Source organism: Myxococcaceae bacterium JPH2 (genome assembly GCA_016458225.1).
GTDB lineage: Bacteria > Myxococcota > Myxococcia > Myxococcales > Myxococcaceae > Citreicoccus.
On record JAEMGR010000026.1, the window covers coordinates 1 to 57,671 of the forward strand.

Sequence of the window (57,671 nt, forward strand, 5' to 3'; positions counted from 1 at the left end):
GTCTCACCCTCCGCCACCGACCCCTCGCACGCAAATTCCTTTAGTTTCAGTGACGCATGATGCGTTCGCCTTGGGACTTGACCCCACCACAGCCAGCACGCACACAATCTCGCTTCGATGTCACTGAACGATCTACTTACCGCGCTTCGTGGTCCCTCGGGCCTCGGCCCGCCGCCGGGAGTCGCGCTCGCGGCGGTGGCCGGCTGTGAGTACCTCCCGCCGAAGAAGGTCGCGCGTGCCGATCTGCAGGCGCTGCGCGACCTTCTGCCCGCGCTGCCCGACGACCTGCGTGACGACCTCGTCGCCGTCAATCGCATGCGACTGCGCTGGCCCGGCGGTCAGATTCAGCTCCAGGCGATCAAGGCGCTGGTGGACGCGCTGGTCCGGCACGTCGCGCACCCGACGCAGGACCCGCTGCTTCGCGAAGGACTGCTCCCGCTCGCGTGCACCTCGCATCGTGGGCACTATGTGCACACGTGCGCGCGATTCGTGGAGGGCAGCTATGAGCTCGTGCTCGCGCTGGACACGAAGCGCTGGACGCTGCCGTTTCGGCTGGAGGAGTACCTCGCGCTGGCGATTCGTTGCGCCGGGGCGCCGCTATGGCCGCTACTCGTCGCCGAGGACGCTCGCCGCGAGCTCGGACTGACCGGATCATTCGAAGCGCTCGAGCGAGAGGTCGCCGGGCTCCTGGTGGCGACCTCGCCGGGGGTCGACTGGCACGCCGAACTCGCACAGGCCGTGGCCGGCCGAGCATGGATGCGACCGGAAAGGCCCGGGAAGGGGCGGCTGCTCGTGGATGGCGGCGCGCCGATGTCGAGCGAGATGATCGCTGCGCACCTGATTCTCGGTCATCCCGTACCGGCGGGTGTGCTGAACTTCTATCGGCAGCTCGACGGGACCGTCCTCTCGTGGCGCAGAGACGGCCTGTTCGCGGACTCACGCATCTCCGGCTATATGGACCTGTTCTGGCGCAAGGAGTCTCTCGTCGCCAAATACCTCGGAGACAGTCGGCTGAACGGGCGCCCCGAGGGAAAGTACCGGGTGCTCGTCTACGGCGAATACCCAACCTTCATCGATATGGCGTCCCTGGACCTCTATCCGCTGTATCACTGGAACTACTCCGAACGGTCGCTTCATCGCATACGCCTGACCTTCGATGAATACATGCTCAGGTTCATGCGCTGTGGCGCCGTCCAGCGCTGGGAGCGGTTGTTTGCGGACGGCTTCGCGGCGGACACCCCTGTGCAACAGGACATACTGCGTGCCGTTCGAACGGTCTGCCTCGACCAGGAGCTCGAGAGCTTCCTGGCCCCCACGGCGCGAGCGGACCGCCGGGCCGTCGCTGCGGCGCTGTGACAGAGGCTCCGGCGGATGCCGGGCCCAGCACCATCGCCCGCGCCGCACCACCGGGACAGGCGAATCCGAGAGCACGCCTCCGAGCGTGCGATGGGTGTGCCTACCCCAAATTCGGTCGCTGCGTCATGAGTGCGTCAAAATGTGCATCATGACGTGAGCGATGCGCATGACGAGCCGCTGGGTCCTCTTTTCCCTTTGATAGAGGTCGGAATTGCGCCCGGCTCAGACGCCTCAATACCTCTCTGGGTCGTGTCCCTATGAATGTGTAGATGTCGAGCAGGGGCGAGCGGAAAAGAGGGAAGCTCCTCGGTGAAACCAACCGAGACGGTCCTTCTTTGGCGAGGAGGCCGAGAAGTTCCCCGCCGTGGACGATACAGACTTTGCCGCGCCCTCGCACGAGGAGGTGCGCACCGACGTGCGAGCCCTCTTCCTGGGAGCCATCCGCATGACGCTGGAGATGCTGCTGGAGGAGGAGATTCGAGGCCTGGTGGGCGCGGGGCGCTGGCAACAGGTGGCGGGGCGCAAGGACCAGCGCAACGGCAGCTACCTGCGAGGCCTGCTTGACGTCCATGGGGCACCTTGAAGTGGCTGTGCCCCGGACGAGAGCCAGCGGAGCGGCGGGGGCCGTGCTGGGTCACTACAAGCGGCGCAGCAAGGAGCTCGACGAGGCGATTACCAGCGCGTACGTGAAGGGCGTCTCCATGTCGTCACCGACCGCGGAGAGATCCACTTCCACCGAAATCACCGAGGACCGGGTCTCCAAGGGTGATGGCAGGTGGTGTGCGTCCGTGCCAGAGCGAGCGAAGCGAGCGGAGGCTCTTTGTGGTCGCGAAATTGGCGACAGGAGGGAGTCGGCTCAAGGCTGGCAGGTGGAGTGAGTGAGACGGGCGACATGGAGGCAGCCAGGCCGCCCAGCGGGAGGAGCCGCATTGTCTCGAAGTGCGGGAGAGCCACCGAATCGGAGCACGCCCAGAGTGACGCTGATTGCCTCGCACCGCTGCGGAAGGGTGGCGGCTGCGTGCGGGGAAATCGCGAGCACTCAGTAATGCCTGGCCGAGTTTTCACTCTCTCGGTTAACAAGTCGCTCGGTTTTGCATTCTGAAGAGGGAAGAGGCGTAACCCTGGAAGGTGACATGCCCTGGGAATTTCGGACCACCTGAAGCTTGAGCGGCTACTGACGTGCTCTGAATTTTCAGGCCAGCGGAATCCAGAGTGGGGACTGCCTCTGAGGTGCCCCGTTGCGCTCGCTGTGGTTCGGTCTCCCTGGAATCCAATCGCCTTTGACCTGGTGAGGTCGGGCACCATCGGGCGAGAGGGGAACTCGGGCGCTGCAGGAGATGCGACGGTTCTCCGTCAGAGGGGGCGTCGTTCATCTCCGCGACGCGCGTCTTGACGCACCCATGACGCAGTGAGCGAATTTTGGATAGGCACAGCCTGCCGTCGGAGCGCGGCTCGTTTCACAACTGCGTGAGCGTGAGCGAAACGGGGCCACTTGTGTACTGGATTCCGCTGGAAAGACAGGCAAGAAGATCCGGTAGGGACGCCAGTACCAGCGTCTTGGTTGCGACGTAATTCGTGTACCTTCCCGCCGTGACGGTGCCGGTGATAACGACCACGCTCACTCCTGGGGGCTTTACGTCCACGCCGCCGCTGAAGACGACGGTGCTCGTGCTTCCATCATTCCAGGTGATGACGTTGGTGGTTGGGAGGTTGGCGACCAGGCAGCTCGCGGTCCCTGAGCCGAAAATCGTGAAATCTCCAAAGTTGAGGCTTGGGTCATCCAGCGCGACGCATGCGGAGTATTGCCCTGTCCCACTGATGGCTACTGGCTTGGATACCAGCGTGATGGGGGGAGTGTAGGTTTGATTCTGGTTTCCGGTGGCGCACTCCACGACGTTCAGCTGCGCCTGTGCAGGGGTGCTCACCATCAGTGCCAGAATCAGCGTGATTCCCCAAGCGGCCAGTGACGCGCCCTGGTGAATACTCTTGTGCATTTGGGTTGTCATCATGTGCTCTCCAGGCACGCCGGGAGCATTCCAAACGTGCCCATGTGTGTACTGCTGGTAGAGGGGACTCCTCATGCGACTCCACTGGCTGAACAATCCGTCTGGAGGAGTCGCACCTCCAATAGGCGGAGTAGAACCTCGAACGGAGACGCGCAGACCTATTGCCAAGCTCTCACGTCAATAGTCGCTTGAGTGCGTTGGTTTCTGGGGTTCCATAGATAGTTCTGATTGATTGGCAATATCAAGCAGATGGCACTATGGGGCATGTGTTGATTTGTTGTGAAATGTAGGGGCGTCGCGGCTCTCGGCTGTGCCGAAGAAGCTTGTCCTAGGCAAGCAGCTCGGAGAAGCGGATCTTGGCGCAGCCCAAGAGTTTCCCAGCGCGAGCCGGTGACACGGCGAGGTTATACTGGAGACGATCATGGGAAAGCGCGGCGATTCGAGCGCGTGACCCGTGAGCGCTGGAACCGGGACGGCCGGCTGAGCAGTCACGTGAGCGCGACGTTTGCCGGCCGTCAGTGAAGGGGGATGAGTTGAATCGGGCTGCGTCGAGTTCTTGGTCCTGGTCGGAGCGACGAGACTTGCTGGTGATGCAGACAAGCAATCTCTTGTGCACGAGAGGGTCTGCGCTGGCGGATGGAGGCGACCTTCAAGAGCCATTCGCCCGGCGACCTCGATTTCCTCCCGCTTGCTCATCTCGTCCACTCGCGCAACCCAGCATGGCTCAAGGCTCCCCTGCCGCCAGATTCCGGCATCTCGAGCGCCGCTGCGCGGCCCTCCAATCCCGCGCTTCTCCGCGCTCGGGTGGATCGAAGACCCGCGCTTCGTAAAGGTTGTCTCCCCCCAGAGAGGTGTCTCAAGAATTCGTGGGGCGGAGGACGCTCGAGCTCTCGCTCTGGGGCAGATAATCCTGTTGTTGCCAGGGGTTGCAGGGTGGAGTTGCGTGGCGCTCGCAACTCGGGGGCCGACTGGTTCACTACGAGCGTTGCTCTTCGTGTGACGGCATCGCGCGACGTGAGGCCGGCGTCTCCATTTCCTTCCGAGCCGGGAAGGGGAGGCGGGAGGGCAGCTCGCGATGTCGAAGGTGGACCGTCCAGTCCATACCCGGCCATCGCGAGCCCCTGAGTAGGAACAGCGGCTCAGGTCCCCAGTCCGTCAAGAGCCTTCTGCATTGCGGTCATTCCGGCCTCCATCATGGGGCCGATGACGGCACTGGCTTCGTGGGGCAGGAAATCAGCAGTCCAGACAATCCGACTCCCAATGCCTTCCGCGAAGACCTGGACCGCTCCGTTGTAGTGGGTCATTGGTACACCTTCCGCGCTCCACACGAGGCGCCGTCTCTCATCGTCGACCGTCACGATGGGCTCCTTGACCACCATCCCGTTGCCGAAGGTGACCACGCGGGCTCCCGGTTCGAGGCGAGTATCGACGACGAACCCGGGAACCAATCGGGTGTGAAGGGCGCCAATGTCACGGATTGCTGCCCACACCAACTCGGGCGTGGCACGTGTCGTGATGTCCTTGTGGATCGATGCCATGTTGTGTCCTCCTGTTGTGTTGAACCAAAAGATTCAAGGTCTGGGCCCGCAGCCATCTGCGCTCACGTGGTGCCCACGGCCTCGATGTTGTTCCCATCCGGATCGAGAGCGAACGCGGAGTCGTAGGTGTCCGCGCGGTCTGCACGAATGCCATGCGCTCCGTTGTCCTGGCCTCCCGATGTCACGCGAGCGGCGTGGACCCGGGTTACTGCGCCTCGCTCGCCGAATAGCGCCACAATGCCGGCTGCCCCTTGGGCTCGAATCCAGCACTCGTCGCGTCTTGGTTGCAGCGCTCGTCGCCCGATGGGGTGAGCACCGCCTGGTCGAGACTGATGCTGCGATTGAGATTCTTCACGCGTAGACCGAAGTGGTCGAACACGACTGCCTCCTGAGGTGCCCCCACTTCTAGGAGGTGTTCGTCATCTCATCTTGGAGAATCTTGCGATCTCCACTGCCTCAAAGTGGCGGAGCGGTACCGGCCCTGAATGGGAGCGCGCCCCTCTGGCTGTTCGACTGGAGGAGTTGCACTTCGAAGGGCTGTGCCTGGTTGCATTGAGCAGGAACACGCCTTAGTACTCTGTCTCAACAACTTAGGCGCGCCATGTCCGAAGACCCGTCACTGCAAGTCCATGTAGACAAACACCAGGAGCCGGCCAGCGAGGCGGAACTCCTGCCCACTCGTGAGTTTCTCGCCGCTGCGCCGGAGCAGGCGAAGGCTCTGCTGGAGAAGGGCCTTCGTGAGCACCCTGGGAATGCGCCCCTGCTTTACAGGTTGGCGCTTCTTCATGAGCGTCAGGGCCACCGTGAAAAGACCCTCGCCGCCTTGCGAGACGCCGTCGCTCGCGAACCGAGCCTGTTGGAGGCGGCAACAACGGACTTCGCGGCGTTCGACCGACTCTTCCTTCACGAGATCGGCTTGGAGGCGGTGCCAGAGGCCATTGGGTGCTTCACTCGACTGAAGACACTGGACCTCGGCCATAATCGCATCAAGGTGCTACCGGAGAGCATCGGCGCGCTGCGCGAGCTTGAGGTCCTCTACGTTCATGAGAATCGCCTGACAAGGCTTCCCGATTCACTCGGTGAACTCACCGCGGTGACATATCTGAATGCTGGCGAGAATCCTCTGGCCCAACTGCCGGATGCCATTGGACGGATGAGCAGTCTCATCGAGCTGCGCCTGCTCCATGCGGGACTCCAGGAGCTGCCCGCCGCCATCGGAAGACTCGCCTCTCTTCGCGAACTGCACCTGCGCGGCAACCACCTGACCGCGCTACCCGCGGCCATCGGTGAATTGCGCGAACTGCGCCACCTCGATCTGCGCGAGAATCGCCTCACCGCTCTTCCAGACGCCATCGCACGACTGCCTCGGCTTCGTTGCCTCGACTTGCGCGCCAATCCGCTCCAGGCCCTGCCACCGGGGCTGACCGAGTTGCCCGCCCTCGAAAAGCTGGACCTGCGCTGGACGGGACTGTCCCCGCCACCAGGCCTCCGCGAGCGCGGCTGCGTGGTGCTGGCCTGATTGAGCAAGCTTGCTGGTAGGGAGAGTTGCATGCTCACGAGCCGCAAGCGCCCGCTGAAGTGGGACCGCGCACTACCGGGTGGCGTGCGGCCTCCACGACCTCAAGCTCTTTTGCGCCGTCGCCACTCACTACGACAAGACGGCGAGCAACGACCTCGCCGTCCTGCGCGCCGCAGCCAGACGGCGCTGGGTGCATGACCACTCTGTCCATGGGACCGGGGCAGGCTCACTTCACCTTGTCCCGGCTTCAGTCCAGTTTGAGGAGATTCAGCGTCGGCAGGGGGCCTCCGGGGAACTGCTGCAGCTTTCCTCCCACCTTCAGGCTGCCGAGATCCACGGTGGCGAAACCCACCTGCCCGAAGAGGTTGTCCTCCGCCCCACGATTTCTTGAGACACCTCTCTGGGGGATAAACGCCCCCGCGAGAGGTGGATGTGAAGAAGCAGCAGAAGCAGGACAGGACGTCGGAGCGTGGACGGTTCTCGGCGAAGCGGAAGAAGGAGGCGGTACTCCGGCTGCTGAAGGGCGAGGAGCTCGACACCTTGTCTCGGGAGCTGGGCGTCACCGCCGCGGTGCTGCGCGAGTGGCGGGAGAAGTTCCTGGCTGGAGCCGAGGCCAATCTCAAGAGCCGCGAGCCGGAGCCAGCGGATGATGAGGTGCGGCGGCTGAAGGCGATGGTGGGCGAGTTGATGATGAAGAACGAGCTCTTGGAAGAGAAGGCGCAGTTGCTGGAGGACAACGCACCGGGTCTTCCCTGGAGGAAGTCGAGAGGATGAGCGCCCAGCTCTCGCCTTCCTGCCGCAAGCCCTATGGCCTGACACGGGTCACCTGCACCCAGACGAGCGCAGAGGGCCAGGCCACCGTCTTCATCGCCGTGGACCACGGCACGTCCGAGTGTGTCGGCATCCACGCCGCCAAGGTGGGGACTCGCTTCGAGGCCCTCGAGCCCATCCGCCAGGGCGTCAAAGCTCGCTTCGGAGCATACGGCCGGGGTGTGGCCACGGGCTTGGCTATCCGCCACGACAACGGCAGCCAGTACACCTCGGAGGCCTTCCAGCGCGAGCTGCGTTTCCTGGGCGCCGACTCCAGTCCGTCCTTCGTCTGCAGCCCCGAAGGCAACGGCTGTACCGAGCGCTTCATCCGGACCCTCAAAGAGCAGCTCCTCTGGGTCCGCTCGTTCGAAACCGTCGAGACACTCCGTCTGGCTCTGCTCGACTGGGCTCGCCAGTACAACGAGCACTGGCTGCTGGAGCGCCACGACTTCCTCTCGCCGACTCAGGCCCGGCGAGAACTCATGCAACGGCAAGCAGCCTGATTGCTACCAATCTGGTGTCTCAACAATCAGGTGCGGTACACGGTGTCGATGGGTCAGCGCGTCGAACCTTCGGCAGCAGCACACGGAAATCTCACGAGATTTCACGTCCCGACTTCCGGCGAAGAGCGAGTAATCGGTCTCCTACTCCGAACCGAAGACCTGCGCGAGATAGTGCTTCGAGAACGCCGTCCAGTCAGGCCTGTCGAAGAATGCTGCCTCGACCCAGTGGTGTATGAAACGCATGGCAAAGCCGCGCTGCAAATAGTCCTCGACGCCCACGGGCAGCGGCCGGATCTCTCCGACTCCGTCGAGTGGCACGAAATGCAGCCGGTCGAGGACCCGGCCCGATTCCATTTCGAGGCAGACCGCGAACTCGCCCTCGCAGTAATCGAAGGGCGCGAGGCGGTCGAGCAACTCACGCGCCTCCGGAAAGGCTACGTACGGGTCGAGTAGTTCCGCTCCACGTCGGCCGTCGATGCCGTCGACGCATGTGGAAACAGGGAGGACGTTTGCCTCTCCCCCAACGATGTCGATCTCGCGGTCGAGGTACTCGATTGCGGCGCCTTGTTGCAAGCGCCATCGGATCTGCATGGAATCAGCCTGCTCGTAGAAGCGCTCGAGTGCCGCGGGCAGTGTCAGAGTCTGTCGTACGCGGGCGAGATCGGCGCCATTGTGGCCATACGACAGCACGCACCGACCAGCTTTCGCCACCGAGGAAGCCGCGAGGGGCGCGATGCAAGCCTGGTATCGGTCCGAGACCGGATTATCGCTCATCGATGGATGATACGCGAGGAGACTCGTTTGTCGAACTGCGCCACCCAACGGCGCCATTCCGTTCACCGCGACGAGCCTGTGACATGCCTTGGGCGTTTCGGACCACCTGATGCTTGAGAGGATGCCGCTCCGGGTACGACGGAGGCAGGCGGTGAAGAAGAGTCGGTTCAGCGAGGAGCAGATGGTCGCGATTCTGCGCGAGGCGGAGCGGACCTCGGTACCGGAGACCGCGAAGAAGCACGGGGTGAGTGAGCCGACGGAGTACGCGTGGCGCAAGCGCTTCGGGGGGGCATGGACGCCAACGACACGAAGCGGCTGAAGCAACTGGAAGCGGAGAATGCCCGGTTGAAGACGCTGCTGGCTGAGCGGGACTTGGACATCGAGGTGCTGAAGGAAATCCAATCAAAAAATGGTGAGCGCCCCTGCGCGAAGGCAGCAGGTGGAGTATGCCCGCGCCATGGGTCTGTCCACCCGGCGAGCATGCAGGCTGCTGCGGGTGGCGCGCTCGGCACTGGGGCACGAGTCCCAGAAGGCACAGCGGGAGAAGCCCGTGGTGAAGCGGATGTGTGAGCTTGCCCTGCCGTACCCGAGGTCCGGCTACCGTCGCATCCGCATCTTCCTGGGGCGCGACGGGCACTCCATGTGTCCAGACAGGGCTTACCGACTCTGGAAGCAGGAGGGGCTGCAGGTGCCGCGCAAGAGGCCCAGGCGGCGCGTGGCGAGCGGCCGCCCCCGTCCGTTGCCGGCAACTGGGCCCAACCAGGTGTGTTCCTATGACGTCGTCTTCGACGGCTGCGCCAACGGGCAACAGCTCAAGTGCCTCACCGTGGTGGACGCGTGGACGAGAGAGTGCCTCGCCATCGATGTCGCGGGAGCCATCCGCTCCGGACGGGTGGTGGAGATGCTGTCGAGGATTGTCAGCGAGCGAGGGGCCCCGCGGCCCATGCGCAGTGACAACGGACCGGAGTTCGTGGCCTCAGCCATCCTGCGGTGGGCCGCGGAAGCTCGCATCGAGCTGGCGCACATCGCACCCGGCAAGCCCTGGCAGAACGGCACCGACGAAAGCTTCAACGGACGCCTTCGTGACGAGTGCCTTAGCATGGAATGGTTTCGCTCCAGGGCGGAGGCGCGGGCCGTCATCGAGGAGTGGCGCCTGCATTACAATCAGGTCCGTCCTCACTCGAGCCTTGGCTACCTCACGCCTCTGGAATTTCGACGGAAGTGCGAAGCAGTGGTGCCCAGCCCATCCCGGACGGAACCTCTCTCGTAATCAGTGGTCCGAAGAATCCAGGCAGGTCATGAGGGCGTCGTCTCTCGCGCGGCGCGCAGTGCCTGGGCGTGCCGGGCCTGGAGGCCTTCCAACGAGAAGGTGGCGTGCAACTGGAGACGACCTTCAAGAAGCGCGGGTCTTCGACGAGCGGGTCCGCCACAAGACGGTGGTCGTCATCGCCCACCGCCTGAGGACTGTGCGCCGCGCCCACCCGATTGTCGTGTTGGACCAGGGGCGTCTGGCCGAGCGCGGCACACACGATGAGTTGCTGCAGCGTGACGGCCTGTACGCCTCGCTCTGGCGGGAGCAGGAGCGCGCCAAGGGCTGGTACCTGGGCACCCGCGAGCGGGGTGTCCGGCCTGTTTCCTCGAAAGAAAACAGGGGTCTCGATTTATAAGAAACAACTCGGACCCCTGGGGCGATAACTCCAACATCAGCAGTTGCCGCCCAACCTGGAGAGGTTCACCCCATGGGTCTCGGAATCCCCAGCTTCAGCGATGTGAAGCGGAAGGTGACGTCCACTGTCAACGGCGTGAAGGACACCGTCGTCGACAAGGCGAAGGACGTGAAGAAGGCTGTCGTGGACACCTCGAGGGACGTCTTCGAGGACGTGAAGCACAACCCCGTCACGGACACGCTCAAGAAGGCCGTGACGGACCCCAAGGACCTGGCCCGCGACGCCCTCCAGGGCGGCCTGCGCGCGGCCTACCTCGGCGCCACCTCGCTGCTGCCCGACGGCGCGACGGACAAGCTGTTGAAGGCGGGCGAGTTCGGCGTGGACGCGCTGGCCAAGACGTCCGAGGTGATTGCCGGCAAGGACTCCTCCATCACGCAGAGCCTGAAGACGCTGGGCCGCGTGGACCTGGAGGGCATCAACCGCACCACGGACCCGGCGACCGGGCAGAAGCTCAAGGGCGACTGGCCGAAGCTGTGGGGCACGTGGCTGCTGGAGGAGAAGCCCAAGGACCTGGGCACGTGGGACAAGACGGCCGACGGCACCGACCGCGTCAACGTCAGCAACAACGCGTACACCGATGACCTGGCGGGCCGTCCCCACCAGCAGAAGGTGACCGAAGAGTTCTTCAAGATGTACCCGAACCCGAAGCCGGGTGACACCTTCCCCCCCGAGGGCGCCAGCAAGGACGTGACGGACAAGGCGCTCTATGTCTTCACCGGTGAGGGCACGGCGGAGAACAGCAAGAACAAGTACACCTCGCTGGAGTGGTTCATCGGCTCGTACCGCACCCAGGTGACGTGCACCGGCATCGACGAGAAGACGGGCAAGCCCAACCTCAGCTACGAGGTGGTCAACAACTCGCACTTCGAGTCGGGCACGCGTGTCCCCGCCAGCTTCCAGGAGAAGGGCCTGCCCAAGTCGCTCGTGGATGACCGCAAGCGTGAGCAGGGCGTGGGCATCGGCGGTGACTGGATTCAGCGCTACACCTGGACGAACAACGGCGTGGACAACCCGAACAAGTAGTCTCCATTCATGGCGTTGACCCGAGGCCCGGTGGTCGCCCTGTGCGACCCCGGGCCTTTGTGTTTCACGGGGTCCTCGGTGGTTGTGATGTCTTGTTGCTGTTTCCCAGACATCAGGAAACTAATTCTCACCACCGCCGATGATTCCGCATCCCCCTACCTCATGAGGCGATGTCATGGCCGGAATCGCATCCATCCAGCGCAACGCAGCCGAAGCCGCCCGTCGACGCATCGAAGCCGCTCGAGCTGTCACGGAGAAGGCCGTCGACAAGGTGAAGGGCGCGGCGGAGAAGCCGCTCCAGGCGCTGTCGGCCTTCGACGGGCCGAAGAAGGCGGGCGCGGAGAAGCTCACGGGGGGGAAGACCCAGGCGGTCGCCGGCGCGTTGGACGGAGCCCCGGCGGACCCGAAGGCGCGCGCGGGCTGGTGGAAGGGGCTGTCTCCCACGGAGCAGATGCAGGCCATCAGCGCTGACCCGAAGAAGGTCGGCTCCATGGATGGGTTGCCGGCCTCCGTGCGCGACGGCGCGAACCGCGTGCAGTTGAAGAATGAAATCACCCAGCTCAACGCCGAGGCGAAGAAGGCCAAGGCGGACTCTCTGGACAACATGTCCCTGGGCGACAAGCTCCGGGACGCGCTGCGCCCGGGCAGCGCCAAGAGCGACCCGCCCGAGAAGTTCCTCTCCAAGGAGAAGCAGCACCAGTTGGAGAACGCGAACGCGGTCCAGAAGCAGTTGGAGCGCACGGCGAAGGAGGCGGGCTCCGCGCAGTTGCTCGTCTATGACTCCTCCTTCGTCAAGGGCGAGGGGCGCGCCGCCATCGTCGCGGGCAACCTGGATACGGCGAAGCACGTGTCCGTCAGCGTGCCGGGGTTGAGCTCGGACGTCCGGGGCTACATGGACAACATCACCAGCGACGCGCTGCGGCTCCACCAGGCCGCGGGCACGCAGCGCGGTGAGGTCGCCACCGTCGCTTGGATGGGCTACGACGCGCCGGGCTTCCAGAACGTGGCCTCCGACAACGCGGCGGAGAACGGGGCGAAGCTGCTGGCCTCGGACGTGGCGGGCATCCGCGCCAGCCGCGAGGGCAACCAGCCCCACTTGACGATCATTGGCCACAGCTACGGCAGCACCACCGCCTCCATCGCGGCGGACAAGAACAACCTCCTGGCGGATGACCTGGTCCTCATCGGCAGCCCGGGCGCGGGCAGCGCGAAGTCCGTGAAGGACTACGAGCCCCAGCTCGCCAACGGGCATGTCTGGTCGGGCTCGGCCAGCCGGGATGTCGTCTCGTGGTTGAACGGCAGCAACTTCCCGGGAGACCCGCTGGGCCAGGACCCGTCCGAGAACAAGTTCGGCGCGAAGCGTTTCACGGCGGAGGCCGCGGACCGGGGCGACAAGAGCAACATGGGGGACCACTCGAAGTATTACAACGAGGGCTCCGAGTCCCTGGAGAACCTGGCGGACATCGTCACCGGCAACTACGGCGGCGTGGACAGCGCAAAGCACCGGTACGGGAAGCACGATTGGTTCAAGGGCAACCGGGTCATCGACCCCGAGGGCGACCGCGCCGTCTCGTGAGCGAGCCGAACCGCTCGCGCAGCGCAGCGTGGTGGCGTGGCTGCGGCTGCGCGGTAGGGGCTCCGCGAGGCCCCGAACGAAGACCTCTCCGCTCAAGCTCCGGTCCACGCGTTCGACGAAGGACAGGTTGACCTGCGCGGAGCGGTGCAGGCGCGCGAAGGTGCGCTCCGGGAGCCGCTGCTCCCAGTCCTTCAAGGGGCGCGGTGACAGGCTGTGCCTGCCGTCCGCGGTGCCCCGCTCCACGGAGGCGCCCGCGCCTCGCAGGCAGACGATGGGGTCCACCCGCACGAAGCGGGACTTCGCGCCGTCCTCGAGGAAGAGCAGGTCGCTCTCCGCCAGCTTGTGGCGGCTCGCGCCCTGCGCGGGAGGGGACTTGTTCGTCTCCTTCTTCGCTGGCCGGGCCCGCGTGCGCGCGAGCCGGTCGGGGTGCACGGGCTTGAGCAGGGAGTCCAGGGTGTTGACCTCGAACGCCCGCAGCGCGTGGGCGTCGTAGGCCGTCACGAAAATCACCTCGAACGGGTGCTCGGGGAACCGGGCGAGCAGGTCGAAGCCACCTTCCCCTGGCATCTGCACGTCGAGGAAGAGCAGCTCGGGCTTCAGCTCCTCGATGCGGGCGAGCGCGGAGGCCACGCTATCCTCGGGCGTAGCTGCTCCTTGGGGCCTCCTCCCACCGCCCTGACGAAGGGCTCGATGAGAGCCCACTGCTCGTCTGTCGGGATGCTCGGATACTGCGTGCGCGCAGGCATGGCGAGGTCGGGCATCTTGTTCCGTCAACGCCACGGCCCCCTCTCTCCATTCAACACGCTCTCAGGTCCGGCGGACTTCAGTCGGGCCGAGGACTGGTTTCTGCCCCTGCGAGCGCCGCTGCGCTGCCCTCCCATCTCTCGCTTCTCGCGCGCTCGTAAGGGGCGAAGCCCCGCGCTCCTTGCAGAGCGTCTCCACGCTTCACCTCATGGAGAAGGGGGGACAGAAGCCGTCGAACCCGCTTCCGCCTCAAGGACTCCAGCGGTTCCCGTTCTTTCTCTTGAGGCACGTCTAGGGCCTTGAGGTGGCCGGGTGCGTTTGGGCGAGTTGGACTGAAAGGACTCCGCTGCGTGCAGCGCCATGGAAGAGCGGCAACCCTCGAAGCGGCAGAGCAGAGAGTCCCGTCCACTCAGGAAAAGATGCCCCGAAATTTAACAGAGGGTGTTAAACACCCCAGTCTCTCTCCTCCTCCAGGTCCGAGACCCAGAGCGTGAAAAGCCCCGTGCGGCAGCGACGAAGGAGGTGGCTCTCGGCCGGCCTGATGGAGCATCGAGAGCCCCCGCGTCAGTCCCTCTTGCGAAAAGCCCTTGAAGTTCAGGGGCTTAAGACGGAGTGTCCGCCGCCCCCTGCGCAACCCGCGTGTGAACCGAGAGGCCCCCTCCGTCATGGGTGGGCCGCGCTGGCTACAGCCACGTGGCTGTAGCCAAAAACTGGCGTGGAGATCCGACCGCGCGCAGCATGCGCACTCCCGATCATGGCCTTCGGACGAACCAAAAACCGGCGTCGCCAGGACACCGCCCAGCGCACCGAGGTGGTGAAGGGCGCGGTGCGCTCGCACGGGCCCATGGTGGCCAAGGCGCTGGGGTTGGCGGTCGCGACGGCGGCGCTCATCTGGGGAAGCATCGAGCTGCGCAGCTGGGCGCTCGCCTCGCCGCGCTTCGCCCTGGAGTCGGTGACCATCACCGGCCTGGAGCGCGCGTCTCGAAGCGAGCTGCTGAAGCTGTCCGGCCTGACCGCGGGACAGAACCTCTGGACGCTGGAGCCGTCCGCCCTGGAGCGCGCCATGCTCCAGCACCCCTGGGTTCAGTCCGTGGAAGTGACGCGCCGCTTTCCGCGCGCGGTCTCCGTGACGGTCTCCGAGCATGCGCCCGCCGCGCTCGCGGTGCTGGGCGACTTGTACGTCCTGGACGAGGCCGGAGACCCCTTCAAGCGCGTGACGCCCGGGGACGGACTGGACCTGCCGCTCGTCACCGGCGTGGTGCGCGAGGACTACGTGGCGGACGCCGACAAGGTCCGCCTGCGCCTGCGCGAGGCCCTGGATGTGGCGCGCGCATACACGCGGCTGCTGCCCGGTCGCACCGAGCGGCTGTCCGAGGTGCGTTTGAGTGACGCAGGGCTTGCGTTGGTGACCGCGACGGGGCAGGAGGTGCGCCTCGGCGCGGGCGACACGGAAGTCAAGCTCGAGCGGCTCGCTCGTGTTCGGCGCGAACTGAGCGCGAGAGGGCTTGCGGCCGAGATCATTCATTTGGATAACCGTGCCCGACCCGGTTGGGTGGCGGTGAAGCTTTCGAGCGGGTCCGTTTCCGAGAGGAGCGGGGGCTCGACGCGGTAAGAGGACGCCCCCTCACGAGAGTGGGGGGCCTGGGAGGGTAGTCATGGCGAAGCAGAAGTCGGGGGAGATCATTGTCGGCCTCGACATCGGCACGACGAAGATCTGCGCCATCGTCGGGGAGCTGACCGACAACGGGATCGACATCATCGGCATCGGTACGCACCCGTCCAAGGGGCTCCGCAAGGGCGTGGTGGTCAATATCGAGGCCACCGTGTCGTCGATCCGTCGCGCGGTGGAGGAAGCCGAGCTGATGGCCGGGGCGGAGATCTCCCACGTCTACACGGGGATCGCCGGCGGCCACATCAAGGGCTTCAACTCCCAGGGCATCGTGGCCGTGAAGGACAAGGAGGTGCGCGAGGCGGACATCGCTCGTGTCATCGACGCGGCCAAGGCGGTGGCCATCCCGTTGGACCGGGAGGTCATCCACGTCCTGCCCCAGGAGTTCATCATCGACGACCAGGGCGGCATCAAGGAGCCGCTCGGCATGGCCGGCGTGCGCCTGGAGGCCAAGGTGCACATCGTCACCGGGGCCGTCTCCAGCGCGCAGAACATCGTCAAGTGCGCCAACCGCACGGGGCTCAACGTCTCGGACATCGTGCTGCAGCCCCTGGCCAGCGCCGAGGCGGTGCTGAGCGAGGACGAGAAGGAGCTGGGCGTCTGCCTCGTCGACATCGGCGGCGGGACGACGGACATCGCCATCTTCTCGGGCGGCTCCATCGTCCACACGGCGGTCATCGCCCTGGGCGGCAACAACCTCACCAGCGACATCGCCATCGGGCTGCGCACGCCCGCGCACGAGGCCGAGCGCATCAAGCAGAAGTACGGCTGCGCGCTGGCGTCCCTCATCAACAAGGACGAGACCATCGAGGTCCCCAGCGTGGGCGGCCGTCAGCCGCGCGTGCTCGGGCGCCAGATTCTCTGTGAGATTCTCGAGCCGCGCGTGGAGGAGATCTTCCAGCTCGTCCACCGCGAGATCCAGAAGTGCGGCTACGAGGACCTGCTCGCCTCGGGCATCGTCATCACCGGGGGATCCACGCTGCTGGCGGGCATGCCGGAGCTGGCCGAGGAAGTGCTCGGGTTGCCGGTTCGCCGGGGCATGCCGCGCGGCATTGGTGGCCTGGTGGATGTGGTGAAGAGCCCGATGTACGCGACCGGCGTGGGCCTGGTCGTCTACGGCGCCAAGCACCTGGACCGCCGCCTGTTCCGCATCCGCGAGGACGGCAACGTCTACAAGAAGGTGAAGGGCCGGATGCGGGAGTGGCTCGAGGAGATTTTCTAGGCCGCTGTCCCCCGCGTTGCTGCGGTGCGCAAAGGGCTCCCTTCGGGGGGCCCTTTTGCGTTGGAAACGGACGCGTCGCGTTGGTTCGGCACGCAACACCTGGGTCATCCGCGATCCGGTTTCTGGAAATCAGATCCGTGATTCGGATCCGCGGGGTAGCCGAGCCCGGGAACGGGCGTGGAAGTCCTTGAATTGGCGGAGGACGGCCAAGGAATGGACACTGGCGTCGCGCTTGCTATGCGCGCCCTTCGCGGTGGGGGGGCCCATTCCCTTTCGGCCGCAAACCTTATGCACACACCCCAGTCCCTTCCTCCCCCACGGCGGACGACTCGCGATGCGAGCGGTCCGCGGACCGCAGCGGGCCTGTTGGCCATGCTGTGTGTCGCGCTCCTCGCGCCGTCCGCCCACGCCGAGCCGGACACCATCGGCCTTGGCTCGGGTGTGAACGGAGTCCTGAACGTCACCGCCGCTGGCAATACCCAGAGCGCCAACCGCTACGCGCTGGTGACGGCCAACATCGCGGCGGGGCAGAGCACGGCCACGGTGGACACCTCCACGGGCTTCGCCGTGAACAACCTGGTGATGGTGTTCCAGGCCACGGGCATCACCACGGTGCCGCCCTCGGGCAACCAGGCGGACATCGACCTGACGGGCAACGTCGTGGGGCGCTGGGAGTTCGCGTACATCCAGACCATCACGGGCACGGCGCCCAACATCACGGTCACCTTCAAGAAGCCGATGAAGGCCGCGTTCGCCGCCAATGTCACGCAGCTGGTGCTCGTGCCCCAGTACACCAACGTGACCATCAACGCGGGCTCCACCCTCGTCGCGCGGCAGGCCTGGAACGGGTCGACGGGTGGCGTGCTCGTCTTCCTCGCCAACGGAACGGTCACCAACAACGGCACCATCAGCGCGGCGAACCAGGGCTTCCGCGCGGGTCTCTTCCGCAACGGCTCCGGTGACGGGTGCGTGCTGCTCGATGAGCCGTACCCGGGCGGTACGTCCAAGGGCGAGGGTGTGGCTCCGTCGCTCTACAGCAACGAGCCGGATCCGGACCTCCTGCCTCCCGGTACGACGGGCTACGGCAACATCACCAACGGTGGTGGTGGCGGCATCTGCCACAACTCAGGTGGCGGCGGTGGTGGTAGCGCCGGCCCGGGCGGCAAGGGTGGCCGGACGTGGACGGGCGATGACGATGGGACCCCGAAGCCCTCGCGTGACGTGGGCGGGCGCGGTGGCGTGCGCATGACCTTCACCCCGCTGGACCACCTGCTCTTCGGTGGTGGTGGCGGCGCGGGTCACTCGAACGACAACGTGGGTGGTGCTGGTGGCGCAGGTGGCGGCGTCGTGTTCGTCCGCGGTGCGTCGCTGGCTGGCACGGGACTCATTACCGCGAACGGTGCGAACGGCGCCAACTCGCGCGGCACGGGCAACGATGCCGCGGGCGGCGCGGGCGCGGGCGGCACGGTGTCGCTGCGGTTCACGGGCGCCTGCTCGGCGAATACTGTCACGGCGAACGGCGGCAACGGCGGTAGCACGAACTTCAACACGCACGGCACGGGCGGTGGCGGTGGTGGTGGCCGCATCCTGATTCAGGGCAACACGGTGACCTGTGCGCCGACCGTGACGGGCGGTGCCGCGGGTATGCAGCCGGATGCGACCGCCATCGATGGGCGGACGTACGGCGCGATTCCTGGCTCGCTGGGCGTCATCACGGTGCTGACGGGCGCCTTCCCGACGACTGTCGCCGCTCCGGTGGTGGTGACTCCGGCGAACGGCTCCACGACCTCTTCGTCAACTCCGGTCATCTCGGGCACGGCGCCGGCCAACTCCACCGTCATCATCTCGGTGGACGGTGTGGAGCTGGGGCGTGTCACGGCCGATGCTGCCGGCAACTTCACCTTCACGCCGAGCACCTCGCTGACCTCTGGCGCCCACACGGTCAACGCGACCGCCGAGGTCCAGGGGGTCAGCAGCCCGCAGAGCAACACGAACACCTTCACCATCGTCGTGGATACGACGCCTCCGGATACGCTCTTCACCTCCACGCCGCCCGCGGTGTCGAACTCGTCCAGCGGGACGTTCGACTTCAACTCGAACGAGACGGGTGTGACGTACGAGTGCAAGCTCGACGGCGCGGCGACGTTCACCGCGTGCGCGGATCCGTCGACGTTCACGGGCCTTGCGAATGGCAACCACACGCTGCAGGTCCGGGCTCGCGATGCGGCCGGCAACGTGGACCCGACTCCGGCCAGCTACACGTGGACGGTGGACACGACGGCTCCGGATACGCTCTTCACCTCCACGCCGCCCGCGGTGTCGAACTCGTCCAGCGGGACGTTCGACTTCAACTCGAACGAGACGGGTGTGACGTACGAGTGCAAGCTCGACGGCGCGGCGACGTTCACCGCGTGCGCGGATCCGTCGACGTTCACGGGCCTTGCGAATGGCAACCACACGCTGCAGGTCCGGGCTCGCGATGCGGCCGGCAACGTGGACCCGACTCCGGCCAGCTACACGTGGACGGTGGACACGACGGCTCCGGATACGCTCTTCACCTCCACGCCGCCCGCGGTGTCGAACTCGTCCAGCGGGACGTTCGACTTCAACTCGAACGAGACGGGTGTGACGTACGAGTGCAAGCTCGACGGCGCGGCGACGTTCACCGCGTGCGCGGATCCGTCGACGTTCACGGGCCTTGCGAATGGCAACCACACGCTGCAGGTCCGGGCTCGCGATGCGGCCGGCAACGTGGACCCGACTCCGGCCAGCTACACGTGGACGGTGGACACGACGGCTCCGGATACGCTCTTCACCTCCACGCCGCCCGCGGTGTCGAACTCGTCCAGCGGGACGTTCGACTTCAACTCGAACGAGACGGGTGTGACGTACGAGTGCAAGCTCGACGGCGCGGCGACGTTCACCGCGTGCGCGGATCCGTCGACGTTCACGGGCCTTGCGAATGGCAACCACACGCTGCAGGTCCGGGCTCGCGATGCGGCTGGCAACGTGGACCCGACTCCGGCCAGCTACACGTGGACGGTGGACACGACGGCTCCGGATACGCTCTTCACCTCGACGCCGGCGCTGAACTCCAACTCGAACGTGGGCGTCTTCGACTTCAACTCGAACGAGACGAACGTGACGTACGAGTGCCAGTTGGATGGCGCGGTGCTCTTCACCCCGTGCGCGGATCCGTCGACCTTCACGGGCCTGTCGCAGGGCAGCCACACGCTGCAGGTTCGCGCGGTGGACTTGGCGGGCAACATCGACCCGACCCCGGCCATTTACACGTGGACCGTCGACACGCAGGCCCCCGATACGTTCATCGTGGGCAAGCCCGCGGCGACCACGAGCAGCACGTCCGCGACGTTCGACTTCGACTCGAACGAGACGGGCGTGGTGTACGAGTGCAAGCTGGATGGCGCGGCGACGTTCACCGCGTGCACGGACCCTGTGACCTTCACGGGCCTCGCGCAGGGTGACCACACGCTGCAGGTCCGGGCTCGCGACGCGGCGGGCAACGTGGACACCACTCCGGCCAGCTACACGTGGCGCATCGACACGCAGATCCCGGACACGTTCATCGTGAGCGGCCCGGCCTCGACGACCAACGCCACCTCGGCGACGTTCGACCTCAACAGCGACAAGTCGAATGTCACGTACGAGTGCTCGCTGGACGGCTCGGCGTTCGCGGCCTGCACGGACCCGGCCTCCTACAGTGGCCTGACGCAGGGCAGCCACACGTTCAGGGCCCGCGCCCGCGATGCGGCGGGGAACTTGGACGCGACCCCGGCGACCTACTCGTGGACCATCGACACCACCGTTCCCGCGAGCCCGGTCATCACGGGCCCGACGGACGGGCAGGTGATTGCCTCCCAGCGCCCCGACTTCACCGGTACGGCCGAGCCCGGCACCGTCGTCACCGTGGTGGTGGACGGCGTGACGCTCGGCACGGCCCCGGTGGATGTCTCGGGCCACTGGACCTTCCCGAGCCCCGTGGATGTGGGCCCGGGCGCGCACGTCGTGACGGCGACGTCGACGGACACCGCGGGCAACGTCAGCCCGTCCACTCCGCCGACGCACTTCACCGTGGACCTGGTGCCTCCCACGGCGCCGACCATCACCTCGCCCGCGGACGGCTCGGTGGTGAACTCCAAGCGTCCCGACTTCACGGGCACCGGTGAGGCCGGCAGCGTCATCACCGTGGTGGTGGATGGCACGACGCTCGGCACGGTGACGGTGGACCCGACGGGCCACTGGACCTTCCCGTGCACCGTGGACCTGACTCCGGGCGCTCACGTGGTGGACGCCACCGCGCATGACGAGGCGGGCAACACGAGCCCCACGGCCACGTCCCACTTCACGGTGGACCTGACCGGCCCCGACACGCTCATCGTCCAGGGGCCTCCCTCGCTGACGAAGGTGCCGAACGCGACCTTCGACTTCGACACGACGAACGGCGGCGTCAGCTACGAGTGCAGCCTGGATGGCGCGGCCTACACCGCCTGCACCGACCCCGTGACGTTCTCGGGGCTGGCGGACGGCACGCACGTCCTGCACGTTCGTGCGCTGGATGCGTTCGGCAACCGGGATCCGTCTCCGGCCACGCACACCTGGACGGTGGACACGATTGCCCCCGCCGCGCCGCTCATCACCTCGCCCGCGGATGGGACGACGGTGGGCGACTCGACGCCGGACATCTCCGGAACGGGTGAGCCGGGCAGCTCCATCGTGGTCACGGTCAATGGCCACACCTACGGCCCTGTGACGGTGGACCCCGCGGGCAAGTGGACGGTCCCCGTGACGGATCCGCTCCCCGAGGGCCCGTACACCGCGACGGCCACCAGCACCGACCCCGCGGGCAACACGAGCCCGCCCACGCAGTCCTCGTTCATCGTGGACCTGTCCGAGCCGGAGACGTCCATCGTCTCGGGGCCGGCCTCGGTGACCCGGAACACCAGCGCGACCTTCGACTTCGACACGGTGGGCGGTGTGTCCTACGAGTGCCGGCTCGACGGCGGTGGCTGGACGTCCTGCACCGACCCCGTGACGTTCTCGGGGCTGGCGGAAGGGCACCACTCGCTGGATGTTCGCGCCCGCGATGCGGCGGGCAACGTGGACGCGACCCCGGCTACGTACGCGTGGACTGTGGACCTGACGCCTCCCGACACGGCCATTACGAGCGGTCCTCCCGCGACGTCGACCTCCACCACGGGCACGTTCGACTTCGAGGCGAACGAGCCGGGCTGCACCTTCGAGTGCAGCGTGGATGGCGGGCCGTTCGTCGCCTGCTCCGACCCGTACGTCCTCACGGGCGTGACGGACGGCGCGCACACGCTGGCGGTCCGCGCGGTGGATGGCGCGGGCAACGTGGATCCGACTCCGGAGAACTACACGTGGACGGTGGACTCGACGCCCCCCGTGGCGCCGACCATCGACACGCCGGCGGACGGCTCCGTGCTGTCCAACCCCGCGGTGGACTTCACGGGCACGGCCGTGGGCTCGACCACCGTCACGCTGACGCTCAACGACGGTACGACGTACGGTCCCATCCCGGTGGACGGCAGTGGCAACTGGACGTTCACGCCGCCGGTGTCGCTGCCCGAGGGCCCGTACAAGGTCGTCGTGGTGGGGCATGACGCGGCGGGGAATGACAGCCCGTCCGTCACGTCGCACTTCACGCTGGACTTCACCGCGCCGGACACCGCCATCGACAGTGGCCCGCCCGCGCTGACGAACCAGACGGGCGCGACGTTCGCGTTCTCCTCGAACGAGAGCCCGGTTACCTACGAGTGCAGCCTGGATGGCGCGGCGTATGTGGCGTGCACCACCCCCTCGTCCTTCACCGGACTGGCGGATGGCGAGCACACCCTGCTCGTTCGCGCGACGGATGTCGCGGGCAACACGGACGCGACGCCCGCTTCGTACACGTGGACGGTGGACTCGACGCCCCCCGTGGCGCCGGTCATCGTCACGCCGGCCAGCGGCCAGGTGTTCACGACTCCGGTGGTGACGTACTCCGGCACCGCCGAGCCGAACAGCCAGGTGACGGTGAAGGTGGATGGTGTCCAGGTGGCGGTCGTGCCGGCGGATGCCTCGGGCCACTGGACCTATGGTCCGGGCCAGCCCCTGGCGGATGGCGCGCACTCGGTCACCGCGACGTCCACGGACGCCGCGGGCAACACCAGCCCGCCCGCCACGAACCCGTTCAGCGTGAACGCGCACGTGCCGGATACCTTCATCACGCAGTCGCCTCCGGCGGTCTCCGGGAGCAGCGCGGCCCACTTCGAGTTCGGCTCGGATGAGGCCAACGTCACGTACGAGTGCAAGCTCGACGCGGCGGCGTTCGCCCCGTGCTCCGCCACGCTCGACCTGACGGCCCTCGCCGATGGTCCGCACGCCCTGCTGGTGCGCGCCATCGATACGGACCACAACGTGGATGCGACCCCCGCCTCCTACGCGTGGACGGTCGCGCTGGACTCGGATGGAGACGGCCTGTCGGACGCGGAGGAGACGACGCACGGCACCAACCCCCACAACCCCGACACGGACGGCGACGGTCTGCCGGACGGCATCGAGGTGAAGGTTGGCCACACGGATCCGCTCGACGACGACACGGACGATGACGGTCTGCTCGACGGCAACGAGGACGCCAACCACGACGGCCTCGTGAGCACCGGTGAGACGGATCCGAACAAGGCGGACACGGACGGCGACGGGCTGACGGACGGCCTGGAAGTGGGCCTCACGCAGCCGCAGGGCACGGGCACGAACCCGGCGAAGTTCGTCGCGGACGCGGACCCGAGCACGCACACGGATCCGCTCAACAAGGACACGGACGGCGGCAGCGTGTTCGACGGCATCGAGGACGCCAACCACAACGGCAAGGTGGACGCGGGCGAGACGAACCCGCTCGTCAAGTCGGACGATGTCGACGCGGACGGCGACGGCATCGACAACGCCACCGAGCGTGAGCACGGGTTGGATCCGTTCGACGCGGACAGCGATGACGACGGCGTGACGGATGGCGCCGACGGCATCACGGACACGGATGGCGACGGCATCATCGACGCGCTCGACCCGGACAGCGACAACGACGGCCTGACGGACGGCCTGGAGAGCGGCGTCACGCTCGAGACCGCTCCGGTGGGCACGAACACCAGCTCGCCCAACTTCCACCCGGACCTGGATCCGACCACCAAGACGGATCCGAAGCAGGCGGACACCGACAAGGATGGTCTGTCCGATGGTGAGGAGGACGGGGACCACAACGGCCGCGTGGGCACCGAGGAGACCGACCCCAACAACCGCGACACGGATGGGGACGGGCTGATGGACGGCACCGAGGTCAAGGGCTCCAACGCCACCAACCCGCTCAAGGCCGACACCGACGAGGACGGCCTGAAGGACGGTCAGGAGGACAAGAACCACAACGGCGCGCTCGACGACGGCGAGACGGATCCGCGGCAGGCGGATACGGACCACGGCGGCGTGCTGGACGGTGAGGAAGTGGCGGGCGGATCCAACCCGCTCGACGCCAACGACGACTTCCTCGTCGTGGGCCGTGGCTGCAGCACGGGTGGGGCGGGCTCGCTCGCGCCGCTGGCGCTGCTGCTCCTCGCGCTGCCGATGCTGGGTCGCCGCGCTCGCCGCTCGGGTGCGCGGGGAAGCCTGTCCGGGGCGCTCCTGGGGCTGGCGCTGACGGTGGCCCTCCTGGCTCCGGCGGCGCGGGCTCAGGCTCCGGCCGCCTCGCAGGCCATCGACGTGCAGCAGTACAAGCCGGGCCCGGCCGCTGGGGACATCCTCGGCGTGCACGGCGCCAAGGTGATGCGCCACCTGGGCTGGAACGTGGGGTTGTCGTTCAACTACGCGGACAAGCCCCTCAACTTCTTCGACCCTCGCTCGGAGAAGTTCCTCACCTCGCTGGTGCGCAGCCAGGTGGGGCTGGACCTGATGGGCGCCATCGGCTTGTTCGATCGGCTGGAGCTGGGCGTCGTCCTCCCGGTGACGCTTCAACAGTCCCAGCCTGCCCCGAACGTGGATGCCTCCTTCGCGCAGGGCGTGAGCTCTGGCGGAATCGGGGACCTGCGGCTCGTGCCCAAGGCGCGGCTGCTGGAAGGGGATGACTACGGCCTGGCGCTCACGGTTCCGGTGTCACTGCCCACGGGCGGTGCGTCGGACTTCCTGGGCGGCTCGGGCGTGTCGGTGAACCCCCGGCTGGTGGCGGAGTATGGGCGCCGCGTGCGGTTGGCGGCGAACATCGGCGTGGACTTCCGCCGCGAGCAGCAGCTTCGCAACCTGCGCGCGGGCAACGCGCTGGCGTACGGGCTGGGCCTGGAGGTGCCCTTCACCGTGGGCCGCACGCCGCTGTCCGCCGAGGCCACGCTCGTGGGGGCCATGGGCCTGAAGGAGCACGACGTGGAGGAGCGTCCCTTGGAGATCCTCGCCGCGCTGAAGTACCGGGCGGCGGGGGGCCTCACCGCGCACGTGGGCGCCGGGCCGGGCATCACCCGGGGCTATGGCACGCCCGGGTACCGCGTCCTCGCGGGCCTGAGCTACAGCGCCGAGCCGTCGCCCGCGCCGAAGCCGGCCCCGAAGCCGGTCTGCGCCTTCGGTCCCGAGGACCTGGACGGCTTCCAGGACGATGACGGCTGCGCGGATCCGGACAACGACCACGACGGCATCCCGGACGTGGCGGACAAGTGCCCGAACAACCCGGAGACGGTGAACGGCTTCGAGGACCAGGACGGCTGCCCCGACACCGTGCCCGTGAAGGTCGAGCCCAAGCCCGCGCCCCCGGTGGACTCGGACGGCGATGGCCTGGTCGACACGGCGGACAAGTGCCCCAACCAGCCCGAGGACAAGGACGGCTTCCAGGATGAGGACGGCTGCCCGGATCCGGACAACGACCACGACGGCATCCCGGACGTGGCGGACCAGTGCCCCAACCCGCCCGAGGACAAGGACGGCTTCCAGGATGAGGACGGCTGCCCGGATCCGGACAACGACCACGACGGCATCCCGGACGTGGCGGACAAGTGCCCCAACGAGCCGGAGACCATCAACGGCGTCGCGGACGAGGACGGCTGCCCGGACAAGGGCAAGGTGAAGGTGCTCGTCGACGGCGAGCGCATCCTCATCCTCGAGAAGGTCTACTTCGCCACGAACAAGGACGTCATCCTCCCGCGCTCGTTCCCGCTGCTGAAGCAGGTGGCGTCGGTGCTGCGCGCCAACCCGCAGGTGGAGCTGCTGCGAGTGGAGGGACACACGGACAGCCAGGGCGACGACGGGAAGAACCTGGACCTGTCGCGTCGCCGTGCCGCCAACGTGCGCACGTTCCTCGTGAAGGATGGCATCGCCGCCGAGCGCCTGGAGTCCGTGGGGTATGGCGAGTCGAAGCCGGTGGACACCAACAAGACGGCGGCGGGCCGCGAGAACAACCGCCGCGTCGAGTTCCACATCCTTCGCATGGGCAAGGTGGAGGTCGAGCGCGACGCCCCCTGAGCCCGCTCGGCTGAAGTGAACGGGCCCGTCTCCCTCGGGGGGGACGGGCCCGTTGCATTTCTGGCGCGGGCCTGGACTGGCCGAGCTTGCTCGGAGAACTGGACTCCGCGAGTCAAGAGGGGGCAGGCATCCGACAGGTCTTCCTGGGCAGGCACCGCGCTGGCGTGTAAGTGGGCGTCAGGACTCGGCCCCGCAGCAGGCCGCTACAGGCGCGTAGCGGAATACTTGCCAAACCCCCTCACTTGCTGATGATTGTTGAGGTTGGAAGCGCGCGGGCGGCGCCGCGGTGCAACCGCCAAGAGGACCATCATGGACCAGTTCGAGCAGAACAAGCAGGCCGCCAAGATTCGGGTCGTCGGGGCGGGCGGGGCCGGCTGCAACGCGGTCAACACGATGATTCTCGCCAAGCTGGACCGCGTGGACTTCATCGCCGCCAACACCGATGTCCAGGCTCTGGCCGCCAGCAAGGCGCCCACGCGCCTCCAGCTCGGACAGGCGCTGACCAAGGGCCTGGGCGCGGGTGCCAACCCGGAGATGGGCCGCGAGGCCGCCCTGGAGTCGAAGGATCAGATCGCCGCCGTGCTCGAGGGCGCGGACATGGTCTTCGTCACCGCGGGCATGGGCGGTGGCACCGGCACGGGCGCCGCGCCCATCATCGCGGACATCGCCAAGAGCCTGGGCTGCCTGACGGTGGGTGTCGTCACCAAGCCGTTCCTCTTCGAGGGCAACAAGCGCCGCAAGCAGGCCGAGCAGGGCATCGTGGAGCTCAAGGCCGCCGTCGACACCCTCATCACCATCCCCAACCAGCGGCTGCTCTCGCTCTCCAACGAGCCGATGCCGCTGCTGGAGACCTTCAAGCGCGCGGACGAGGTCCTGCTCAACGCCGTGCAGGGCATCAGCGACCTCATCCAGTACCACGGCTACATCAACGTGGACTTCGCGGATGTGAAGACCATCATGAGCGACAAGGGCCTGGCGCTCATGGGCACGGGCAACGCGTCCGGTGACAAGCGCGCGCTGACGGCCATGCAGCAGGCCATCTCCAGCCCGCTCCTCGAGGACGTGTCCATCGACGGGGCCACGGGCCTGCTCATCAACATCACCGGTGGCCGCGACATGACCCTGCAGGAGGTCAACGAGGCCCTCACGCTCGTCCACGACGCGGCGGACAGCGAGGCGGAGATCATCTTCGGCTCGCTCATCGACGATCAGATTCAGGACGAGGTGAAGATCACCATCATCGCCACGGGCTTCGTGCACCGGGACGCGCCGAAGGTGCGCACCATGGCGCCCGTGGTGCAGGTTCCGCTCATCAGCAGCCGTCCCCCGCCGTCCTCCGCGCTGACGGCGGCGCGCGAGGAAGTGGCCAGCCTGGTGCCCAGCAAGGGCGCTCCGCGTCCGACGCTGGCCGCGGTGGAGAACAGCAAGCCCGTCGCCAGCTCGCGCACGTCCGTGGTGAAGGACGCGGCGCTGCCCATGGACGAGGACCAGTTCGACATCCCCACCTTCCTGCGGCGGCAGGGCCAGACGGAGCTGCCGTAATCGACTAGCGAGCGGGGAGGCGCGCCACGCTGGCGGTGCCTCGGCCCGTGAGCCGGTCACATCGCGTGAAGAGCCCGTCCACTTCCCCGTAGAGCGCGTCGACGCGCTCCGGGTGACGGGGGGCGGGAATCACGCCAGCGCCCGTCAGCTCCTCCAGGCGAATCTCCGCGCGCTGGAGCAACTGAAGGGCCTTGAGCAGCGAGCGCCCCTGCTTGGTGCCCTCCGGGGTGAAGAGGTTGCCGCCCTGGTAGAGCGCGACCAGCTCGTTGCGCGTGGCGTGGACCCGGTCCGCCATGCGACCCCGGTAGAGGTCCAGGCGCTTCGCGCGGCGAGCACCCAGGAGATCCACCACGCCGTCAGTTCCGTTCGAGGAAGGCATCACGTCGGACAAGGTACGCACGCTCACGCAACCCCGCAAATTTACAGGGTTGTAGGGTCCTGTTGCGCACGCATGTGCGGCCTTGTCAGGCAGGGGGGCCACGACTACGGTGGCCGCCCTTCGCGCCAGCTCGAGGTGTTCCGCATGTTCAAGAAGCTGCTCATCGCCAATCGGGGTGAAATCGCGCGCCGCATCGGCGCGGTGGCCCGGGGGATGGGGTTGAAGACCGTGGCCGTGTACTCGGACGCGGACGTGGACCTGCCCTTCGTCAAGGAAGCGGACGAGGCGGTGCGGCTGGGGCCAGCGCCTGCCAAGGACAGCTACCTCAACGTCGCGGCCATCCTCGCGGCGGCGAAGCAGACGGGCGCGGACGCCGTGCATCCTGGATACGGCTTCGTGTCGGAGAACGGCGAGTTCGCCCAGGCCTGCGCGGACGCGGGGCTCACCTTCGTGGGGCCTCCGCCCGAGGCCATGGCGCGGATGAAGGACAAGAGCCAGGCGCGCAAGCTGGTGGCCGCGGCGGGCGTGCCCGTCGTCCCTGGCAGTGACGGCGTGGTGCCGGACGTGCCGAGCGCGCTGGCCGCCGCGGAGCGCATTGGCTACCCCGTGCTCTGCAAGGCCGCGAGCGGTGGTGGCGGCATCGGCATGGCGGTGGCGAACAACGCCGTGGAGCTGGAGAAGGTCTTCCGCCAGTGCACGGACCGCGCGAAGGCCGCGTTCGGACGCGAGGGCGTCTACCTGGAGCGCTACTTCCCCGCGCCGCGCCACATCGAGGTGCAGATCCTCGGCGACCACCACGGCCACCTCATCCACTGCCTGGAGCGCGAGTGCTCCATCCAGCGCCGGCACCAGAAGGTGGTGGAGGAAGCCCCGTCGGTGCTCTTCGCGGACGGCAGGAACGCGGCGCTGGCGGAGAAGCTCTTCACCGCGGCGGTCACCGCGGCCCGCACGTTCGGCTACGCCAACGCGGGCACGGTGGAGTTCCTGTACTCGGACGGGCAGGTGTACTTCATCGAGATGAACGCCCGGCTCCAGGTGGAGCACCCGGTGACGGAGCTGACCACGGGCCTGGACCTGATTGGCTGGCAGCTGCGCATCGCGGCGGGCGAGAAGCTGACGGTGAAGCAGGAGGACGTGAAGCGGCGCGGGGCCGCGCTGGAGTTCCGCATCTACGCGGAGGACCCCGTGAAGTACTTCCCGTCCCCCGGGCCGCTGAAGGTCTTCCAGCCGCCCACGGGCGAGGGCGTTCGGCTGGACTCGGGCTACGTGGAGGGCAACGTCGTGACGCCCAACTACGACCCGATGATTGCCAAGCTCATCGTGTCCGGCGACACGCGCGCCCAGGCGATGGCGCGCTCGGTGGCGGCGCTCCAGTCGTTCAAGATCGAGGGCATCAAGACGAACATCCCGCTCCACCTGCGCATCGTGCAGGACCCGGCCTTCGGCGCGGGCGAGCTGGACACGCATTTCCTGGAGCACCACGCGAAGCCGTGAGCACGGCGCGCGAGGCATTCACCCCTGAAGAGGCACTCGACTATGACGGACGTGGCGGCGCACATCACGGGCACCGTGTGGAAGATTGAAGTGACGGTGGGCCAGAAGGTGAACGTGGGTGACGTCCTCGTCATCCTCGAGTCCATGAAGATGGAGATGCCGGTCGAGGCCACCGATGGTGGCGTCGTGCAGGAGATCCGGTGCAGTGAGACCCAGGCCGTCAACGAGGGCGACGTCCTCGTGGTGCTGGGCTAGGCGCGCGCGGAGGGCCGAGCGGTGGAGCCGTCACTCGACGTCGAGGACCGCGAGGGAGGCGTGAGGGTGCTGACCCTTCGCAACCCCGCTCGGCGCAACGCGCTGGATGACGCGCTGCTGGCCCGGTTGGACGCGGCGCTGGAGCCCGCGCCCCACGTTCGAGCGCTGCTCGTGCGAGGCGCGGGGGAGCACTTCTGCGCGGGCTATGACTTGTCCCATCTGGGCCCGCCTGGGGCGGATGGGCGGCTCCCGGACGACGCGCTGGTGGCGTGCCTGCTCAAGCTGGAGCGTCACCCCGCGCCCTCCGTGGCGCTGGTGCGAGGCGCGGCGGTGGGGGCGGGGTTCGACCTGGCCGTGGCCTGCGACTTCCGCATCGGCGGCCCGGATGCCTTCTTCATCATGCCGCCCGCGCGGCTGGGCATCGTCTACTCGCCCGAGGGACTGGCCCGAGCGGCCAGGCTGGTGGGCTTCGCGCACGCCAAGCAGCTCTTCCTCACGGCCCGTCGGCTGGACTGCCGGGATGCCGTGAGCTGGGGGCTGCTGGACGAGTGTCTCGAGGCTGAGGCGGCCGAGGCCCGCGCGCTCGCGCTGTGCGCCACGCTGGCCGGGCACGCGCCCAAGGCCGTGTCCGGGATGAAGGAAGTCTTCGGACTGCTGGCGCGCTCTCCGCTGTCCGACGAGGACCTGGCGCACGTGCGGGCCCTGCGCAGCGAGGCCTTCGGCAGCGAGGATGCGAAAGAGGGGCGGGCGTCGTTCCTGGAGAAGCGAGCACCGCGCTTCACCGGCCGCTGATTCACGGCGCGGCCGGTGAAGGGTGCTTCGCGCCGCTCAGGTATCGCCGAACAGCTCGCCCATGCGCAGCTGCAGGGCGGAGGCAATCTTGTAGAGCGAGGAGATGGATGCGGACGACTCCGCGCGCTCGATCTGCGACAGCAGGGACACGGACAGGCCAGTGCGGCGGGCGAGCTGCTTGAGCGTGAGCTCCTGCGTCTTGCGCGCGTCGCGGATGGTCCGACCGATGGCGCGGTGCAGGTCCGCCTCCGGGTCCTGCGACAGGCCCTTCTTCTGCAGGGCGTTGCGCACGGCCGCGGTGAACTGGTCCGGCTCCATCGGCTTCTTCACGTAGTCAGAAGCCTGCGCCTTCAGCGACGCCACCGCGGTGTCCACCGTGGGGTAGGCCGTGGCGACGATGACCGCGATGTCCGTGTCGTACTTGCGGATCTGCTCCAGCACCTCGGTGCCAGACATCTGCGGCATCATCATGTCGAGGATGACGAGGTGGAAGTCGGAGCCACGGAGGATGTCCACCGTCTGGGTGGGGTCCGTGGTGGTTACCACCTCGTAGCCCTCACGGGTCAGGACCAGCTTGAGGTAGTCGCAGTTGTCCTGCTCGTCATCAACCACCAGGATGCGAATCTGCACAGCGTCTCCTCGCTGCAGGTTGGTATGGACGTCAGACGCTTCTTCTCTTGGCGCGGCCTCCAAGGAGGAGACCGCGCCGCGTCGAGCCGGGGGTCACTCCCCTGCTGTCGGCTTGTAGCCCACCATCGCCTTCTCCACGGCTGCACGCCGTGAATCGCTGGCCGGTGCCATGTCGAGGAATTGGCGGTAGTGCTTGGCGGCAAGGTTCGTCTTGTTCAGACGAACATATGTCACACCCAGCAGGAACTGACATTCCGGATTTTGCGGAGCCAGCTTCTCGCACTGCTTGGCCTGCTCGAGCGCTGCCTCGTAGGCCTCGCGCTGCTTGGTGCGGATGAGGGCCTTGGCCTCGGTGATGATCGTCTCCACCTGGGCATCCGTCGCCGACGCGACCGGGGGCGGCTTGGCGGCCTCGACGGGTTTCTCCTGCGGCGCGGGAGCCGGAGGCGCCTCGACGGGCTTCGTCTGGGCGGCGGTGACCAGCGCGCTCAGCTCGGCATGGCGGTCCGCGAAGAGGGTGGTGGCCTTGGTCTCGGCGACCAGCTTGGCGGCCTCGGGGATGCGATGGCCCTCGAGCGCGGCCTGCGCGAGCGTGAGCTTCTCGTCGTAGCCCCGCTCCGTGGTCACCTGCTGCGCCAGCGCGTTGGCGTCCTTGCTCAGGCCGCCCTTCGGGTCGCGCATGGAGTCCAGGATGAGCTGCGCGGCCTGCAGGTCCTTGCGGGCCACCGCGGCGCGAGCCTTTTGGAGCTTCTCCTGCGCGGTCTCGACGGCGGGCGCGGGAGCCTGCTCGTCGGGCTTGGTGTCGGTGGGCTCCGTCTGCGCCTGCTTCGGCGGCGCGGAGTCCTCGGGGGGGGCCGGCGGGGTGTTGGGGTCGTTGGCGGGCTGCGCGACCTCGGGAGGCTGGGTCGGCTGCGTGCCGCCCTGCGACCGCATCACCAACAGTCCGCCGATCGCGCCGCCTGCCAGCAGCACGACGATGGCGGCCACGAGCGGGAGCTTCGAGCGGGGGGCCTCGCCCTCTTCCTCGCCGCCATCGGCCATCTCGCCGGGGCCGAGGAAGCGGAACTTCACGTGGCCCAGCTCCAGCAGGTCGCCGCTGGCCAGGGTGGCCTGCGCGTAGCTCTCACCGTTGACGGTGAGGCCATTGGCCGACTGCATGTCCAGGACGCGCCACTCGCCCGTGTCCTCGCGCACGACCTTGGCGTGGGTGCGCGACAGCGAGCGGTGGTCCAGGGCGATGTCGTTCTCCGAGGTGCGGCCGATGCGCAGCTCGGTGCGCACGCAGTCGAACTCCTGGCCCTTGAACTCGGTGGGGGAGAGGACCACCAGCCGTGGTCGCTCATCCGGAGGGACGACCTCCACCTTGCGCGGCCGGTCCGACTCCATCTGATCCATGCGGATGATGGCGGTGGCGTGGCGGCGGGCCTCGGCGGGAGAGGGCGGCGTGTGCCCAGGCTCGTCGCCTGACTCTTCCTCGTCTTCCTCGGGCTCTTCGTTCCCGGGTTGACGTCCCTCGAGCGCTTCGATGGCGGGAACGGTGGGGCGCATCGCTGCGAGCGCTCCATCCGAATCCGGCCGTCGCGGCGCGGGGACCTTGGCGGTGATGGGGCTGGGCGCGGCGTTGGCGGCGGCCTCGGTCTGCAGGGCCAGATCGTAATCACCGATCTGGATGAGGTCGCCCTCCTTGAGGGACGACTGTCCCGCGACGCGCTCTCCGTTGATCCGGGTGCCGTTGTAGCTCCCCAGGTCCTCCACCACGACATGGCCGTTCAGGCGCATGAGTCGTGCGTGCTGACGAGACACGTTCCTCTCGGTCAGGCGGATGGTGTTTCCCTCCTGACGTCCGATCGTGATCTCGTCACGCACGAAGGGGACAACGGTCTTGCGCCCCTCGTCGTCTTCGATGATGAGCTTCAGCACGGGTCCAATCCACGTACAGCTATAGCAGAACGGGCTTTCCAGAGACAAGCCATGCATCCCCCCAAAACGACAGGGCTTTTGTCCAAAAGCGTGGGGCGGGTGGGGCCGTTGTCCATCGGTCGGTTGGCCGGGAGGGGGGCGTGGACGGGGCTTCCGTGGGTGACGGCGACCCTCATGGCGCTCCTTGGCGGGGTGTATGCGGCGACCTTGGACACGGGGCCGATCCGAGTGGACACGCTGGTGCGCTGGGGCGCGAAGGCGGGGCCGCTGGTGACGGAGGTGGGGCAGGGATGGCGGCTGCTCGTGGCCAATCTGCTCCATCGGGACCTGGCGCACCTGGGCCTCAACCTGCTGGTGCTGGTGGTGGTGGGCACCACGGTGGAGCGCACGCTGCGCCGGAGGGACTACGTGGCGCTGCTGCTCGGCTCGGCGCTGGGCACGATGGCGGGCTCGCTGTGGTGGTCCAGCGCGGTGAGCGTAGGGGCCTCGGGGATGATTTTCGGCTGCGTGGGGGCGCTGCTCGTGCTGGGGCGCAAGCCGCGCGGGGCGGGCGAGCGGGGACGGTATCGCTGGTTCTCGGGCGAGGGCGCGCTGCCGACGGTGCTCGTGTTCCTGTGGCTCGGGTGGACGAGCGCGGGCGTGGACAACGCGGGGCATCTGGGCGGGCTGCTGACCGGATTGCTCGCGGGCACGGTGTTCTCGCCGCGCGAGCTTGACGGTGACGTCACTCGCGCGTCTCGGTGGCTGCGCCCGGTGGGGGTGGTGGCCCTGGCGGTGGGCGTCGCGGTGGGGGTGACGTGGGAGGGCTCGGGCTGGCAGGTGGAGCGGGACGATGGGTTCGGCGTGGCGGTGAGCCTGCCCGCGGGCTGGCGGCGCGAGGAGGACGCTCACGGCCGACGCTCGTTCTCCAACGGGCTGCCGGGACTGGGCCGGGCGACGTTCTCGGCGGAGGCCATCGAGGCGGGCGAGCCGGGGGATGGCGAGGTCCAGGCGCGCCACTTCCTGGCAGACGAGTTGGTTTCCGGTGTGCCGGGGCCGCATGGACAGGTGCGGTCGGCCTCGGGCCCGGAGGCGACGATGCTGGGGGGGAGGGCGGCCCAGCGGGTGCGCGCCGAGGTGGAGGGCGGCTCGGGCGCCACCTCCCTGCGGGCATGGTTCGTTCCGCGAGGGGAGTGGGTCTACCGGCTCGTGTTCACCTGGCCCGCGAGCTATCCCTCCTATGCGGCGGTGGTGGACCGGATGGTGGCGGAGCTTCGCCTGGAGGAGCCGGCGACGCTGCGTGAGGCTCGGGCGCGTGCGCTGTTGGTGCCCGGCGCGGTGGGGCCGCTGCGCGCGTTGGGTTCGCAGCTTCGCCGGTGGGGACTGGCCCGCGAGGCGGTGGAGCCGCTCGCGTCGGCCGTGCGTCTGGCTCCGGCGGATGTGCCAACGCGCGTGGAGCTGGCGCGTGCGCTCTTCGAGTCCGGTCAGGTGGAGGAGGGGTGTCACGCGGCGGCGGAGGCGCGGGTGTACGGCCCTTCCGAGACCGCTGCGCTGGAGGCCGGGGTTCGCTGCGAACTGGCCCGAGGGGACGCGGTGCGCGCGCTCGCGCGATTGGAAGAGGCCCGTCAGGTGGATCCTCGCGATGCGCGGCTTCGCGCGGCGGAGGCGGCGCTGCGCGCGGCGTTGGAAGCACCTGGGCCCTGAGCGGTTGGGGCACACGGCTCAGCGCGCGGAGAAGGGACGCACCACGATGCCCGCGCTCACGCTCCATTCATCGCGGCGCGCGAGCCCCGCATCTCCGTGGATGACCGTGCCCGCGAGGCGCAGGGCCACGGGCTGGTCGTTGAGTGCGAGGACGACGCGCTCCAGGCTGCCCTCGGCCCGCGCGCGGAAGTGCGCTCCCTGCTCGAAGTCATAGCTCCACCCCGCGAGACCCGAGGCGTGCACCGTCCACCCGCCGTCCTCGCTCTGCCAGCCCAGGTCCAGCCGGAGCGAGGTGAACGGGGACACCTCGTGCTCGGTGCCGTTCGGGGTGTGTCGAAGCACGTGGCTCGCCGCAGGGCCCACGGCGAGCCAGCGGCGCGGCGAGTTCGCTCGCAGCGGATCCACGAGCAGGCCCACCTGCGCCGTCTCCAGCACCCAGCCCGGGCCCTCCCAGGCGCGGCGCTCCAGGTGCGCGCCCTTAAGCGCCACGGCCACGTCGAACGGGAAGGGGATGCGCACGGGGCGCGCGGTGGGGACGAGGATGAAGCCATCCTCCAGGTGCCGGCGCAGCAGTCCGTCATAGGCCGTGAAGGTGTAGCCGGTGCGCTCGCCCTTCCACGTCTCCGTCAGGAGGAGGCGATGGCGGTTGTACCAAGGCGTCCCCTTGCTGTGGCTCTCCCGCCCCGTGCTGAGCAGGAGGCCCGCGAGCACCTCGAGAGAGGCGGGGCCCTGGCCGAGCCGGAGCCCCGTGCCCACCACCGGCCCGAAGTCCGGCTCGAAGCACGTGGCGAACACCTCGCCGCTCGCCGTGCGGCCCGTGCACGGGGGCTCCGCTCCCAGCGTGGCGGTGAGCAGCAGCGTCGTCAGGCCGAGCGCCAGCATGGGACTAGCCCTTCCCGTTTCCAGCGAGCGGCGCCGAGCGACGGACCGGGGCCCACAGCGAGAAGCGCAGCCCCGCCTGCGCGGACCACTCCCAGGTCGCCGGCAGGTGCGCCAGGTCGTCACGCCACGTGCCTCGGCCATCGAGCACCAGGCTCACGGGCTGGTCGTTGATGGCCAGCAGGATGGCCTCGTAGCCGGCGTGCAGGCGCAGGCGCTCGGGGCGCAGCACGCGTCCCTCCACGGCCTTGGAGAGCAGCACCTTCTCCACTCCCGCCTCCACGCGCAGGTGGTGGAAGCCGTCCCGGTCGAGCGTCAGGTCGCCTTCGAGCGCCGCCCCCGGAACCAGGGTGAGCTGGCGTCCCGTCAGGTCCCGCTCGATGGAGGGGCCGGCGCGCACGCGGACGTACGACACGAGGTCGCGCGAGTGCCACAGGTCCAGCGAGGCGTGCACCGTGCTCAGGGCCAGGAAGTCGGCTCGGGCGCCATCGCGGCGGACCTTCTCCAGGTGCATGGCCTCCGTCCAGACGCCCAGGTTCAGGAAGATGTCGTGCCGCGCGGGCTTGCCCACGAAGGTCGTCACGCGGACGAGCGGCTCGTGCTCCTCGGTGCGGAAGTCGTAGCGCAGCAGCGTCGCATCCAGGGCGCTGTCGTCCCCCAGGTAGATGGCCGTGTCGAACAGCGTCAGCCGATGCACGCGCGAGGGGCCCTGGGGCCACTCGAAGTCCATCCCGAAGTCCGCGCGCACGCGGTTGTCGTGGCCCGAGCCTCCCTCGACCCAGCGGGGCGCCCATGCACCTCCCAGCCAGATACGGCGGTGCAGGTCGAAGTTGAACTGCATCACCCGGCCTTGCTCGTCGCGGTACCAGCCCGGCGGCGCGCTGGCGACGGCGGGGATCAACCGGTACTCCCCCAGGGTGTCGAGGAGCGACTGGCTCACCACACAGCCCTGGCTTCGCTCCAGCGCTCGGTCCGTCTCCGTGCCCGACCCATCCAGCTCGTGGAGAGGGGCGACCCGGCACTCGTGCTTCGCGCTGTCGCATTCGGCCGCGTAGTGGCCCGACGGGACGCGCTCGGTGGGAGGGAGGTCGACGCAGTAGTGGATGGACTCCCACTGCTGCGTGGGCGGAGCCGGGGCGGCGGGCTCCAGGTGCAGCGGCGGCGCGGGCGGGGGCGGGGCCGTTTCGCCACCGGTCTGCTGAAGGGGCGCGGGCGCGGGGGGCGTCGTGTCGCCACCCTCCTGCCCGAGCAAGAGGGCACAGGTCAGGGCCGCGATGGAAGGCAGCATGGGTCTCCTCGGTCGGTGCGGCGCCGAGCGAAAGTGCCCGGAACCGTCAGGCGGCCAATACAAGGCCCGTGCCCCCGGCCGAGCCTCGGGCCTGCGCCCCTGGGGGCTGCCCGAGGTGTGCAGGCTTCTGCACAATGGCGGCTCACAGTGGCGCGAAATTGGCGCAACCCGCGAAGGTCGACCGGCGGGGAGCGCGGGGATATAAGGCCGCGATCCCGCCGAGCGCGGGGCATCCGTCCCGGACGACGAAGGAGCACTTGCCCGTGGCAAGCGACGGCGAACAACAGCAGCAAGAGCAGACCTTCACCGAGGCGCTTCTCGGCAAGGAGACCGTGTCGGGTGCGTGGGCGGCCAGGTGGCGCGCGCTTCCCGCGAGCCTGCGCGTGGTGCTGGCGACGGCCGGCTTCGCCGCGCTGCTCTTCATCCCCTACCTGGGCGCCGTGGGGTTGTGGGACCCATGGGAGACGCACTACGGCGAGGTGGCGCGCGAGATGATCCAGCGCCAGGACTACGTCTATCCCTACTGGGAGAACGCGTGGTTCTTCTCCAAGCCGCCGCTCACCATGTGGATGCAGGCGCTGGGGATGCAGGTGGTGGGCACGTTGCGCACCGATGGCGCGCTCGCTCGCTACACGGAGTGGGGCATGCGCATGCCCTTCGCGCTCCTGAGCATCGCGGCGGTGACGCTGCTGTCTCTGGCGGTGTCTCGCGTGGTGAGTCGCCGCGCGGGGCTGGCGACCGGCTTCGTGCTGTGCACCATGCCGCTGTACTTCCTGCTCACGCGGCAGACGGTGACGGACACGCCCTTCGTCACGACCTTCGTGTGCGCCATGGCGTGCGCCATCATCGGGCAGCTCGATGAGACGACGCGGCATCGCACCGCGTGGTGGTACGCCTTCTATGTGTTTGCGGGGCTGGCCACGCTGGCCAAGGGCCTCCTGGGCGTGGGCCTGCCCGCGGTCATCCTCGTGCTGTACGCGATCGCCGCCGTCATCCCGTGGGATGGCAAGAGCGTGGAAGCGCACCTGAGCTGGCTGCGCGACGCGGAGTTCCGCAAGGACGTGCGCGAGGGCCGCAGGACCATGCCGGTGCTGTGGGCGCAGATGTACCGGATGCGCCTGGGCACGGGCATCCTCGTGTTCGCCGCGGTCGCGGTGCCCTGGTACCTGACGTTGTGCCTCTTCGATGGCTTGGACGATGAGGGCAAGCTCTTCTGGTACCGCTTCTTCATCCACGACCACCTGAACCGCCTCACCGCGGGCGTGTACACGACGACGCCCGGGGGCTCGTTCGTGTACTTCATCGAGCAGGGCGGCTACGCCATCTTCCCGTGGGTGGCGCTGGTGCCGGGCGCGCTCGCCGTGGTGTCGCGGCTGCGGCTGCGCTCCGCGTCGAAGGCGGACCACCTGGCGCTCATCGCCGTGCTGTGGGTGGCCTTCGCGTTCTACCTGCTGGGCTCCAGCGCGACGAAGTTCCACCACTACGTGTTCCCCATCCTCCCGGGGCTGGCGGTGCTCATCGCCTTGTTCGTGGACAAGCTCTGGGAAGAGGGCATCTCCGCGCACGCGGTGAGCCTCATCTTCGGGCTCGTCCTGTTCATCCTCGTGGGCAAGGACCTGGCGGAGAACCCCAAGGACTTCACCGACCTGTTCGTCTTCAACTACGACCGGCCCTATCCCACGGACCTCGTCACGCGGCCCATCTCGCTGTTCTCCTCACGGCCGCTGTGGTCGGGGGACGTGGTCACGCTGGTGCTGCTGGCGTTCGGCGTCTACCTCTCCATCGACGCGTTCATGGGGCGCTCGCGGCGATCGCTCGGCGCGCGCGCGGTGGCGCTGCTGCTGCTGACATGCGGGCTGGCCACGCTGGGGGGTGTCTCCTCCCAGGGCCAGGTGTCCGCGCTGATGCTGTTGGGCTCGGCGCTGGCCGTCACCGGTGGCTACATCTTCCTGAAGGTCATGAAGCCGGGCACCGAGGAGAGCCGAGGGAGCTACCAGGTGCTCGCGGCGGGGCTGGTGTTCGTGGGCGTGTCGCTCGCGGCCCGAGGGTTCCGCATGGCGGGCACGGCGGATCCGCTGTTCAAGTCGCTGTCCGAGCCCATCAACGTGAAGGCGGCCATGGGCTTCGCGTTCGCGGTGGCGGGCATCCTGGCGGCGGTCGCGGCGCTGATGCGCTCGCGCGTGCTGCTGTTCAGCTCGTTCTGGGGTCTGGCCGCCAGCTTCGCGCTCTGGTTCAACTGGGGCCAATGGGTGGACCTGTCCCACCACTGGACGCAGCGCGACCTCTTCTGGCGCTACTACGGCCAGCGCAACGCGGGCGAGCCCATCGCGGCGTTCATGATGAACTGGCGCGGTGAGACGTTCTACTCGCGCAACACGGTGGAGCAGTTCCGCGCCGGTGACGCGAACATGCGCATGCGTCAGTTCGCCGCGCGCCCTGGCCGCGAGTGGGCCCTGGTGGAGCACAACCGGCTGAACCTGCTGCGCAACGCGGTGGGCACGGACAAGACCGTCACGCTCATCGATCGGGACATCAACAACAAGTTCGTCCTGGTGACCATCGAGTGAGCACCCTCGCGGTGCCTCGTGCGGGCGGCACGGTGGAGCCCGCATCCGCCGCGGAGCCAGGCGGCATCCGCGTGCGGGGGTTGGGCAAGTCCTTCGGCGAGCGCGTCGCGGTGGAGGGCCTCAGCTTCGAGGTGAGGCCCGGTGAGGTGTTCGGCCTCCTGGGGCCCAACGGCGCCGGCAAGACGACCACGGTGCGCATGCTGACGGGCCTCTTGCGGCCGTCCTCGGGCGAGGCCGTGGTGTGGGGCCATCGCGCGGAGCATGACGGCGAGGCGCTGCGCAAGGTGGTGGGGCTCCTCACCGAGCAGCCCGGCCTCTATGACCGGCTCACCGCGCGCGAGAACCTGCGCTTCTTCATGAAGCTGCACGAGTTGGACGAGGCGACGGCGTGGCCTCGGGCGAAGCACTACCTGGAGCGCTTCGGGCTGGCGGGCCGCGAGGACGACCCGTGCGGCGGCTTCAGCAAGGGGATGCGCCAGAAGCTGGCCATCATCCGCACGCTCGTCCACGACCCGAAGGTCATCTTCCTCGATGAGCCCACCAGCGGCTTGGATCCGGAGTCCGCGCGCACCGTGCGCGACGCGGTGGCGGAGCTGGCGGCCGAGGGGCGCACCATCATCCTCTGCTCGCACAACCTCGCCGAGGTCGAGCGGCTGTGTGAGCGCGTGGCGGTGGTGAAACGGCGACTGCTCGCGCTGGGGTCGGTGCGGGAGCTGCGCCGCGCGGGGCAGGCGTTGGAGGTTCGCGTGGAGGGCGAAGCCGAGCGGTTCCGTTCAGTGCTCTCCGCGCTGCCCTTCGCGCCGGGCGTGTTGGCGGAGGGCGGGCGGCTGCGCGTGCTGCTCGCGGACGAGGCGCATGCCCCGGACGTGGTGGCGTGTCTGGTGGGGGCCGGTGCGCGGATTCACAGCGCGGTGCCCGCCCAGCGTCCGCTCGAAGAGGTGTACCTGGACCTGCTGAAGGAGGATGCGGCGTGAGTGGAGCGTTCCGTCCCCGGCGCGCGCTGGCGGTGTTCTGGAAGGACTTCCTGGACCTGCGCAAGAACGTGGGCCTGCTGGTGTCCATGGCGGTGCTGCCCGCGGTGATGGTGACGGTGCCCATCGGTGTGGTGTGGACGTACGTGCGGCAGCCGGACCACGCGGACCTGCGCACGGTGGCGCTCTTCTATGACCCCACGCTGCCGCTCAACGTGAGCGCGGCGCGCTTCCTCATCGACAAGTCGCTCACCGACTGGTTCGGCATGTTCCTGGTGATGCCGGTGTTCGTGCCCATCCTCATCGCGTCCCAGAGCGTGGCGGGGGAGAAGGAGCGCCGGACGTTGGAGCCGCTGCTCGCGTCCCCGGTGACGGCGGCCGAACTGGTGGCGGGCAAGAGCCTGGCGGCGCTGATGCCAGCGGTGGCCATCACCTGGGTGGCGTTCGTGCTGTTCTGCGTGGGCGTGGACGTGGTGGCGTGGCCGCTGGTGAAGGCGCCGCTCATGCCCAACGCGCTCTGGGGCTTCGGGGTGTTCGTGCTGGCGCCGCTGTTCGCCTTCTTCGGCAACGGGGTGGCGGTCATCATCTCCGCGCGGGTGAACGAGGCGCGCATGGCGCAGCAGCTCGCGGCGCTGGTGGTGCTGCCGCTCGTGGGGCTGGTGGGCGGGCAGGTGGCCGGCTTCCTGAAGGCGGGCGCGGGCTACTACGCGCTGGAGGGCGCGGTGGTGCTGGTGCTGGATGTCGTGCTGCTGGTGGCCAGCATCCGGCTGTTGGACCGCGAGCGGCTGGTGGCTCGCTGGGGCTGAGGTCCCTGGGCGACCGACCGGGCAAACCCCCGTGAAGATGGTATCTTTCCGCCCCGGACGCGGGACGAAAGCGGGCGCGCTTTCGTTCCGGTGGTCATGCATTTAGTGGGCGTGGTTGGCGGTGCGAGTTGATGGGCCGCAAGGCGGCCACGGAGGCGCTGAAAGCAATGGGGATCTTCGACAGCATCAAGGGCGAGGCGAAGCGCAACTTCATCGCTCGGGCGGACGATGCCAAGGGGCAGATCGTCTACAAGTACCCGGAGAAGAACGTCCGGATGCTCACCCAGGTCACCGTCGCCGCCGACGAGGTGGCGCTGTTCGTCAAGGACGGCAAGGTGGAGGGCAAGCTGGGGCCCGGCCGTCACTCGCTGGACACGAACAACATCCCGTTCCTGTCGCGGCTGCTGGAGGGCTTCACCGGCGGCAACATGTTCATCGCGGAGATCTTCTTCGTCTCCGTGCGTGAGCACACCGGCCTGAAGTTCGGCGGCCCCATTGGCGACGTGCGCGACCCGGAGACGGGCCTGGGCATTGGCACCATGGTGTACGGCGACTTCTCCATCCGCGTGACGGAGCCGGAGAAGCTGGTGGTGGGCCTGGTGGGCATGGGCCGCTCCAACAACGAGGAGTTCGTCGGCTGGTTCAAGAACCAGGTGCTCAAGGTGACGCGCGACCGCATCGCCGAGCTGCTGGTGAAGAAGAAGTGGCCGCTGCTGGACGTGACGAGCGGCGCGTACACCGAGGAGATTGAAACCGAGGTCATCGCCGGCCTGAAGCCGCACGTGGATGACTACGGCCTCACCGTGGTGCGCATGGGCAACTTCCACGTCAGCATCAAGGACGAGGACGAGGCCACGCTGAAGAAGCTGTCCAAGGACGTGGCCTACTCGCGGCTCGCGGGCGGCTTCCAGCAGTACGCCCAGGGCCAGGCGATGCTCGGCGCGTCCGAGGGCATGGCCAAGGGCGGTGGCGGCTCGGACGGCGCGCTCCAGGGCATGGGCATGGGGATGGGCTTCGGCATGGCCCAGATGTTCTCCAACCAGCAGCAGCAGGCCCAGCAGCGCGTCCCCGCGTCGGAGCCGGCTCCCGCGGCGGCTCCGGCCGACACGCGCTCGCCCGCGCAGCGCCTGAAGGAGATCAAGGAGCTGAAGGACGCGGGCGTGCTGACGGACGAGGAGTACAACGCCAAGCGCGCGGAGCTGATGAAGCTGCTGTAGCGCCCGCGCGAGCGGCCAGTCCTCAGGGCGGTGACTGGGGACTGGCCAGCCGCAGGTGCGCGTGGAGCGTCTCCGCGAGCAGGTAGAGGAACGGGGCGTCGCCGAAGGCCAGCGTGTCGCCGTCGTGGAGTACCACCTGGGCTCGGAAGCCCAGCGGTGCGCTGTTGATCCACGTCCCGTTCATGGATTGCGCGTCGCGCACCGTGAAGCCGCCCGTGGTCGCGTTCCAGCGCAGCGTGGCGTGGTGCTGCGAGACGGAAGGGTCCGGCACGACGAGGTCGCACTCGGCTCGGCCGACGGTGAACTCCTGGCCATCCGCGGTGGGCTGGAGGAAGTGGACCTCCAGGTTGTCGAAGTCGCGCAGCATGGCCAGCAGCCGCTCCGTCATGCGGTTGCGGTGGGCCATGCCCACGGTGCGCACTCCCGTCATCTGCGCGGCGATGTTGCGGAACACGGGGTCAACGGGCTGCTGGATGAGGGCCACGGGCCCGGACGCGGCCCGGAACGCATCCAGCGAGGCCCCGGCGAAGGGTCGGAGCTGATTCACGGACACCATGGCGTCCCACCCTACGTGCAAGCGGTGGGGACGCAAAGCATTCCGCGCGCGGCTCGCCCGCTGGCCATCACGCGCCGGGTGTCGTGCTCGCGGGGGCGGTGAAGTTTTCCAGGCCGGGCGCGGGCTTCGCGCCCGTGGGCGGCGGTGAGGTGGGCGTGGGCGGCGTGGTGAAGTTCTCCAGGCCGGGCGCGGGCGGCAGCAGGTCCTCGATGCGCTTGAGGTCCAGCTTCATGGGCACCTGGAGCGTGGTGCCCAGGCGCAGCAGCAGCACGTCCGGCGCGATGCCCTGCTCCCCGAGAGCCTGGGTCACCTCGCGGGTGGACAGGCCATTGCCATGCGCCCACAGGCCCTTCAGGAAGGTGCCCGCGTCGGCAGAGCGCCACCACGCGGGGCCGAAGCGCGCCTTGAGCTGCCCCTGGAGCTGACCCGCGAGGAACCACGCGCGGAAGCTGTCCGCTGACTCGAAGAAGTCCTCCTGGTCCACGAGGTAGCGCGCGACGTCGTCGTCGCTCATGGGCATGTCGTCGGTGCGCGCCATGATGGTGCGGTACAGCTCCTTCGGATCCGCCTCCACGCGCCGGTGCAGCTCCAACTGGTACAGCAGGCGGCCGGCCGCGTGACGGATGAGGAACAGCTTGTGCGCGCTGGAGGCCGCCAGGTACTGCGCGCGCTGCTCGCCAATCACGCCCGCGTGCTCCTCGAGCCACACGGGGTCTTCCAGCAAGTCCTCGAAGAGTGCCGAGTACGCCTCGCCCACGGTGGGGTTGCCGAGGACCGCCAGCTCGAAGCGCGGCTCCTTCGTGAAGGCCGCGTGCAGCGTTTGACCGAACGCGCGCAGCACGTGCGCTTGATGCAGCACGCCCATGCCCGGCTTGAAGGACATCCGCACGTCGCCGGGCACCTGCACCGGCAGCGACAGCGGAAGCCGGTTCTTCCGAGGCAGGTCACGCGCGTCGATCTTCACGTTGGGCATGGCGTCCAGGTCGATGCCCATTCCGGCCACCGTGCCATGCGCCTTGAGCAGCGCTTCGCCCTTGGGGAACGCGTCCTCGACTTCGCGCGCGCGGAACAAGCGAGGGATGTCCGCGCGGGTAATCTGGTTGAAGGGCAGTCCCAGCTCGCGCTGGCTCAGGCGCTCCATCACCACGCGGTACGGCTCCTGCGTCGCCTGGAGGATCTCCTCGGCGAGCTTCGCGAGCCGCTCCAGGTCGGTCTGCCGCAGCTCACTGCCGAAGGCCTCGTAGGACTCGAAGCCCATCTCGCGCACCAGTTCCTCGGTGCGCAGCTCGCGCCGGCGCAGCGTCTGGTTGATTCGCTCCAGCGCGGGCGTGGCCGCGGCGTAGAGCGCTCGACGCTTCGTCGCGCTGCGCTCGTTGGCGAGCAGCCGCTCCAACTCGCGGTAGTGCACTTCGCGCCCGTCCACGCTGAGCGTCAGCGAGGACGTCAGGTTGGCCATCAGGTCGTTCAGCTCCGCGAGCGCGTGGGACACGTGCTCGCCAGCGAAGTGGCTGTGCAGCGCTGTCAGCGCGCGCAGCTCATGCGGATCCTTCGTGAGCTGGCGCAGGCGATCGATCTTCCGCAGGTTCTCCAGCGAGAACAGCGCCTCCTTGCCCGCGTACGTCCCGGCCACGTCCACGCGCCGCCCCTCGGTCCAGCTGACCCAGAGGAGGCGGGCCTGTTCTTCAATGAGTTTCTCGGATTCCAGAGACAGTGCCCGGACCTCCTGGGTCAGGCGCTGCTCCTCGCCGACGGGCTGGACCGGTGTCGCGGGAGGGGCCTTGGGACACGCGGTGAGGCAGAGCGCCAGGGCGAGGAGGGCGGGAATCCTTGGGTGCATGCGGGGCCCCATGTTACTTCCGCCGTGCCCATGCCCAACCCCACTCAATGGCGGGCTGCTCGGGGCCGCCAGGCCCTCTACTCCGCCCTGCGCCGCTTTTTCACTGGCCAGGGGTACTTGGAAGTGGACACCCCCTTGCTCGTGCCCGCACCTGGCATGGAGCCCCACATCACCGTCTTCGAGGCGCCGTTCGTGCCGGAGACGGACGTGGGCCGCGCCCGGACGCTCTACCTGCACAGCAGCCCCGAGTACGCGATGAAGCGCCTGCTCGCCGATGGGGACAGCGGGCCGCTGTTTCAGATCTGCAAGGTGTTCCGCAACGGAGAGGTGTCTCCGACGCACAACCCCGAGTTCACGCTCCTGGAGTTCTACCGGCCCCAGGCGGACTACCACGCCATCATGGCGGACCTGGAGGCGGCGCTCTCGGAGGCAGGGCGCGCGGCCACGCCGGGCGAGCCGGGGGCCGACCCGTCCTTCTTCGCGCGCACGCCCTACGAGCGGCTCACGGTGCGAGACGCGGTGCTGCGCGCCACGGGCGTGGACCTGCGCGAGCATCCGGATGGGCGCTCGCTGAAGCGGGCGGCCGAAGCGGTGGGCGTCCGCACGTGGGATGCCGAGTCTTTTGACGACGTGTTCTTCCACCTCTTCCTGCAGCGGGTGGAGCGGGGGCTTGGCCACGAGCGGCCCACGTTCCTCATCGAGTACCCCGCCTCGATGGCCGCGCTGTCGCGACTGAAGCCGGGCGAGCCCCAGGTGGCCGAGCGCGTGGAGCTGTACGCGAAGGGGCTGGAGCTGGCGAACGGGTTCTCCGAGCTGACGGACGCGGTGGAGCAGCGCGCGCGGCTGGTGGAGGAGCAGGAGCTGCGCCGGCGGTTGGGGCGCTCGGTGTATCCGTTGGATGAGCGGTTCCTGGAAGCGGTCGGACGCATGCCGCCCTCAGCGGGCATCGCGGTGGGGCTCGACCGAATCCTCATGCTGCTGCAGGGGGTCCAGCGCATCGAGGACGTCCTCTTGTTCCCCGCCCACGGGTTCGTGTGATTCGCGCTCTCCTCCAGACGGCTTTCGCTGGGACGTCCGCGGTGGGACTCACCGGCGTGTTCTCCGTGGTCGTCTCCGCGCACTCGCTGCGCGACGACCCCGCGTCCGCGGACGCGGCGCTTCATACCTGGGGCAAGGCGGTGCTCGCCTCGGCGGGCGTGCGCCACGAGGCCCACGGGCTGGAGCACATCCCGCGCGAGGGCAACGTCATCTTCGTGTGCAATCACCAGTCGCACTACGACGCGCCCCTCAACTTTGCCTACGTCCGCAAGCACACGCGCTACGTGGCCAAGGAGGAGCTGTTCCGCATCCCCGTGTTTGGGCCGGCCATGCGCATCGCGGGAAACATCCCGGTGCGGCGCACGGGAGGCGAGGAGGACCGCGCTCGGCTGGCTGACGCGGTGACGGCCGTGCGAGAGCGCGTCAGCGTGCTGTTTTTCGCGGAGGGCACGCGCAGTCCGGACGGGGAGTTGAAGCCGTTCAAGAAGGGCGCGGCGACGTTGGCCATCCAAGCCGGCGTGCCCGTGGTGCCCATGGCGGTGTCGGGGACGCGGCTCATCCTTCCCAAGGGGAGCAAAGCCGTGCGGTGGGGCCAGCGCGTGGCGCTGGTGGTGGGCGAGCCCATCTCCACCCAGGGGCTCACGATGGACAACCGCGACGCGCTCACCCGGCGCCTGGAGGGCGCGGTCGCACAGCTCTACGCCGAGGCGCGCGAGCGCTCGGGAGACGTCTCATGAAGAAGAACCCGCAGCAGAGCAGCTATCAGTTGCATCCCTGGCACGGCGTCACGCCGGGCAGCGAAGCCCCCGAGGTCGTCACCGCGTACATCGAGATCGTCCCGACGGACGCGGTGAAGTACGAGCTGGACAAGGAGTCCGGCATCCTCAAATTGGACCGGCCGCAGCGCTTCAGCAGCCAGTGCCCCTCGCTCTACGGTTTCATTCCGCAGACGTACTGCGACGAACTGGTGGCGAAGCGCTGTGCCGAGCGCACGGGCCTGAAGGACGTGCACGGCGACCGCGACCCCATCGACATCTGCGTGCTGACGGAGAAGGTCGTCTCCACCGGCAACCTGCTGGTGCGCGCGGTGCCCGTGGGCGGCTTCCGGATGGTCGACGGCAACGAGGCCGACGACAAGATCATCGCGGTGCTGGAGTCAGACCTGGTGTACGGCGAGCTGCAGCACATCGCGCAGCTCCCGCGCCCGCTGCTGGATCGCCTCAAGCACTACTTCCTCACCTACAAGCAGCTGCCGGGTGAGGGAAAGCGCAGCGTCGACATCGCGGAGGTCTATGACCGCCCCGAGGCGCTGGAGGTCATCAAGCGCAGCATGAAGGACTACGATCGCGTCTTCGGCAACCCGAAGCCCGCGCCCGTCACCCAGCGGCGCGCGAGTCCTCCGCCCGCTTCCGCTCGGCGCAAGAAGGGCGGCAAGTAGGCATCGCGCGTTTCCGCGCTCCCTCGGCTTGAGTCGGGGAGCGCGGAGGACGTGCGACTACGAGCGGCGGGCGCGGCGCGTCGTGGGCGCGGCCTGACGCTTGCCCCGAGCCGGAGTGGCCTTGCGCGCGGGGCGCTTGGGCGCGCTCACCTTCTTGGGCGGGCTGGCCTTCTTCGTCGCGCCGCGCACCTTGGCCACGGCCTTCTTCGCGACCTTCTTCACGCTCGCCACGGCCTTCTTCGCGGCGGCCTTCACGCGGGTGGCGCGGCTCGGGGGGCTCCCACGGCCTGCCTTCGCGGACAGCTTCTTGGGCGCGATGGCCTGATAGCTCTCGTCAATCCACGCCTTGAGCACGGACACGGGCGCCTGCGCGCCGGCGTCGAAGCGCGCCGTCACCCAGCCGCTCTTGCCCAGGCCGTAGTCCGTGGGCTGCGTGAAGGGCAGCATCAGCGCCGCGCCGCCGGACTCGGGCAGCTTGACGGACAGGCTCAGCTTCGCGCCGTCCACGCTCATGAAGAGGAACGTCTTGTCCTTCACCTTGATGGCGCGATGACCCCACGGAAAGTCCTCGTGGGCGCCGGCATGGCTCATCGCGTGTTCGCGCAGGGTGGCTTCGATCTTCTGAGTCTGGGTGTCTTTATCCGCGGGCATCGGGGCAACCTTGTTTGCCATGGAAGGCATGAATACTAGGAGGAGTGGGAGAGGCGGCCTAGCGCTGGAAATGTCATTTCACGGAATCTGATCGCCACTCGGCAAAAGGGTAGGCGCGGACCTGCCGTCAGCGGACTTCCAGCAAGCGGACGTGTTTGTAGATGCGGCGGTCCAGGGGCATGCGCGGGTCGACGAAGCCGAGGGCCTCGTCGAACTCGAAGCTGAACGACGGTACTGGCGGGCTGATGGAGATGACCAGTTCGAACTGCCAGAGGCTGATGATGCGGCTACGGCCATGGAGGGCTTCGGGGGGAGGCGGAGGCAGCATCCGCGCGGCGGCGCGCACATCCTTCACCGCCTCGCGGTCCACTTCGGGCGCGTGACTTGGGGAGACGAGCCGCACGTCGAGCAACTCGCCCTCCGCGTTCTGCTCCACGCGGATGACGGCGGACCGGATGTCTCGGAACCGCGCTTCCCACTGTGCGCGAAGCTCGCGATCCACGTCCAGGTTGGGATGCATGGGCTCGCCGGAGGCATGGCGTCCCGCTGCGGCGAGTGTCTTCCCGTCAACGGGAGCGCCCGTCGCACCGTAGGCCGCGGCGTGAGCCATCCACATCTGGCCAAAGGCCCGCGAGTTGTCTCGCTGCTCCGCGAGGAACCCCTTGAGGCCTTGTCGTGACACCGCGCGGTCCGCATCCCAGGCCTTCATCAAGGTCTTGCCCAGCGTTTGGAAGTACGGGTCCACGAGCCCGCGCTCCACCCGACCGCGCCCCATGCTCTCCGCGACCAGGTCCTCGACCACGCGCTGCGCGCCTGGAGGAGGGACGCCCGCATCCAGCTCCATCACGGGCCCCGAACCGCCCGTGCCGCGCTCCACGTTCTGACTCACGACGAGCAGCTGCGGGTCGGGGTGAGGCGCTTGCCTGGAGGGGACGCTCAGGTCCAGGCGCGGGGGATTCGCTCGGGGAATGTCGCTGTCCAGGCGCGGCGCGGCGCGGGGTGTGTCCTGGGCCATGGCGGGCGAGGTCGGTGGGGCAGGGCGCGGGGGCTCGTGCGCGGTCGGCCCGGCGCGTGGCACGGCTTGGGCGGGTGAGGTTGGTGTGCGGCGCGGCGCTGCGTGGGCCGTGGCGGGGGCGGGCGGTGTGGTGGCTCGCGGTGCGACGGGGGAGCGGATCTCCACCGCGAGCCATCCAGGGGCGACAGGGCCCGCGTGAGTCGTGGCCCACGAGGGCACGGACGGGGGGCGCCGCGCGAGCGCCCAGCCGAGCGCCACGTGCGCCCCGAGGCTCAGTCCAAGCGGCAGAAGCAGGCGTCGCATAGGCGCCGGCATCATTGCCGGTGCGGCAACCGAGGCCGTGTGTCACTCCCGCCGAACGCGGAATGGTGAAACATGCGGCCACCGCGCTTAGTCTCCTGGGCAACGGAAGGGAGCACCCCCAGGAATGGCGACATCGCTGCTCGCGACGGATGGCTACAAGTTCAGCATGGCGGAGGCTGGCTGGCCGCTTCGCCAGGAGACCTTCTATTACGCGCACCGCAAGGGCGGGCTCCAGGTCATGCCGCTGGACGTGGAGGCGTTCGTTCGGGACCTCCTTCCCTCGCCCGTGCCCGAAGACTACGAGTACCTCGCTCGCTACGACTACGAGATGGGCGTGGGCTTCAAGGCCGCCATCCTCCGGCGCGAGCGGCTCAAGGTCCGCGCCATTCCGCGCGGCGCGCTCTTCTATCCGCGCGAGCCCATCTTCACCCTGACAGGCCCTTCGGCCCTGGTGTCTTGGGTAGAGCCGTTGCTGTTGCAACTCAACTACCGCATTCAGGTGGCCACCCAGGCGCTGACGGATCGCGAGGGGCTCTCTCGCGCGCTGTCGGTCGTCACCTGCGAGGAGCAGAAGCGCATCGCGTTGGAGACGCTCGACGCGGTGGGCGTCAAGCCGGTTTCCATCACCGTGGACGCCGAGGGCTACTCCCGCCGGGTGCGTGCGCTGGTGAAGGAGCTGGTGGACGTGGTGGAGGACCCGGCGCGCATCTTCGAGGTGGGCCTGCGCGCGGCCACGTGCATGGAGCAGCATGAGCTGGCGCTCCGCGCGTGCAAGGACGCGGGGGTGCAGCGCACGAGCAACGTGGCGCTGGCCAGCAAGCTGGGGATGATTCCCGTGGGCACCATGGGCCACGAGCACGTGCAGCGGTATGGCTCGGACGAGGTGGCGTTCCGCGCCATCCGCGAGCGCCGGCCGCAGCGCTCCAGCTATCTGCTGGACACCTTCGACACGCTCACCTCGGGCGTGCCCGCGGCCTTCAAGCTCATCAGCGAGGACCCCGGCGCGGGGGACTCCATCCGCTTCGACTCGGGCAACAAGAAGCTCCAGTACCTCTACGCGGTGACGCGTGCGCGCGACCTGGGCATCCGTCCGGTCAACATCCTGGAAGACGGCCTGGACGCGCAGGCCACGCGCGAGTTCGAGGAGCTGCGGCGTCAGGTGGGCTGGGAGCCCTCGGCGCAGTTCTACGGCTACGGTGGCCACATCGTCGCGAAGGCCATGGGGTGCCCCTTCACGCGCGACCGCGTGGCGGCCATCTACAAGCTGTCGCGCACGGGCAGCACGCCGGTGATGAAGTTCGGCAATGAGCTGGCCGAGGGCAAGCAGAGCATCCCGGGCGCGCCCGTGCTGCTGCGTCGTCGAAGCGGCTCGGGGCCCATCGGGCTGGTGGCGCAGGAAGGGGAGGAGGTGCCGGAGGGCTACTTCCCGCTGATGGAGGCCGCGCCCGAGACGCCGTCGCTGGTGGGTTCGCAGAGCATCGCGCCCGAGGATGCTCGCGTGGGTTACTCCCCCGTGACGCAGGCGCTCGTGCAGGAACTCACGCGCCGCCACTTCCCCCACGGCCGCTGAAGGAGGACGACGCCATGGCCCTGCTTCCCATGCCCCGGTTTCACGAGGACGCGCGCGTCAGCCAGCTCTACCTGGAGCGCGCCGCCGAGGTCGCCGAGGAGGCTCGGCGTTACGCGGCCGAGCACCGCATCCGGCCCGCGCGCGAAGACACATTGCGCATCGCCGCGTTCGGTATCGACGCGCAGGTGGCGTTCTGCACCCCGGGCGCGAGCCTCTTCGTTCCCGGCGCCGTCGAGGACACGCAGCGGACGCTGCGGTGGTTGCATGGCCATTTGGATCGACTCACGGCGCTGGTGTTCTCGCTCGACACGCATCGCGCCTTCCAAATCTTCCATCCCGCGTGGTGGCGCGATGCCCGAGGGCTTCCGCCACCGCCGTTGACGGTCATCACCGCGGACGCGGTGCGCGCGGGTGTCTGGACCGCCACGCGTCACCCCGAGGAGAGCCTCGCGTACTGCGAGCGGCTGGAGGCCAGCGGCCGGTACGTCCTCACCATCTGGCCGTATCACGCGCTCTTGGGTGGGCAGAGCCACGGGCTCGTTCCCGCGATGTATGAGGCGAGCCTCTTCCATGCCCTCGTGCGCGACACGCCCACGCACTTCGAGCTGAAGGGCGAGCATCCGCTCACGGAGAACTACTCCGTGCTGGCGCCTGAGGTGACGGAGGTGCGCGGCCAGAAGGTCGGCGAGTTCAACACGCGCCTCTTCGAGCACTTGATGTCGTTCGATCGCGTCTACGTCTTCGGGCAGGCCAAGTCCCACTGCGTGCTCTCCACGCTGCGGGACCTGCAGCAGCACATCGAGCGCACGGCCCCCTCGAAGATGGGGCGCATCCACATCCTCGAGGACGCGATGAGTCCGGTGCCCGCGCCGCCGCTGGAGCCGCTGCCGCCCGCGCTCGACTTCCCGCGCGTGGCGGACGCGGCGGTGCGTGACTTCGCTCGGGCGGGCATGCGCGTGGTGCGCACCACGGATCCGCTGGACGTCTGAGTCGCGCGCTGGAAAGCACGGTGCGCGTGACCTCGACTGCTCCAAGGCACGCGTGCCGCGAGTCTGCGAGTGACTCAGGCCGAGGCCGCGGGCATGTGACGTGGACTGCTTCTCGGCACTTGCCCGTCTCGTGCTGGGCTCAGTGCCCGAGTCGTGTCGCGGCCCAGCGCGCGGCTGCCTCGCGCAGGATGCTCGCGGGGGGGGCCGTCGTCGTGGGCGCGGCGGACAGGTCCACGACCTGGTGGAACAGGGACGGGTTGAGTCCGTCCTCGCGTCGCACGGAGCCCGCGAAGAGCACCACCTGCGTGCCGTGCTCGCGCGCGAGCTGCGCCAGGGCTCCAGGGCCCTTGCCCAAGGAGGTCTGCCGATCGAACTGCCCTTCGCCCGTCAGCACCACGTCCGCGAGCAGCACGCGTCGCTCCAGGCCCAACGCTCGCGCGACCAGCTCATAGCCGGACACCAGCCGCCCTCCCGCCAGCGCTGCCAGCCCGTAGCCCAGGCCACCCGCCGCGCCCGCGCCCGCGCGCTGCGCAGGGCCTTCCCCGACGACCGCGGCGAGCCTCGCGAGCCCTGCCTCCAGCTCCTCCACGGCCGCCGCGTCCGCGCCCTTCTGCGGCCCGAACAGCCGCGCGGCACCATCGGGCCCCAGAAGCGGTGAACTCACGTCCGTGGCCACGAGCAGCTCCACTCGCCCGAGCGCCGGATGTCGCCCCGAGGCATCCACCCTCGACAGGTCCACCAGCGACGCTCCGCCGGGTCTCAGCGTTCGCCCCGCTGCGTCCAGGAAGCGATAGCCCAGCGCCTCCAACGCGCCCTTGCCGCCATCGGTGGTCGCGCTGCCGCCCAGTCCGACGATGAGCCGATCGCAGCCCGAGTCCAGCGCGGTGCGCATCAGCTCGCCCGTCCCATGGGTGCAGGCATTGCGCGCGTCACGCCCGGACGTGGGCACGAGGGACAGTCCCGAGGCCGCGGCCATCTCCACCACCGCCGTGCGCCCGTCATCCAGCAGCGCCCAGCTCGCCTCGACGGGCGTGCCCAGCGGGCCACGCACCACCACGCGGCGGCGCTCGCCTCGCGTGCCCTCCAGCAGCGCGTCCACCGTGCCGGGCCCGCCGTCCGCCAGCGGCGCGATGTCCAACACCACCTCGGGAGAGACGGAGCGCACGCCCTCGGCCATTGCGTTCGCGGCCTGCGCGGCGCGGAGGGTGCCTTTGAATTCCTGCGGGGCGACGAGCCAGCGGGGACGAATCACGGTCAGGGCGCCTGGGTCTGGGTTCGCGAATACCACTCGAGAATGGGACGCGGTCCGGTGAGCGCGGGCTCCATGCGTCGGGACACCCGCTCCAGCCGCTCCAGCATCGCGGCCACGGCCTCCGCGGGCTGCCGCGCGGGGCCCCGGATGCGCTCACAGAAGAACGTGCGACAGCCGAAGGGACGGTCCGCGTACACCGTGCAGCGAAGGCCCGCCGCATCCAGGAAGGGACAGCCACCATCGGCGCGGGGAGGCGGAAGCTCGCGGCCCGTCGTCAGCAGCTTCCACTCGGGCGCCCACAGCCAGGGTTGCCGCTGGGTGCGTGAGAGCTGACAGCACTCGCCGCTGGCCGGACACGAGAACGGGGCATAGGCCGCATCCGCCTGCCGGTACACGGCGCGGACCTCGCGCAGCGCGCGGTCCCACGCCCGTGACCCGCCGGGGGGCGGCTCGCCATCATCCTCGTCCCAGTCTTGCTTCCACATCGCTGGCCCGGTCTCTCACGTCGGGTCCCCGGAGGTCGACTCCATGGGTCGGCCCTGACTTCATAGCACGCGCAGGACGAAACACTTCAGGTAGCGCGTCTCACGCAGGTTGAGGAGGACGGGGTGGTCACGGCCCGCGCCGCGTCGCTCGATGATCTGCACGCGGCGGCGCGCGTCCGCGGCGGCGGAGGCGAGCATGTCTTCGAAGCCCTGCTCATCCACGTGGTACGTGCAGCTCGCGGAGATGAGGATGCCACCGGGCTTGAGGAGCTGGAGCGCGCGGAGGTTGATCTCCTTGTAGCCGCGCACCGCCGCCGCGATGGCGTCCTTGTTCTTCGCGAACGAGGGCGGATCCAACACGATGGTGTCGAAGCGCCGGCCCTCGTCCACCGCGTCGCGCAGGAAGTCGAACGCGTTGGCGGTCACCACATCCAGGTTGGAGAGCTTGTTGGCGGCGGCGTTGTCGCGCAGCTGCGCGCCGGCCGCCTCGGAGATCTCCACGGCGGTGACGTGGCGCGCGCGCGTGGCGAGCTGCAACGCGAACCCACCCACGTAGCTGAAGCAGTCCAGCGCATCGCCCGAGGCGTACTGCGCGGCCAGCACGTGGTTCTCGCGCTGGTCCAGGAAGGCGCCCGTCTTCTGGCCCTCCAGCAGGTCCGCGCGCATGCGCACGAGCCCCTCGTCGAACGAGACGGGCCCGGGAGGCAGGGCGCCGCGCAACAGGCCCTTCTCCTGGGGCAGCCCCTCCAGCACGCGCACGCCCACGTCCGAGCGGTTCACGATGCCGCGCGGGTGCAACAGCTCCTCGAGCAGGTCCGCGATGAGCTCCTTGCGCTGCTCCATGGCGGGCACGAGGAACTGCACGCTGAGGTAGTCGCCGTAGCGGTCCACCACGAGCCCCGGCAGGCCATCGGCCTCTCCGTGCACGAGCCGATAGGTCTTCTCGCCGGGGAGGGCCTGCTGGCGCAGCGCGTTCGCGGACTGGAGGCGCTGGCGGAAGAAGTCCGCGTCCACGGCCACGTCGTCGTAGCTGAGCCAGCGGAGGGAAATCTTGGAGTGCTTCGAGTAGAGCGCCTTGCCGATGAACCAGCCGCGCCCATCGATGACGCGCACGACCTCGCCGCCCGCGAGGGCCGGGTCGCCATTGAGGTCCGCGCGGTAGATCCACGGGTGGCCGGCCTGCCAGCGATCGACACCCCGGCGCACGAGGGAGACCTGGGGCGTGCCATCGGGGCCCAGGTCCGGGGTGGTGCGGTCGGGGGCCAGCTTCTCGGGGCGGGGATGCGGACGGCCCCGGCCGGAGGCGGAAGGCGGGCCTGAGCGGCGGTGGGGAGGGGGCTTCGTCACGACACTCCGGGGGGCGAGAGGGGGGAAGGGGAGGGCATGCGGTGGAACACCTCGCGCGGCGTATACTCGCAACCCGCGTGAGATACGAGTTGCTCCTGCAGACGATGACGCCCGGGACCGCCTATGACGCGGCGCGGGTGGATGCGCTCCTCGCCGAGCGCTCCGTGGTCCTCCGTCCCGACGGCCAGCGGGTGTGGCGCTTGCCCGACGGCGACGTGGAGGTGGGCGTGTTGCGCGAGGCCGGTCAGGTGGTCGCGACCGAGCTGCGCGTCCCGCTGTCCGAGCGCAGCGAGTTGATGCGCGCGACCGTGGTGGAGGCCGCCGCGCTGGCCGCCGCTGCGGGCGCCCGCTTGTTCGACCCCCAGCTCGGCCGAGCCCTGGAGGCGCAGGACGCGGGCCCGGTGGTGGAGCAGTACACGCGCACGGCGCGCTACGCGGGCGAGGTGGCGGGGCTGCCCGAGGCCATCGGTGCCTCCTACGCGATGCCCGAGCCGCAGGGCTTCTCGCCCGGCACGCGCTTCCTGCTGTTCGCCATGGGCGCCTTCGTCGTCCTGTACTTCGTCGTGGGCGCGCTCATCGACCGGCTCAACGGCCGGTAGTCCGCGCGTCCACCCGGCGTCCAAGTCGAGCGAGCGCGGTCCCACTCCGAGCGCGAGAGGACGTGCCGAGGCACGCATGGCGCGAGCACCTCCGCCGCCCTGGCATTAGGGTGGAGGTGTGACCCGGTTTCTCATCGCCGCCTTCATCCTCGTCCCTGTTCTGGAGCTGTACCTGCTCGTCGTCATCGGGCGGCAGATCGGGCTCGTGCCGATGCTGCTCCTGCTCGTGTCCTCGGCGCTGGTGGGTGGCGTCGTCGCGCGGTGGAAGGCCCGACAGGTCTTCGATGGCTGGCGCGAGGCGGTCTCTCGTGGACGGATGCCGGAGGAAGGGCTGCTGAGCGGCGCGCTGGTGTTGCTGGGCGGCGCCTTGCTCATCGCTCCTGGAATCCTCACCGACATCGCGGGCGCGCTGCTCATGCTGCCGCCTGTGCGCCGCCTCGTGTCGAAGCGCGCGCGTCGCTCGCTGGAGCGTCACATCCGCGATGGCTCGCTCCGCGTGACGCAAGTTCGCGTGGGCATGCCCACGGACTTCGAAGGCGACGCGCCCACGCCTTTTCCGGGGGAGCGCCCCATGTCCTTCCCTCGGAGTGAGTCAGGGCGTCGCGGCACCTCGGGAGAGGTCGACGCCGAGTTCACCACGGACGCCGAGCCCCGGGGTTGACCGCTGGGCGCGGTCCCTCTGGAGCACGAGGCCACGGCGCGCCGGACGGAGTCACGCGAGGCGGGGTGGTGGCGGGGCGTCGGTCCTCGTTCGACGGGAGGGGCACGGCGGGTGGCGGAATCGCGGCCCGTGCCTCGGATGCATGGCGCCCGTTGGGGAACTCGCTCAGGTAGCGCCGGTACTCGTCCTCGGCGGAGGTCGAGTGTTGCCGCACCTTGAAGCAGCGCGCGCGCAGGTAGCGTGCCTGTTCGCGATGCTCCTCTCGAGGGCTGTGCTCGGCGATCTCCTGGAGTCCCACGAGGAAGCCCTCGCAGGTCCGGGTGATGGCGTGCACGCGCGCGTATCCGAGGAACCGCTCATCCGCGTCCGAGGCCATCAGTCCGCCAGGAATCAGGCCACCCAAGCCTCGCGACACTGGCGTGACCCGCGTCACAGGAGGTGGCTCCGAGGGCGCTGGGACCAGCGTGTTCAAGGCCACTGCGTTGCCAGCTCCAGGCGAAGCGGTGGAGGCCGCGGGATAAGGCTCGAACTCCTCCGTGGCCTCCGGAGCCTGGGGCGCTGAGTTCACCGCTGGGGACGGCTCCACCGGCGGGACCGGGACTGCCTGCGGAAGCGCCTGGGCCACGGGCGCTGAAGCAGGCTGCGGCTTCTCAAGCGCAGGCTTCGTCACGAGCGCATGCGGCGGAGGGAGTCCGGCCAGCTCGCGGAAGGCCAACTGGTCCTCGGCGGACAGCGCGCGACCTCGGGGTGACTGGCCATTCGCGCGGACATCGAAGCGCTCGCCCGCGCCGAGGAAGCGCGGCGGCTGGCCTTCCACCTCCACCCGCACGCGTCCCTCCAGCACCGCCACCGAGACGCCAGCGCGCGAGTGCTCGACAGAGAACACCGTGCCCACCACGTGCACGCGCAGGCCCGCCGACTCGACCGTGAAGCCACTTCGCGGCGCATGCGAGGCCTGCACCGCCAGCCGTCCCTCGCGCACCACGAGGTGCACGGCGTGGGGTTCGGCCTGGGCGAGCACGACGTCGCTTCCGCCAGACACGCGCACGCGGCTCGCGTCGGGCAGGCGCAGCAGCGCGGAGGACTTCCCAGGGGTGCGCACCGCCATGCCCGAGCGCAGGCGCATGCCCGGCGCCAGCGCGTGCTCCGTCGTGGGCGCTTGCCCCGGCTCATTCACCTCGCGCAGCAGCGCACCCGTGGCGCTCTCGGTCTCTGTCATCGCGACGGCGGTGGCGGGAATTGGATCCGGCACGCTCGGAGGCGGAGGCGGAGGACTGAGGGGCCGTTGCGAGGGCAGGGGCTCCGCTACGCGCACGGGCTTGGCGATGGGCGCCCCCGACGGCGCGCGATGCGGAAGCCACCACAGCACCAGCGCGAGCAGACACGCGGCGCCCAGTGCCCAGGGAAGGCTCTGACTGTGCCAGCCAAACGAGGGTCGCGCGAGGCGCTTCGCCGCTTCCTCGCGCAGCGTCGTGTCCACGTGGGCCCACCGCACGGGCGGCATGGCCTCGCGAGCCTGCGTGAGCGCGGCGC

At 68.7% G+C, this 57,671-nt stretch carries 42 protein-coding genes and 3 pseudogenes (1 of these 45 running past the window's edge); 27 read left to right on the forward strand and 18 right to left on the reverse strand.

Annotated elements, in window-relative coordinates; genetic code table 11:
* Positions 1 to 117: 117 nt before the first annotated feature.
* The 3 genes from JGU66_28535 (at position 118) to JGU66_28545 (ending at position 2,234) form a co-directional block, all read left to right on the forward strand.
* A complete protein-coding gene (locus JGU66_28535; GenBank protein MBJ6764734.1) occupies positions 118 to 1,356 on the forward strand; it encodes a hypothetical protein in 1,239 nt (412 codons plus the stop codon).
* 364 nt (positions 1,357 to 1,720) lie between these two features.
* Positions 1,721 to 1,939 (forward strand): hypothetical protein, encoded by a 219-nt coding sequence (locus JGU66_28540; GenBank protein MBJ6764735.1) that lies wholly within the window; start codon positions 1,721 to 1,723, stop codon positions 1,937 to 1,939.
* Positions 1,926 to 2,234 carry a transposase gene (locus tag JGU66_28545; protein MBJ6764736.1) on the forward strand — a complete coding sequence of 103 codons (309 nt, stop codon included), beginning with the start codon at positions 1,926 to 1,928 and terminating at the stop codon, positions 2,232 to 2,234. The genes JGU66_28540 and JGU66_28545 overlap by 14 nt, the downstream gene beginning before the upstream one ends.
* Before the next feature lie 579 nt (positions 2,235 to 2,813).
* Here JGU66_28545 and JGU66_28550 read toward each other — a convergent pair.
* The 3 genes from JGU66_28550 to JGU66_28560 all read right to left on the reverse strand — a co-directional run bounded on the left by JGU66_28550 (position 2,814) and on the right by JGU66_28560 (position 5,279).
* A complete protein-coding gene (locus JGU66_28550) occupies positions 2,814 to 3,365 on the reverse strand; it encodes a hypothetical protein (GenBank protein MBJ6764737.1) in 552 nt (183 codons plus the stop codon).
* A gap of 1,136 nt (positions 3,366 to 4,501) precedes the next feature.
* Positions 4,502 to 4,900, reverse strand: a complete 399-nt coding sequence (locus JGU66_28555; protein ID MBJ6764738.1) for an SRPBCC family protein — start codon at positions 4,898 to 4,900, stop codon at positions 4,502 to 4,504.
* Between the two features lie 205 nt (positions 4,901 to 5,105).
* A complete protein-coding gene (locus JGU66_28560) occupies positions 5,106 to 5,279 on the reverse strand; it encodes a hypothetical protein (GenBank protein ID MBJ6764739.1) in 174 nt (57 codons plus the stop codon).
* Positions 5,280 to 5,501: 222 nt separating this feature from the next.
* On the opposite strand from JGU66_28560, the gene JGU66_28565 reads away from it, so the two are divergent.
* Both JGU66_28565 and JGU66_28570 read left to right on the forward strand, forming a co-directional pair.
* On the forward strand, positions 5,502 to 6,419 hold the full coding sequence (locus JGU66_28565) for a leucine-rich repeat domain-containing protein (GenBank protein ID MBJ6764740.1): 918 nt from the start codon (positions 5,502 to 5,504) through the stop codon (positions 6,417 to 6,419).
* A gap of 426 nt (positions 6,420 to 6,845) precedes the next feature.
* Positions 6,846 to 7,732, forward strand: a pseudogene (locus JGU66_28570) (DDE-type integrase/transposase/recombinase).
* A gap of 141 nt (positions 7,733 to 7,873) precedes the next feature.
* Here JGU66_28570 and JGU66_28575 read toward each other — a convergent pair.
* The gene (locus JGU66_28575) at positions 7,874 to 8,506 is read right to left on the reverse strand and encodes a hypothetical protein (protein ID MBJ6764741.1); all 633 of its coding nucleotides are present in this window, start codon (positions 8,504 to 8,506) and stop codon (positions 7,874 to 7,876) included.
* A gap of 151 nt (positions 8,507 to 8,657) precedes the next feature.
* Between JGU66_28575 and JGU66_28580 the strand changes: the two are divergent.
* The 3 genes and pseudogenes from JGU66_28580 (at position 8,658) to JGU66_28590 (ending at position 12,832) form a co-directional block, all read left to right on the forward strand.
* Positions 8,658 to 9,776: pseudogene (locus JGU66_28580) on the forward strand (IS3 family transposase).
* Positions 9,777 to 10,245: 469 nt separating this feature from the next.
* Positions 10,246 to 11,256 carry a hypothetical protein gene (locus JGU66_28585; GenBank protein MBJ6764742.1) on the forward strand — a complete coding sequence of 337 codons (1,011 nt, stop codon included), beginning with the start codon at positions 10,246 to 10,248 and terminating at the stop codon, positions 11,254 to 11,256.
* Between the two features lie 175 nt (positions 11,257 to 11,431).
* Positions 11,432 to 12,832 carry a hypothetical protein gene (locus JGU66_28590; GenBank protein ID MBJ6764743.1) on the forward strand — a complete coding sequence of 467 codons (1,401 nt, stop codon included), beginning with the start codon at positions 11,432 to 11,434 and terminating at the stop codon, positions 12,830 to 12,832.
* A gap of 33 nt (positions 12,833 to 12,865) precedes the next feature.
* On the opposite strand, the pseudogene JGU66_28595 reads toward JGU66_28590, so the two are convergent.
* Positions 12,866 to 13,534: pseudogene (locus JGU66_28595) on the reverse strand (response regulator transcription factor).
* A 796-nt stretch (positions 13,535 to 14,330) separates the two neighbouring features.
* Between JGU66_28595 and JGU66_28600 the strand changes: the two are divergent.
* The 4 genes from JGU66_28600 (at position 14,331) to ftsZ (ending at position 27,516) form a co-directional block, all read left to right on the forward strand.
* A complete protein-coding gene (locus JGU66_28600; GenBank protein MBJ6764744.1) occupies positions 14,331 to 15,188 on the forward strand; it encodes an FtsQ-type POTRA domain-containing protein in 858 nt (285 codons plus the stop codon).
* A 43-nt stretch (positions 15,189 to 15,231) separates the two neighbouring features.
* Positions 15,232 to 16,467: a cell division protein FtsA gene (gene ftsA, locus JGU66_28605; protein MBJ6764745.1), complete on the forward strand. Its 1,236-nt coding sequence runs from the start codon at positions 15,232 to 15,234 to the stop codon at positions 16,465 to 16,467.
* 1,839 nt (positions 16,468 to 18,306) lie between these two features.
* On the forward strand, positions 18,307 to 25,974 hold the full coding sequence (locus tag JGU66_28610) for an OmpA family protein (GenBank protein ID MBJ6764746.1): 7,668 nt from the start codon (positions 18,307 to 18,309) through the stop codon (positions 25,972 to 25,974).
* A gap of 309 nt (positions 25,975 to 26,283) precedes the next feature.
* Positions 26,284 to 27,516 carry a cell division protein FtsZ gene (gene ftsZ, locus JGU66_28615; GenBank protein MBJ6764747.1) on the forward strand — a complete coding sequence of 411 codons (1,233 nt, stop codon included), beginning with the start codon at positions 26,284 to 26,286 and terminating at the stop codon, positions 27,514 to 27,516.
* A 4-nt stretch (positions 27,517 to 27,520) separates the two neighbouring features.
* On the opposite strand, the gene JGU66_28620 is transcribed toward ftsZ, so the two are convergent.
* Complete coding sequence (locus tag JGU66_28620; GenBank protein MBJ6764748.1) at positions 27,521 to 27,895, reverse strand: hypothetical protein; 375 nt, start codon at positions 27,893 to 27,895, stop codon at positions 27,521 to 27,523.
* A 144-nt stretch (positions 27,896 to 28,039) separates the two neighbouring features.
* Between JGU66_28620 and JGU66_28625 the strand changes: the two genes are divergently transcribed.
* The 3 genes from JGU66_28625 to JGU66_28635 are packed head-to-tail and all read left to right on the forward strand — an operon-like array spanning position 28,040 to position 30,436.
* Positions 28,040 to 29,389: an acetyl-CoA carboxylase biotin carboxylase subunit gene (locus JGU66_28625; protein MBJ6764749.1), complete on the forward strand. Its 1,350-nt coding sequence runs from the start codon at positions 28,040 to 28,042 to the stop codon at positions 29,387 to 29,389.
* A 42-nt stretch (positions 29,390 to 29,431) separates the two neighbouring features.
* Complete coding sequence (locus JGU66_28630; GenBank protein MBJ6764750.1) at positions 29,432 to 29,644, forward strand: biotin/lipoyl-binding protein; 213 nt, start codon at positions 29,432 to 29,434, stop codon at positions 29,642 to 29,644.
* Positions 29,645 to 29,665: 21 nt separating this feature from the next.
* Positions 29,666 to 30,436 (forward strand): enoyl-CoA hydratase/isomerase family protein, encoded by a 771-nt coding sequence (locus JGU66_28635; protein ID MBJ6764751.1) that lies wholly within the window; start codon positions 29,666 to 29,668, stop codon positions 30,434 to 30,436.
* Positions 30,437 to 30,472: 36 nt separating this feature from the next.
* Here JGU66_28635 and JGU66_28640 read toward each other — a convergent pair whose 3' ends face one another.
* Positions 30,473 to 31,066: a response regulator gene (locus JGU66_28640; GenBank protein MBJ6764752.1), complete on the reverse strand. Its 594-nt coding sequence runs from the start codon at positions 31,064 to 31,066 to the stop codon at positions 30,473 to 30,475.
* Between the two features lie 93 nt (positions 31,067 to 31,159).
* Positions 31,160 to 32,986 carry an FHA domain-containing protein gene (locus JGU66_28645; GenBank protein ID MBJ6764753.1) on the reverse strand — a complete coding sequence of 609 codons (1,827 nt, stop codon included), beginning with the start codon at positions 32,984 to 32,986 and terminating at the stop codon, positions 31,160 to 31,162.
* Positions 32,987 to 33,037: 51 nt separating this feature from the next.
* Between JGU66_28645 and JGU66_28650 the strand changes: the two genes are divergently transcribed.
* Positions 33,038 to 34,669 (forward strand): rhomboid family intramembrane serine protease, encoded by a 1,632-nt coding sequence (locus JGU66_28650; GenBank protein MBJ6764754.1) that lies wholly within the window; start codon positions 33,038 to 33,040, stop codon positions 34,667 to 34,669.
* Between the two features lie 18 nt (positions 34,670 to 34,687).
* On the opposite strand, the gene JGU66_28655 is transcribed toward JGU66_28650, so the two are convergent.
* Together JGU66_28655 and JGU66_28660 are read right to left on the reverse strand one after the other, a co-directional pair.
* Positions 34,688 to 35,551 (reverse strand): hypothetical protein, encoded by an 864-nt coding sequence (locus JGU66_28655; GenBank protein ID MBJ6764755.1) that lies wholly within the window; start codon positions 35,549 to 35,551, stop codon positions 34,688 to 34,690.
* A 4-nt stretch (positions 35,552 to 35,555) separates the two neighbouring features.
* Positions 35,556 to 36,836: a hypothetical protein gene (locus JGU66_28660; protein MBJ6764756.1), complete on the reverse strand. Its 1,281-nt coding sequence runs from the start codon at positions 36,834 to 36,836 to the stop codon at positions 35,556 to 35,558.
* Positions 36,837 to 36,970: 134 nt separating this feature from the next.
* On the opposite strand from JGU66_28660, the gene JGU66_28665 reads away from it, so the two are divergent.
* The 4 genes from JGU66_28665 (at position 36,971) to JGU66_28680 (ending at position 42,397) form a co-directional block, all read left to right on the forward strand.
* Positions 36,971 to 39,403, forward strand: coding sequence for a glycosyltransferase family 39 protein (locus tag JGU66_28665; GenBank protein MBJ6764757.1), 2,433 nt, complete (start codon positions 36,971 to 36,973; stop codon positions 39,401 to 39,403).
* Positions 39,404 to 39,513: 110 nt separating this feature from the next.
* Entirely contained in the window at positions 39,514 to 40,377 is an 864-nt protein-coding gene (locus JGU66_28670) for an ABC transporter ATP-binding protein (protein MBJ6764758.1), read from the forward strand.
* On the forward strand, positions 40,374 to 41,180 hold the full coding sequence (locus tag JGU66_28675; protein MBJ6764759.1) for an ABC transporter permease subunit: 807 nt from the start codon (positions 40,374 to 40,376) through the stop codon (positions 41,178 to 41,180). The genes JGU66_28670 and JGU66_28675 overlap by 4 nt, the downstream gene beginning before the upstream one ends.
* A gap of 167 nt (positions 41,181 to 41,347) precedes the next feature.
* On the forward strand, positions 41,348 to 42,397 hold the full coding sequence (locus JGU66_28680; protein ID MBJ6764760.1) for an SPFH domain-containing protein: 1,050 nt from the start codon (positions 41,348 to 41,350) through the stop codon (positions 42,395 to 42,397).
* A 22-nt stretch (positions 42,398 to 42,419) separates the two neighbouring features.
* On the opposite strand, the gene JGU66_28685 is transcribed toward JGU66_28680, so the two are convergent.
* Entirely contained in the window at positions 42,420 to 42,953 is a 534-nt protein-coding gene (locus JGU66_28685; protein ID MBJ6764761.1) for an FHA domain-containing protein, read from the reverse strand.
* Positions 42,954 to 43,020: 67 nt separating this feature from the next.
* Positions 43,021 to 44,838: a chromosome segregation protein SMC gene (locus JGU66_28690; GenBank protein MBJ6764762.1), complete on the reverse strand. Its 1,818-nt coding sequence runs from the start codon at positions 44,836 to 44,838 to the stop codon at positions 43,021 to 43,023.
* Between JGU66_28690 and genX the strand changes: the two genes are divergently transcribed.
* The 3 genes from genX to JGU66_28705 are packed head-to-tail and all read left to right on the forward strand — an operon-like array spanning position 44,821 to position 47,266.
* Complete coding sequence (gene genX / locus JGU66_28695) at positions 44,821 to 45,828, forward strand: EF-P lysine aminoacylase GenX (protein MBJ6764763.1); 1,008 nt, start codon at positions 44,821 to 44,823, stop codon at positions 45,826 to 45,828. The genes JGU66_28690 and genX overlap by 18 nt on opposite strands.
* The gene (locus JGU66_28700; protein ID MBJ6764764.1) at positions 45,825 to 46,565 is read left to right on the forward strand and encodes a 1-acyl-sn-glycerol-3-phosphate acyltransferase; all 741 of its coding nucleotides are present in this window, start codon (positions 45,825 to 45,827) and stop codon (positions 46,563 to 46,565) included. Before genX ends, JGU66_28700 begins: the two co-directional genes overlap by 4 nt.
* Entirely contained in the window at positions 46,562 to 47,266 is a 705-nt protein-coding gene (locus JGU66_28705; GenBank protein MBJ6764765.1) for an inorganic pyrophosphatase, read from the forward strand. Before JGU66_28700 ends, JGU66_28705 begins: the two co-directional genes overlap by 4 nt.
* Before the next feature lie 57 nt (positions 47,267 to 47,323).
* On the opposite strand, the gene JGU66_28710 is transcribed toward JGU66_28705, so the two are convergent.
* The gene (locus tag JGU66_28710) at positions 47,324 to 47,917 is read right to left on the reverse strand and encodes an MmcQ/YjbR family DNA-binding protein (GenBank protein ID MBJ6764766.1); all 594 of its coding nucleotides are present in this window, start codon (positions 47,915 to 47,917) and stop codon (positions 47,324 to 47,326) included.
* Positions 47,918 to 48,044: 127 nt separating this feature from the next.
* On the reverse strand, positions 48,045 to 49,250 hold the full coding sequence (locus tag JGU66_28715; protein MBJ6764767.1) for an energy transducer TonB: 1,206 nt from the start codon (positions 49,248 to 49,250) through the stop codon (positions 48,045 to 48,047).
* A gap of 109 nt (positions 49,251 to 49,359) precedes the next feature.
* Between JGU66_28715 and JGU66_28720 the strand changes: the two genes are divergently transcribed.
* Both JGU66_28720 and JGU66_28725 read left to right on the forward strand, forming a co-directional pair.
* The gene (locus JGU66_28720; GenBank protein MBJ6764768.1) at positions 49,360 to 50,805 is read left to right on the forward strand and encodes a nicotinate phosphoribosyltransferase; all 1,446 of its coding nucleotides are present in this window, start codon (positions 49,360 to 49,362) and stop codon (positions 50,803 to 50,805) included.
* A gap of 14 nt (positions 50,806 to 50,819) precedes the next feature.
* Positions 50,820 to 51,794 carry a nicotinamidase gene (locus JGU66_28725; protein MBJ6764769.1) on the forward strand — a complete coding sequence of 325 codons (975 nt, stop codon included), beginning with the start codon at positions 50,820 to 50,822 and terminating at the stop codon, positions 51,792 to 51,794.
* Positions 51,795 to 51,933: 139 nt separating this feature from the next.
* Here JGU66_28725 and JGU66_28730 read toward each other — a convergent pair whose 3' ends face one another.
* Genes JGU66_28730 through JGU66_28740 form a run of 3 tightly spaced genes read right to left on the reverse strand, consistent with a single transcriptional unit; the run spans position 51,934 to position 54,878 of the window.
* Positions 51,934 to 53,046, reverse strand: a complete 1,113-nt coding sequence (locus JGU66_28730) for a glycerate kinase (protein MBJ6764770.1) — start codon at positions 53,044 to 53,046, stop codon at positions 51,934 to 51,936.
* Between the two features lie 2 nt (positions 53,047 to 53,048).
* Positions 53,049 to 53,531, reverse strand: a complete 483-nt coding sequence (locus tag JGU66_28735; GenBank protein MBJ6764771.1) for a YkgJ family cysteine cluster protein — start codon at positions 53,529 to 53,531, stop codon at positions 53,049 to 53,051.
* A 60-nt stretch (positions 53,532 to 53,591) separates the two neighbouring features.
* Positions 53,592 to 54,878 (reverse strand): class I SAM-dependent rRNA methyltransferase, encoded by a 1,287-nt coding sequence (locus JGU66_28740; protein ID MBJ6764772.1) that lies wholly within the window; start codon positions 54,876 to 54,878, stop codon positions 53,592 to 53,594.
* A 77-nt stretch (positions 54,879 to 54,955) separates the two neighbouring features.
* Between JGU66_28740 and JGU66_28745 the strand changes: the two genes are divergently transcribed.
* On the forward strand, positions 54,956 to 55,477 hold the full coding sequence (locus JGU66_28745; GenBank protein MBJ6764773.1) for a hypothetical protein: 522 nt from the start codon (positions 54,956 to 54,958) through the stop codon (positions 55,475 to 55,477).
* A gap of 118 nt (positions 55,478 to 55,595) precedes the next feature.
* Positions 55,596 to 56,138, forward strand: a complete 543-nt coding sequence (locus tag JGU66_28750; GenBank protein ID MBJ6764774.1) for an FxsA family protein — start codon at positions 55,596 to 55,598, stop codon at positions 56,136 to 56,138.
* Here JGU66_28750 and JGU66_28755 read toward each other — a convergent pair.
* Positions 56,110 to 57,671, reverse strand: the 3' portion of a protein-coding gene (locus JGU66_28755) for a FecR domain-containing protein (protein MBJ6764775.1). Its footprint extends 136 nt past the window's final position; the window shows 1,562 of its 1,698 coding nt (coding positions 137-1,698); the start codon falls outside the window, past its right edge; it ends in the stop codon at positions 56,110 to 56,112. The genes JGU66_28750 and JGU66_28755 overlap by 29 nt on opposite strands.

Coding starts and splice junctions, on each gene's coding strand:
- JGU66_28545 (MBJ6764736.1), top strand. CDS start 1,926: ATGGGGCACCTTGAAGTGGCTGTGCCCCGGACGAGAGCCAGCGGAGCG.
- JGU66_28630 (MBJ6764750.1), top strand. CDS start 29,432: ATGACGGACGTGGCGGCGCACATCACGGGCACCGTGTGGAAGATTGAA.
- JGU66_28585 (MBJ6764742.1), top strand. CDS start 10,246: ATGGGTCTCGGAATCCCCAGCTTCAGCGATGTGAAGCGGAAGGTGACG.
- genX (MBJ6764763.1), top strand. CDS start 44,821: ATGCCCAACCCCACTCAATGGCGGGCTGCTCGGGGCCGCCAGGCCCTC.
- JGU66_28650 (MBJ6764754.1), top strand. CDS start 33,038: ATGCATCCCCCCAAAACGACAGGGCTTTTGTCCAAAAGCGTGGGGCGG.
- JGU66_28710 (MBJ6764766.1), bottom strand. CDS start 47,917: ATGCCCGCGGATAAAGACACCCAGACTCAGAAGATCGAAGCCACCCTG.
- JGU66_28565 (MBJ6764740.1), top strand. CDS start 5,502: ATGTCCGAAGACCCGTCACTGCAAGTCCATGTAGACAAACACCAGGAG.
- JGU66_28720 (MBJ6764768.1), top strand. CDS start 49,360: ATGGCGACATCGCTGCTCGCGACGGATGGCTACAAGTTCAGCATGGCG.
- JGU66_28555 (MBJ6764738.1), bottom strand. CDS start 4,900: ATGGCATCGATCCACAAGGACATCACGACACGTGCCACGCCCGAGTTG.
- JGU66_28660 (MBJ6764756.1), bottom strand. CDS start 36,836: ATGCTGCCTTCCATCGCGGCCCTGACCTGTGCCCTCTTGCTCGGGCAG.
- ftsA (MBJ6764745.1), top strand. CDS start 15,232: ATGGCGAAGCAGAAGTCGGGGGAGATCATTGTCGGCCTCGACATCGGC.
- JGU66_28625 (MBJ6764749.1), top strand. CDS start 28,040: ATGTTCAAGAAGCTGCTCATCGCCAATCGGGGTGAAATCGCGCGCCGC.
- JGU66_28725 (MBJ6764769.1), top strand. CDS start 50,820: ATGGCCCTGCTTCCCATGCCCCGGTTTCACGAGGACGCGCGCGTCAGC.
- JGU66_28600 (MBJ6764744.1), top strand. CDS start 14,331: ATGGCCTTCGGACGAACCAAAAACCGGCGTCGCCAGGACACCGCCCAG.
- ftsZ (MBJ6764747.1), top strand. CDS start 26,284: ATGGACCAGTTCGAGCAGAACAAGCAGGCCGCCAAGATTCGGGTCGTC.
- JGU66_28715 (MBJ6764767.1), bottom strand. CDS start 49,250: ATGATGCCGGCGCCTATGCGACGCCTGCTTCTGCCGCTTGGACTGAGC.
- JGU66_28655 (MBJ6764755.1), bottom strand. CDS start 35,551: ATGCTGGCGCTCGGCCTGACGACGCTGCTGCTCACCGCCACGCTGGGA.
- JGU66_28575 (MBJ6764741.1), bottom strand. CDS start 8,506: ATGAGCGATAATCCGGTCTCGGACCGATACCAGGCTTGCATCGCGCCC.
- JGU66_28550 (MBJ6764737.1), bottom strand. CDS start 3,365: ATGATGACAACCCAAATGCACAAGAGTATTCACCAGGGCGCGTCACTG.
- JGU66_28680 (MBJ6764760.1), top strand. CDS start 41,348: ATGGGGATCTTCGACAGCATCAAGGGCGAGGCGAAGCGCAACTTCATC.
- JGU66_28535 (MBJ6764734.1), top strand. CDS start 118: ATGTCACTGAACGATCTACTTACCGCGCTTCGTGGTCCCTCGGGCCTC.
- JGU66_28590 (MBJ6764743.1), top strand. CDS start 11,432: ATGGCCGGAATCGCATCCATCCAGCGCAACGCAGCCGAAGCCGCCCGT.
- JGU66_28735 (MBJ6764771.1), bottom strand. CDS start 53,531: ATGTGGAAGCAAGACTGGGACGAGGATGATGGCGAGCCGCCCCCCGGC.
- JGU66_28665 (MBJ6764757.1), top strand. CDS start 36,971: ATGGCGGCTCACAGTGGCGCGAAATTGGCGCAACCCGCGAAGGTCGAC.
- JGU66_28620 (MBJ6764748.1), bottom strand. CDS start 27,895: ATGCCTTCCTCGAACGGAACTGACGGCGTGGTGGATCTCCTGGGTGCT.
- JGU66_28685 (MBJ6764761.1), bottom strand. CDS start 42,953: ATGGTGTCCGTGAATCAGCTCCGACCCTTCGCCGGGGCCTCGCTGGAT.
- JGU66_28705 (MBJ6764765.1), top strand. CDS start 46,562: ATGAAGAAGAACCCGCAGCAGAGCAGCTATCAGTTGCATCCCTGGCAC.